The organism is Prevotella sp. oral taxon 376 (assembly GCF_003043945.1).
Taxonomy (GTDB): Bacteria; Bacteroidota; Bacteroidia; order Bacteroidales; family Bacteroidaceae; genus Prevotella.
In genome coordinates, this window is the sequence record NZ_PYXG01000001.1 from 1,467,843 (window position 1) to 1,525,513 (window position 57,671).

Annotated in this window: 50 protein-coding genes, 1 tRNA gene and 1 pseudogene (2 of these 52 cut by a window edge); 29 read left to right on the top strand and 23 right to left on the bottom strand. The window is 52.1% G+C overall.

Annotation, left to right across the window (positions count from 1 at the left end; translation table 11 throughout):
- The 8 genes from C7120_RS06340 to C7120_RS06375 all read right to left on the bottom strand — a co-directional run.
- Positions 1 to 811 carry the 5' portion of a PstS family phosphate ABC transporter substrate-binding protein gene (locus C7120_RS06340; RefSeq protein ID WP_107620823.1) on the bottom strand. It extends 146 nt beyond the left edge of the window, so only the first 811 of its 957 coding nucleotides appear in the window; its start codon is at positions 809 to 811; its stop codon lies beyond the left edge, outside the window.
- A 7-nt stretch (positions 812 to 818) separates the two neighbouring features.
- Complete coding sequence (locus tag C7120_RS06345; RefSeq protein WP_107620824.1) at positions 819 to 1,661, bottom strand: energy transducer TonB; 843 nt, start codon at positions 1,659 to 1,661, stop codon at positions 819 to 821.
- 31 nt (positions 1,662 to 1,692) lie between these two features.
- A complete protein-coding gene (locus C7120_RS06350; protein WP_107620825.1) occupies positions 1,693 to 2,349 on the bottom strand; it encodes a biopolymer transporter ExbD in 657 nt (218 codons plus the stop codon).
- 1 nt (position 2,350) lies between these two features.
- Positions 2,351 to 2,992 carry a biopolymer transporter ExbD gene (locus C7120_RS06355; RefSeq protein WP_107620826.1) on the bottom strand — a complete coding sequence of 214 codons (642 nt, stop codon included), beginning with the start codon at positions 2,990 to 2,992 and terminating at the stop codon, positions 2,351 to 2,353.
- 30 nt (positions 2,993 to 3,022) lie between these two features.
- Complete coding sequence (locus tag C7120_RS06360) at positions 3,023 to 3,859, bottom strand: MotA/TolQ/ExbB proton channel family protein (RefSeq protein WP_107620827.1); 837 nt, start codon at positions 3,857 to 3,859, stop codon at positions 3,023 to 3,025.
- A 192-nt stretch (positions 3,860 to 4,051) separates the two neighbouring features.
- The gene (locus tag C7120_RS06365) at positions 4,052 to 5,245 is read right to left on the bottom strand and encodes a pyridoxal phosphate-dependent aminotransferase (RefSeq protein WP_107620828.1); all 1,194 of its coding nucleotides are present in this window, start codon (positions 5,243 to 5,245) and stop codon (positions 4,052 to 4,054) included.
- Positions 5,246 to 5,350: 105 nt separating this feature from the next.
- Positions 5,351 to 6,562, bottom strand: coding sequence for a bifunctional 3,4-dihydroxy-2-butanone-4-phosphate synthase/GTP cyclohydrolase II (locus tag C7120_RS06370; RefSeq protein WP_107620829.1), 1,212 nt, complete (start codon positions 6,560 to 6,562; stop codon positions 5,351 to 5,353).
- Positions 6,563 to 6,601: 39 nt separating this feature from the next.
- Positions 6,602 to 8,512 (bottom strand): LptF/LptG family permease, encoded by a 1,911-nt coding sequence (locus tag C7120_RS06375; protein WP_107620830.1) that lies wholly within the window; start codon positions 8,510 to 8,512, stop codon positions 6,602 to 6,604.
- A 222-nt stretch (positions 8,513 to 8,734) separates the two neighbouring features.
- Between C7120_RS06375 and C7120_RS06380 the strand changes: the two genes are divergently transcribed.
- The 3 genes from C7120_RS06380 to C7120_RS06390 all read left to right on the top strand — a co-directional run bounded on the left by C7120_RS06380 (position 8,735) and on the right by C7120_RS06390 (position 10,471).
- Positions 8,735 to 8,808 (top strand) — tRNA-Met (locus tag C7120_RS06380).
- Between the two features lie 327 nt (positions 8,809 to 9,135).
- The gene (locus tag C7120_RS06385; RefSeq protein WP_107620831.1) at positions 9,136 to 9,912 is read left to right on the top strand and encodes an amidohydrolase; all 777 of its coding nucleotides are present in this window, start codon (positions 9,136 to 9,138) and stop codon (positions 9,910 to 9,912) included.
- A 7-nt stretch (positions 9,913 to 9,919) separates the two neighbouring features.
- Positions 9,920 to 10,471 carry an NADPH-dependent FMN reductase gene (locus C7120_RS06390; RefSeq protein WP_233247035.1) on the top strand — a complete coding sequence of 184 codons (552 nt, stop codon included), beginning with the start codon at positions 9,920 to 9,922 and terminating at the stop codon, positions 10,469 to 10,471.
- A 32-nt stretch (positions 10,472 to 10,503) separates the two neighbouring features.
- Here C7120_RS06390 and C7120_RS13895 read toward each other — a convergent pair whose 3' ends face one another.
- The 4 genes from C7120_RS13895 to C7120_RS06405 form a co-directional block, all read right to left on the bottom strand.
- Positions 10,504 to 10,656 carry a hypothetical protein gene (locus C7120_RS13895; RefSeq protein ID WP_158267354.1) on the bottom strand — a complete coding sequence of 51 codons (153 nt, stop codon included), beginning with the start codon at positions 10,654 to 10,656 and terminating at the stop codon, positions 10,504 to 10,506.
- A gap of 29 nt (positions 10,657 to 10,685) precedes the next feature.
- Entirely contained in the window at positions 10,686 to 12,020 is a 1,335-nt protein-coding gene (locus C7120_RS06395; protein ID WP_107621417.1) for an NADP-specific glutamate dehydrogenase, read from the bottom strand.
- 910 nt (positions 12,021 to 12,930) lie between these two features.
- On the bottom strand, positions 12,931 to 13,284 hold the full coding sequence (locus tag C7120_RS06400) for an MmcQ/YjbR family DNA-binding protein (protein ID WP_107620832.1): 354 nt from the start codon (positions 13,282 to 13,284) through the stop codon (positions 12,931 to 12,933).
- Between the two features lie 65 nt (positions 13,285 to 13,349).
- Positions 13,350 to 14,738: an aldo/keto reductase gene (locus tag C7120_RS06405; RefSeq protein ID WP_233247036.1), complete on the bottom strand. Its 1,389-nt coding sequence runs from the start codon at positions 14,736 to 14,738 to the stop codon at positions 13,350 to 13,352.
- Between the two features lie 115 nt (positions 14,739 to 14,853).
- Between C7120_RS06405 and C7120_RS06410 the strand changes: the two genes are divergently transcribed.
- Together C7120_RS06410 and C7120_RS06415 are read left to right on the top strand one after the other, a co-directional pair.
- Positions 14,854 to 15,381: a gamma carbonic anhydrase family protein gene (locus C7120_RS06410; RefSeq protein ID WP_107620833.1), complete on the top strand. Its 528-nt coding sequence runs from the start codon at positions 14,854 to 14,856 to the stop codon at positions 15,379 to 15,381.
- Between the two features lie 44 nt (positions 15,382 to 15,425).
- Complete coding sequence (locus C7120_RS06415; RefSeq protein ID WP_107620834.1) at positions 15,426 to 15,986, top strand: isochorismatase family protein; 561 nt, start codon at positions 15,426 to 15,428, stop codon at positions 15,984 to 15,986.
- Between the two features lie 208 nt (positions 15,987 to 16,194).
- Here the strand turns inward: C7120_RS06415 and nhaA are convergent, their stop codons facing one another.
- Positions 16,195 to 17,496: a Na+/H+ antiporter NhaA gene (gene nhaA, locus C7120_RS06420; RefSeq protein ID WP_107620835.1), complete on the bottom strand. Its 1,302-nt coding sequence runs from the start codon at positions 17,494 to 17,496 to the stop codon at positions 16,195 to 16,197.
- 98 nt (positions 17,497 to 17,594) lie between these two features.
- On the opposite strand from nhaA, the gene C7120_RS14135 reads away from it, so the two are divergent.
- Positions 17,595 to 17,744, top strand: coding sequence for a hypothetical protein (locus tag C7120_RS14135; protein ID WP_233247083.1), 150 nt, complete (start codon positions 17,595 to 17,597; stop codon positions 17,742 to 17,744).
- Positions 17,725 to 18,103: pseudogene (locus C7120_RS06425) on the top strand (DUF389 domain-containing protein); the annotation flags it as partial. The gene C7120_RS14135 and the pseudogene C7120_RS06425, both read left to right, overlap by 20 nt.
- Before the next feature lie 418 nt (positions 18,104 to 18,521).
- On the opposite strand, the gene C7120_RS06430 reads toward C7120_RS06425, so the two are convergent.
- From C7120_RS06430 to C7120_RS06440, 3 genes are all read right to left on the bottom strand, one after another.
- Positions 18,522 to 18,896 (bottom strand): RidA family protein, encoded by a 375-nt coding sequence (locus tag C7120_RS06430; RefSeq protein ID WP_107620836.1) that lies wholly within the window; start codon positions 18,894 to 18,896, stop codon positions 18,522 to 18,524.
- Positions 18,897 to 19,130: 234 nt separating this feature from the next.
- Positions 19,131 to 20,438, bottom strand: coding sequence for a phosphopyruvate hydratase (eno, locus tag C7120_RS06435; protein ID WP_107620837.1), 1,308 nt, complete (start codon positions 20,436 to 20,438; stop codon positions 19,131 to 19,133).
- Positions 20,439 to 20,554: 116 nt separating this feature from the next.
- Complete coding sequence (locus tag C7120_RS06440) at positions 20,555 to 20,878, bottom strand: cupin domain-containing protein (RefSeq protein ID WP_107620838.1); 324 nt, start codon at positions 20,876 to 20,878, stop codon at positions 20,555 to 20,557.
- A gap of 191 nt (positions 20,879 to 21,069) precedes the next feature.
- Between C7120_RS06440 and C7120_RS06445 the strand changes: the two genes are divergently transcribed.
- The 7 genes from C7120_RS06445 (at position 21,070) to rodA (ending at position 29,371) form a co-directional block, all read left to right on the top strand.
- Positions 21,070 to 22,155, top strand: a complete 1,086-nt coding sequence (locus C7120_RS06445) for an alpha/beta hydrolase (RefSeq protein WP_107620839.1) — start codon at positions 21,070 to 21,072, stop codon at positions 22,153 to 22,155.
- A 719-nt stretch (positions 22,156 to 22,874) separates the two neighbouring features.
- Positions 22,875 to 23,468, top strand: coding sequence for an IMP cyclohydrolase (locus C7120_RS06450; RefSeq protein ID WP_107620840.1), 594 nt, complete (start codon positions 22,875 to 22,877; stop codon positions 23,466 to 23,468).
- A 182-nt stretch (positions 23,469 to 23,650) separates the two neighbouring features.
- Positions 23,651 to 24,673, top strand: a complete 1,023-nt coding sequence (locus C7120_RS06455; protein ID WP_107620841.1) for a rod shape-determining protein — start codon at positions 23,651 to 23,653, stop codon at positions 24,671 to 24,673.
- Between the two features lie 3 nt (positions 24,674 to 24,676).
- Positions 24,677 to 25,543 carry a rod shape-determining protein MreC gene (mreC, locus tag C7120_RS06460; RefSeq protein WP_107620842.1) on the top strand — a complete coding sequence of 289 codons (867 nt, stop codon included), beginning with the start codon at positions 24,677 to 24,679 and terminating at the stop codon, positions 25,541 to 25,543.
- A 30-nt stretch (positions 25,544 to 25,573) separates the two neighbouring features.
- Positions 25,574 to 26,074, top strand: a complete 501-nt coding sequence (mreD, locus tag C7120_RS06465) for a rod shape-determining protein MreD (protein ID WP_107620843.1) — start codon at positions 25,574 to 25,576, stop codon at positions 26,072 to 26,074.
- Positions 26,071 to 27,921: a penicillin-binding protein 2 gene (gene mrdA / locus C7120_RS06470; RefSeq protein WP_107620844.1), complete on the top strand. Its 1,851-nt coding sequence runs from the start codon at positions 26,071 to 26,073 to the stop codon at positions 27,919 to 27,921. Before mreD ends, mrdA begins: the two co-directional genes overlap by 4 nt.
- Entirely contained in the window at positions 27,902 to 29,371 is a 1,470-nt protein-coding gene (gene rodA, locus C7120_RS06475; protein ID WP_107620845.1) for a rod shape-determining protein RodA, read from the top strand. The genes mrdA and rodA overlap by 20 nt, the downstream gene beginning before the upstream one ends.
- A 14-nt stretch (positions 29,372 to 29,385) precedes the next feature.
- On the opposite strand, the gene C7120_RS06480 is transcribed toward rodA, so the two are convergent.
- Genes C7120_RS06480 through C7120_RS06490 form a run of 3 tightly spaced genes read right to left on the bottom strand, consistent with a single transcriptional unit; the run spans position 29,386 to position 32,154 of the window.
- Positions 29,386 to 29,841 carry a gliding motility lipoprotein GldH gene (locus C7120_RS06480; protein WP_107620846.1) on the bottom strand — a complete coding sequence of 152 codons (456 nt, stop codon included), beginning with the start codon at positions 29,839 to 29,841 and terminating at the stop codon, positions 29,386 to 29,388.
- Entirely contained in the window at positions 29,842 to 31,041 is a 1,200-nt protein-coding gene (locus C7120_RS06485; protein WP_107620847.1) for a regulatory iron-sulfur-containing complex subunit RicT, read from the bottom strand.
- Positions 31,042 to 31,056: 15 nt separating this feature from the next.
- Positions 31,057 to 32,154, bottom strand: coding sequence for a DNA polymerase III subunit delta (locus C7120_RS06490; protein WP_107620848.1), 1,098 nt, complete (start codon positions 32,152 to 32,154; stop codon positions 31,057 to 31,059).
- Between the two features lie 1,087 nt (positions 32,155 to 33,241).
- On the opposite strand from C7120_RS06490, the gene C7120_RS06495 reads away from it, so the two are divergent.
- The 7 genes from C7120_RS06495 (at position 33,242) to C7120_RS06525 (ending at position 43,005) form a co-directional block, all read left to right on the top strand.
- Positions 33,242 to 35,404: a GH92 family glycosyl hydrolase gene (locus C7120_RS06495; protein WP_107620849.1), complete on the top strand. Its 2,163-nt coding sequence runs from the start codon at positions 33,242 to 33,244 to the stop codon at positions 35,402 to 35,404.
- 43 nt (positions 35,405 to 35,447) lie between these two features.
- Positions 35,448 to 36,932, top strand: a complete 1,485-nt coding sequence (locus tag C7120_RS06500) for a glycoside hydrolase family 125 protein (protein ID WP_107620850.1) — start codon at positions 35,448 to 35,450, stop codon at positions 36,930 to 36,932.
- A gap of 35 nt (positions 36,933 to 36,967) precedes the next feature.
- On the top strand, positions 36,968 to 38,245 hold the full coding sequence (locus C7120_RS06505) for an MFS transporter (RefSeq protein ID WP_107621419.1): 1,278 nt from the start codon (positions 36,968 to 36,970) through the stop codon (positions 38,243 to 38,245).
- Between the two features lie 23 nt (positions 38,246 to 38,268).
- Positions 38,269 to 39,267 carry a glycoside hydrolase family 130 protein gene (locus C7120_RS06510; RefSeq protein ID WP_107620851.1) on the top strand — a complete coding sequence of 333 codons (999 nt, stop codon included), beginning with the start codon at positions 38,269 to 38,271 and terminating at the stop codon, positions 39,265 to 39,267.
- Between the two features lie 358 nt (positions 39,268 to 39,625).
- Entirely contained in the window at positions 39,626 to 41,053 is a 1,428-nt protein-coding gene (locus C7120_RS06515; RefSeq protein WP_107620852.1) for a rhamnulokinase family protein, read from the top strand.
- Positions 41,054 to 41,061: 8 nt separating this feature from the next.
- The gene (locus C7120_RS06520; RefSeq protein ID WP_107620853.1) at positions 41,062 to 42,315 is read left to right on the top strand and encodes an L-rhamnose isomerase; all 1,254 of its coding nucleotides are present in this window, start codon (positions 41,062 to 41,064) and stop codon (positions 42,313 to 42,315) included.
- A 27-nt stretch (positions 42,316 to 42,342) separates the two neighbouring features.
- Positions 42,343 to 43,005: a hypothetical protein gene (locus C7120_RS06525; protein WP_107620854.1), complete on the top strand. Its 663-nt coding sequence runs from the start codon at positions 42,343 to 42,345 to the stop codon at positions 43,003 to 43,005.
- A gap of 179 nt (positions 43,006 to 43,184) precedes the next feature.
- Here the strand turns inward: C7120_RS06525 and rhaD are convergent, their stop codons facing one another.
- Entirely contained in the window at positions 43,185 to 43,994 is an 810-nt protein-coding gene (rhaD, locus tag C7120_RS06530; protein ID WP_107620855.1) for a rhamnulose-1-phosphate aldolase, read from the bottom strand.
- Between the two features lie 175 nt (positions 43,995 to 44,169).
- Between rhaD and C7120_RS06535 the strand changes: the two genes are divergently transcribed.
- From C7120_RS06535 to C7120_RS06545, 3 genes are all read left to right on the top strand, one after another.
- Complete coding sequence (locus tag C7120_RS06535) at positions 44,170 to 44,997, top strand: alpha/beta hydrolase family protein (RefSeq protein ID WP_107620856.1); 828 nt, start codon at positions 44,170 to 44,172, stop codon at positions 44,995 to 44,997.
- Positions 44,998 to 45,002: 5 nt separating this feature from the next.
- Complete coding sequence (locus tag C7120_RS06540) at positions 45,003 to 45,440, top strand: Fur family transcriptional regulator (protein ID WP_107620857.1); 438 nt, start codon at positions 45,003 to 45,005, stop codon at positions 45,438 to 45,440.
- A 100-nt stretch (positions 45,441 to 45,540) separates the two neighbouring features.
- Positions 45,541 to 46,152, top strand: a complete 612-nt coding sequence (locus C7120_RS06545) for a response regulator transcription factor (RefSeq protein ID WP_369916847.1) — start codon at positions 45,541 to 45,543, stop codon at positions 46,150 to 46,152.
- 125 nt (positions 46,153 to 46,277) lie between these two features.
- Here C7120_RS06545 and C7120_RS06550 read toward each other — a convergent pair whose 3' ends face one another.
- Positions 46,278 to 47,360, bottom strand: a complete 1,083-nt coding sequence (locus C7120_RS06550; RefSeq protein ID WP_107620859.1) for a TlpA disulfide reductase family protein — start codon at positions 47,358 to 47,360, stop codon at positions 46,278 to 46,280.
- Positions 47,361 to 47,505: 145 nt separating this feature from the next.
- Here C7120_RS06550 and C7120_RS06555 point away from each other — a divergent pair, with 145 nt between their 5' ends.
- Positions 47,506 to 48,195 (top strand): queuosine precursor transporter, encoded by a 690-nt coding sequence (locus tag C7120_RS06555; RefSeq protein WP_107620860.1) that lies wholly within the window; start codon positions 47,506 to 47,508, stop codon positions 48,193 to 48,195.
- Between the two features lie 2 nt (positions 48,196 to 48,197).
- Positions 48,198 to 48,659, top strand: coding sequence for a preQ(1) synthase (gene queF, locus C7120_RS06560; protein ID WP_107620861.1), 462 nt, complete (start codon positions 48,198 to 48,200; stop codon positions 48,657 to 48,659).
- Positions 48,660 to 48,893: 234 nt separating this feature from the next.
- Here the strand turns inward: queF and C7120_RS06565 are convergent, their stop codons facing one another.
- The gene (locus tag C7120_RS06565; RefSeq protein ID WP_107620862.1) at positions 48,894 to 49,745 is read right to left on the bottom strand and encodes a hypothetical protein; all 852 of its coding nucleotides are present in this window, start codon (positions 49,743 to 49,745) and stop codon (positions 48,894 to 48,896) included.
- 133 nt (positions 49,746 to 49,878) lie between these two features.
- Here C7120_RS06565 and C7120_RS06570 point away from each other — a divergent pair, with 133 nt between their 5' ends.
- From C7120_RS06570 to C7120_RS06585, 3 genes are all read left to right on the top strand, one after another.
- Positions 49,879 to 51,651: a biotin/lipoyl-binding protein gene (locus C7120_RS06570; RefSeq protein ID WP_107620863.1), complete on the top strand. Its 1,773-nt coding sequence runs from the start codon at positions 49,879 to 49,881 to the stop codon at positions 51,649 to 51,651.
- Positions 51,652 to 51,995: 344 nt separating this feature from the next.
- Positions 51,996 to 52,532, top strand: a complete 537-nt coding sequence (locus C7120_RS06580) for an HDIG domain-containing metalloprotein (protein ID WP_107620865.1) — start codon at positions 51,996 to 51,998, stop codon at positions 52,530 to 52,532.
- Between the two features lie 64 nt (positions 52,533 to 52,596).
- Complete coding sequence (locus C7120_RS06585) at positions 52,597 to 55,434, top strand: putative LPS assembly protein LptD (RefSeq protein ID WP_107620866.1); 2,838 nt, start codon at positions 52,597 to 52,599, stop codon at positions 55,432 to 55,434.
- A 255-nt stretch (positions 55,435 to 55,689) separates the two neighbouring features.
- On the opposite strand, the gene C7120_RS06590 is transcribed toward C7120_RS06585, so the two are convergent.
- Positions 55,690 to 57,671: the 3' portion of a cation:proton antiporter gene (locus C7120_RS06590; RefSeq protein ID WP_107620867.1), read on the bottom strand. 277 nt of this gene lie beyond the right edge of the window; 1,982 of the gene's 2,259 nt are visible here — the last part of the coding sequence; the start codon falls outside the window, past its right edge — the gene reads right to left on this strand; the stop codon is at positions 55,690 to 55,692.

Sequence of the window (57,671 nt, forward strand, 5' to 3'; positions counted from 1 at the left end):
TGCAGTATAATGTTCGTACAAACGGATAACGCCCATCGAGCAGGTAAGCCTGATAAGGTTTCCAGCTGTTCATCTCGTTGGCTTCATCTCGCAAGGATACAGACATTACATGGATATTCTTCTTGAAAGTGGTGTTGGTGGTGTCGCGGCGGTCATTGAGCCAGTTTGATCCAATCACGCCAATAGCATTCGGAGTCTGATCAATATAATCAATCACATCCTTGCTGGTCTTTGCGGCGACGATGTTAGCGCTGTTGATGGGCTTGCCGTCCAGAATGGAGTCGACCACATAATGCAAGGTGGCTGATTGCTTGTTGTCAAAGACAACTTCAATCTTTCCGAGCCTTGATTTCGGATAAAGTTGCTTCCAGTCAGTAACCTCCCCGCTGAGGACACGCTTCACATCTTTCACCGAGATGCAGGTGTCGTTATTGTTCTTGTTAACGATAAAAGCTAAACCGTCGTATCCAATAGGAAACACGACGGGAATTTGCCTTTTGGTCTTCAGGTAGGCGATTTCGCTTGGCTTCAGACCTCTTGATGTGATGAACAGGCAGGTCTGTAGATCCTTTATCTTCTGCAGGCCTGTTATCTCATCGGTATATATCGGCTTAAGGTCGGCCTTGGGAAACTTGAACTCAAACTGCTCGACCTCTTCTTCGATAATGGGACTGAAACTCTCATCGGCATAAAAGCTTATGGTGCCGGAGGTAGGAGTATCAGTTCTGCCTCCTCTCTTGTCTTTTGAAGAGCAAGAGAGGAGGGCAGCTATTGTTAATCCTACGAATATGTAAGATAGTTTTTTTTTCATAAAGTGATTAGTTCTGCAACTTAAACGATACAGGAACATTATACTTTACGCGTACCGCAGAACCGTTCTGCTTTCCAGGATTCCACTTCGGCATGCTTTTTACCACGCGCACGGCTTCCTTGTCGAGCGAAGGGTCTACGGAACGGGCGATTTTCACATCGCTGATAGAGCCGTCGCGCTCAACAACGAATGAAACGACAACGCGTCCCTGTACGCCATTTTCCTGGGCCACTACCGGATATTGGAGGTGGCTGCTCAAGTATGACATGAGAGCACCGGGACCACCAGGGAACGATGGCATCTGCTCTACCACATCAAATACTTTCTGCGTTACTTCCTCCTTTGGAGCTGGTGGAGGAGTAGCAACTGCGACATCAGTACGGACGGCTTCTACGATACGGCTGTCAGAGCCCTCATGGGTCTCTGCGCCAACGGCAGCTTTCTTGTCAAGGTCGTCCATGGCCTTCAGCTTGTTGTCTTCCTTAACGAGCTCATCTTTCTTGATGACAGGTGCTGTGAACTTCTGGGTCTCACGCGCAACAGGAATCTCCTTCTTGGGTGGGACCTTGGGCTTTATTTCTTCAACTTTCTCCCTCTTCTTTGCCTGTTCCTGCAATTTAGAGAGTTCCATTGCTTCCATATAGGCCTGGCGTTCTTCAGCCGCCTTGTCTGCCTGGATCTTAATCACTAAGAATGCGCCGATGATAGCAGCGGCAACGACTAAAATCGTCAAAGCCTTGATGTTACGCCCGGAAGTCCCCTTACGCAGCTTGTAGGCTCCGTAATCCTTGTTCTTGTTGGCGAACACCATCTCAATCCATTTAGGATCGTAAAGATCTATTTTTGCCATGATTTCTTTTCTTATTTAGTTTAGTCGTCGATTACATCTTGATATTTCTTGACTTGAGCAATTTCTCGTCGTCAGGATTAATCTTATCAATGACATAAGTTCCAATACTCAGAATCTGCATTTCATCGAGAGCATCTACCAAATTCTTGTATGATGCATTATCAGTAGCCTTAATGACAACCGTAAGCGTTGGGATCTTCTCGCCTCCCTTAAGTTCACCAGCTTTCAACTTGTTGAGTTCTTTCTGGTAGATACTGTCGGGGTACATCTTCGGATTCTTGGCCTTTTCAGCCTGTAACTCCTTGACGGCAAGGGTGATACGCTCTACGGGGCGGGTACCGTTCTCGGTAGCGTGCTCACGAAGTTTGGTGCGAAGCCCATCCTTGGCACTCCCCCAAGTAGTTTCCTTGATCCATGCAGGATTGTTATACTCAGGGATACCCTCTCCATAATAAAGCTTATTATCAGCGCAAACATACAGTGTAATGGTTTCCGAGGCCTTGGTCTCGTTTTTCATGTCGTCCTGGATGTTTTTGTCATTACTCGGCATGGTCAGCTCCATTGTCTGAGGTTTGCTCAAAGTGGTACAGAGCATGAAGAATGTGATAAGAAGCATCAGCATATCTACCATGGGCGTAAAGTCTACGCGAACGGTAATTTTCTTTTGTTTGCTTTCTTTCTTTGCCATATTATTCGCTCTCCTGCTTTAACTGAGTAATCATATAATAATGAGACTCATCCATGTCTTGAAGTTCGTTCATTACGCGTTTAACGGTCTTATAAGGGGTCGCGGCATCAGCCTTGAGGGCAATCTTGATGTCGGGATTAGCTCTGCGCGCCTGGTCGACCCACTGCTGAAACTCGCTCATGCCGCCTTTAATGGAATCGAGAGGAATTCCCTTTGTAGGAAGGGTCTTCTGCCGATTCTGGGTCGACATTGCGAGATAACTACTCAGCTCGGTCATGGGAACACCGAAAGTAGACTCAGACTTGAATACTTCTTGCTGCTTTGCAGCCAGAGATACACCAAACTGTGAAGTCATACCGTTGAGTGTCGCTCCCAGGTTGTCAGTATTGTCAATCTGCATAAACACCTGACCTTCGCCTGTCGGCTGGCCGGCAGCATTCTTTTCTGGACTGATCAATATAGTGAGGACTCCGTTCTCAGGCACCTTGATTTCAGAGACAGACCCCGGGGTGTTCACCTTCACTGGCTCATTCTTGACGAATGTAGAAGTCAGCATGAAGAAGGTAAGCAGCAGGGTCATGACATCCGACATAGGTGTCATATCGATCCAGACATCACTCTTCTTAATTTTTACTTTACCCATAGCGATAAAATTTTAAAGGGTTAGCAAAAATTAAGCCTCTTCCGTGTGGTTTGCTTCGTATGTCTGAGCAATTGAATAACCAACCTCGTCAAGGGCATATGTCAACTTATCAACCTTGTTGGTGAAGTAGTTGTAAGCTACAACTGCGCACCAAGATGTACCGATACCGAAGGCAGTATTGATCAAGGCCTCGGAAATACCCTGGGAAAGAGCGGCAGAGTCAGCACCACCACCTGCAGACAAAGCAGAGAATGAGCGAATCATACCAACCACAGTACCAAGAAGTCCGGTGAGTGTACCCAGCGTAACGATCGTAGCGATGATAGGCAAGTTCATGGTCAGAGTAGGCATCTCAAGCTGAGTAGCTTCCTCGTGAGCCTGCTGAATCTTGGCAACCTTCTGCGACTTCTTAAGAGCGGCATTAGCGCCAGACTCCATGTCCTTGTAGGCATTCAGAGAAGCCTGGACTACATTTGCGACAGAACCCTTCTGCTTGTCGCAGAGCTGCTGTGCCTTTGCAAAATCATTCTCGTTCAAAGCAGCCTTGATATTTGCTACGAATTTGGGGAGTGCACCTTTACCGAAGGCTGTGCGGAGAGCCAATGCGCGCTCAATAGCCATTGCGATAACGGTGAGCAACAGGGTATGGATAACTGGAACGACGATACCACCTTTGAAGATTGTTCCCCAGACATCGATAGGAGAAGTCTTAGACTCGTCAGCGAAATGGCTTGCGCTACCGAACCATGTAAAGAACAATGTGAAAGCGATGATAGCGCAGACTACGATAATCCAGAATGCACCTCTTACTCCCTGAAAGCCCTCAGAGTTCTTCTTAGGGCTAGCTGTTTTTGTGTTAGTTGCCATAATTGTTGAAATTTTAATTTTTAGTTATAAATAAATTTGATTATAAAAATTCGTCTCGTTATGTGCCTCAACTTGACGGAAGGACACAATTCAGTAAGCAAAGATAATAATTAAACACAAAGAATGTGCGCAATTAACTTGTTTTAACGATAAATTTAGAAAAAAGTTTATGCGTTAACCTTGGTGTATATGTTACTCAAGCTTTGCCAGTGTTTCTTTAATTCTCCTCAGCGCCTCATAGATATTCTCTTCGCTTGTGGCATAGCTCATCCTGAAGCACTCGTCGTCTCCAAAGGCCTCACCGCCTACGGTTGCGACATGTCCAACTTCAAGTAGGAACATGGCAAGATCATTGGAACCCTTAATTTCCCGGTTGCCAAAGTGCTTGCCATAGAACCTGCTGCACTTGGGAAACAGATAGAAGGCTCCTGCTGGCTCATTGACTTCAAGGCCGGGAATGTTTTTTGCAAGGCTGACAATGGTATCACGACGGTGCTGAAAGGCCAGTCTCATATCCTCTACGCATCCCTTCTCGAGTGTATATGCGGCTTCCGCTGCCTTCTGACTTACGGAACAGGGTCCGCTTGTGTACTGTCCCTGGAGCTTGGCGCAGCCTTTTACGATCCATTCCGGAGCTGCGAGATATCCTATTCTCCAGCCTGTCATGGCATAGGCCTTTGAGACGCCGTTAACAATTATCGAGCGCTCTTTCATGCCCGGGAATTGTGCGATGCTTTCGTGGTGCCCGATATAGCTGATGTGCTCGTAAATCTCATCGGAAAGTACGAATAGTCCCTGATGGCTTGCTATGATCTTGGCTAATTCTTCCAATTCTTCTTTTGAATAGACCGAGCCGGTAGGATTGCTGGGGGAGCAGATGATTACCATCTTTGTCCTTGAAGTGATGGCAGCCTCAAGTTGTTCGGGTAACATCTTGAAATTTTGTTCAAAACCAGTATTCACATATATGGGCATGCCTCCCGCAAGTTTTAGCATTTGTGGGTAACTTACCCAATATGGAGTCGGGATGACAACTTCGTCTCCATCGTTTACAAGAGCAAGGATGGCATTGCAGACGCTTTGCTTTGCCCCATTTGAAACCAAAATCTCGCTGGGGGTGTAGTTCAGGTCATTTTCACGCTTTAGCTTTCTCGCAATAGCCTCTCTTAAGGAGGCATACCCCGCTACCGGAGAATATTTGGAATAGTTTTCGTCGATGGCCTTCTTCGCTGCATTCTTGATATAATCAGGCGTATTGAAGTCTGGTTCGCCGACGCTCATATTGATGACATCAATGCCATTAGCTTTCATCTCGCTACTTTTCTGCGACATCGCGAGGGTTGCAGAAGAAGCAAGACGATTCAGTCTGTCGGATAGTTGGGGCATGATCGTGTAGTTGCTAATTTTCTGCAAATGTAACCATTTTATCGTAAAAACGAAAAGATACTTACGATAATTTGAGAAAATGCCCAGCTTTTTAACAGGATTACATTATTTAAGATGTAAAAAATGCCCCATTCTGTCGCGCTTGGTTTTCAGATAGTGCTCATTATATTTATTAGGCATGATTTCGATGGGCACATTCTCTACGATTTCGAGGCCATAAGCCTCAAGTCCTACACGCTTTACAGGATTATTCGTCATCAGGCGCATCTTGTGGACGCCGAGGCGTCGCAACATCTGTGCGCCACAGCCGTAGTCGCGCTCATCTGGCTTGAAACCCAGATGTACATTCGCGTCTACGGTGTCGTAGCCTTCCTCCTGAAGCTTGTATGCGGCAATCTTATTCATCAGGCCGATTCCGCGTCCCTCCTGCTGCATATAGACGATTACGCCTTTTCCTTCTTGTTCTATCATCTGCATGGCCTTGTGGAGCTGCTCGCCACAGTCGCAACGAAGGCTTCCCAGAATATCGCCGGTGGCACATGAGGAATGTACACGCACGAGGATAGGCTCGTCTTCTTTCCAGTCTCCTTTTATGAGAGCCATATGCTCTATGCCGTTACTCTGCTGGCGGAAAGGTATCAGATGGAAATGCCCATATTCAGTGGGCATGTCGACCTCTTCACCCACTTCTATGATAGACTCCTTCTTCAATCGATAGGCTATCAGGTCCTTAATGGTAATAATTTTCAGATCCCATTCTTGTGCGAGCTTTTGTAGTTCAGGCATGCGGGCCATACTTCCGTCTTCATTCATAATTTCCATCAAGGCTCCGGCTGGGTAAAGGCCGGCCAGCTTGCAGAGATCGATGGCGGCCTCGGTATGTCCGCTTCGCCTCAACACTCCATTGTCTTGTGCGTAGAGAGGGTTGATATGTCCCGGTCGGCCAAAAGTCTGCGGGGTTGAGTTCGGATCGGCAAGAGCCTTTATAGTTTCTGCGCGGTCATGGGTGGAAACGCCTGTAGTACAGCCTTCAAGTTTGTCGATGGTAACGGTGAAAGGTGTACCGAGGACGGAAGTGTTGTCCGCAACTTGATGTGGCAAGTCTAATTCCTCGCAACGGCTGAGCGTGATGGGCGCACAGAGCACACCACGCGCGTTCTTCAACATGAAGTTCACTTTTTCTGGAGTAATCATTTCGGCTGCAGTGATGAGATCTCCCTCATTCTCGCGGTCTTCGTCGTCAACGACGATTACGAACTTGCCTTCCTTGAAGTCTTTTACGGCATCTTCGATGCTACTCAGTTTGAAGTCTTCCATTGTTTTATACTTGCTTTTTAATCTATATACCTTATTATATTATAGGTTCCCTTGGGTGATGGTGCCAATTCTTGAAATGATGTTTGCGTTGGTTTGCCGGATGCCCCTCAGGTCTTTAAGAAGTCTTAGCCTAAACCGCCACATCCTGAAATAGAAGAAAATTCCGGCAGGGACGCAGATTGCCGCTATCACATTCATCCATTGTCGTTCGAATGGGCGGGTATGTGCCTTGGTAGCGATAATGGGATAGGTATTCAACTCGGCGAGTATTACCTTGTCGCGTGTATTCGAGAGGTTCTCTATGATAGTTTCTAACTCTTTCCCGATATGTTCTATCTCGTGGTCGGGATTGTATCTGAAGAATACCTTGATGACATCCGGAGCCGCCTTGAGATTTTTCTTTTGTGAATAGATTACGATTCTGGAGCTGATATCGCTCAGTTTCTCCGCATCCCCCGTATAATCAGGGTCTTGTATAATTACCTCCTTGCCATAGACATGGCGCTTGACACGAAAACCCATCATGCGCATGAACAGGTTTTTCCAGATGTCGAAGTTGAAGACAACGGAGTCGTTGTTGGCCTTATAGGTTACGAATATCGCAAGGGGAATAAGTACGGCAGGGGCAAGTGCCTTGCCGAACCATATCGCCCAGATGTTATCTCGCGCCATCTTGGATCCTGTGTTGTCGAGAATGTAGAATACGATATAAACGAGTACCGCAGCGATGATCGGCACCCCCAGCCCGCCTTTTCGGATAATAGCACCCAAAGGTGCTCCAATGAAGAAGAATATCAGGCAAGAGAGGGCAAGTGTAAATTTACTCCATTCCTCTATCTTGTGTCGTCGAATAAGCCAGTCTCCATCGCTGGTTATCAACTGTTTGAACTCCAAATCCATGACTTCCTGCTGTGCTTTGGACAGGGCTGTATTGAAAATGGTTCGCTTTTCCGTGTCTGTCTGTTTGACGAAAAGTGAGTCGAAGTTTATCTTTTGGCTTTTTATGATTTTCAAGACTTGCATGGAGTCTTTTTTTGAAATGCTGTCCTTACGATAATAGGAAATCCTTGCACTTGCCATATATGATCGCCCTATGCTGTCATAATGGATGGTCATCGAGTCGATGTCATTGCTCAATTGTTGTAGATTTTTCCCTCGCCAGTTGTTTGAGAGACTGGAGGCATCAGTCATGTTGAAGTCTCCGTCAAAGTCAAGTATGATTTTTTTTGCGACAAAGGACTCGCGGCGATAAGGTACGGAAGCACTATTCCCGAATTCTGACGACTGCATATTTTCAAACCATTCACCGCTATAGAGACTTAGCACGAGGTGCTTCTTCTCCGCTGTAGACTGTAACATTCCTGAGTCTGCAAGAATAATGGCTTGATCTTCGTAGCTTCCGGTCATCCGGTAGATCATGATTCCATACAACTTGCCAGTCTGCAAATCCTTTTTCTGCACATAGATGTTGCAATTTGGGATACCGTCATAAAAGATTCCTTCTGGTATTTCGAGTTCTGGGCTCTTCTGTTTCATGGAAATCAAAAGCTGTGTTATCTTCTGACTCGCCTTCGGGCCAATGTTGTTCTGGAAGACAAACGATACGAGCATAATGCAAACAGAGAATACGATAAGTGAACGGAAAGTCTGCATCAATGAAATTCCCGCCGCCTTGATGGCCGTCAGCTCGCTGCTTTCCCCGAGGTTCCCAAAAGAAATCAATGAAGATAGAAGCAAAGCCAATGGCAAGGCCTGGGGTACCATCATCAAACTCATGTACCAGAAAAACTGTCCCAGAATATCTATCGTGAGGCCTTTTCCAATCAGCTGATCTACATACATCCATAAGAACTGCATCATCAGTACGAACAAACTGACGAAGAAAGAACCTATGAAGAGCAGCAGGAACTGCCTGAGAATGAAGATGTCTAACTTCTTTATTCGAAACATTTTAATCCTTTATCGTATTGCCATGCGGATTATCAGTTACAAAAGTAGTACAAAAATATAAGAAACTCCCCGATTTTTAGATTTTTAATTTCTAATTAGGAGAAAATTCTCTTGTCAAAGAACTTTTTCTGTGAATGGGTAAAGAAAATCATCTTATTTCTTTGGAGAATTGAAAATTAAGTGTTACCTTTGCACCCGCAATTCCATCAGGCGATGGGTGATGGCGGGATAGCTCAGCTGGTTAGAGCGTCGGATTCATAATCCGGAGGTCGTGGGTTCGGGTCCCACCCCCGCTACAAAGAAGGGCTAGTAATCACTTGATTATTAGCTATTTTTTGTTTTTTTAAGGGAACAATTAAGGAATAATTTATATCACATACTCAACTTTGGGAACTTGAAGGTCTTATTTATCTAGATGAGATATCTCTGCAAAACTCTTCTTACTAGTATTTCAGAAAATAATCCTCATGTCTATTATGTCTTGGAGGAAAGCTATGTTGTTAGTTAATCGAGTGTCTATTCTCTGAAGATTTCAATAGCCAAATCCGCCTGCAATAAAGTCGGGGATTGTTTTGCAGTCAGGAAATAATTTCGTAGTTTTGTCCCAAAGAAGAGGATTTCTTATGAAAGTAACTATTCTGCAGACCGACATCGTTTGGGGTAATCCCAAGAAAAATCAGCGTGATGCGGAGACACTGATGGATGAGAATGAAGACTCTGACCTTTATGTGCTCCCGGAAATGTTCTCAACGGGATTTGCCACAGAGCCGGAAGGGGTGGCAGAGGCCGACGACTGCTCACTGAAATGGATGCAGGCGCAGTCAGTAAAAAGAAAATGCGCCATCGCCGGAAGCATTGCCGTGAAGGAGGGTAGCCGATTCTTCAATCGTTTTTATTTCGTCTTTCCTGACGGAATGGAAATTCATTACGATAAGCGGCACCTGTTTTCATATGGAGGTGAGGATGTGCACTTTACGCCAGGAAACGAGCGTGTAGTCGTAGAGTATCAGGATTTCCGGATTCTTCTTCAAGTCTGCTATGACCTCCGCTTCCCTATATTCAGCCGTAATCATAAAGATTACGATTTGGCGATTTATGTGGCTAACTGGCCTGCCATTCGGTTAGAGGCATGGTCTACTTTGCTTAAGGCCCGGGCCATTGAGAACCAATGCTATGTGATAGGGGTGAATCGGGTGGGTGAGGATTCTGTCTGCAATTATGCCGGGGGATCTGAAATCGTAGGGCCTTATGGCAAAACGATAGTAGAATGTGAGTCGGGAAAAGTGAGTGCGGCAACCGCCAAATTGAAGATTAGGCCGCTCAGAGGCTTTCGGAAAAGTTTCCCGGTCCTCGACGACGCGGATTCATGGCCGAGCATTCGAGATGATGACCAATTATAAAAACTATATGAACATGAAGAAAATCTTGTTTGTTGTGGGATCTACCCGCAGGCAATCGTTCAACCGACAGGTAGCCGATTATGTGTGTGAACTGCTGCAAAGCAGGGCTGAGGTCAGTTGTCTGGATTATGCGGATGTGCCTTTCGTCAATCAGGATATAGAGTTTCCCGCTCCAGAATCCGTTATCCGCGTAAGAGAGGCCGTCAAGGCCGCCGATGCCTTGTGGGTGTTCACGCCGGAGTATAATTACAGCTATCCCGGCCTTGTCAAGAACCTCTTCGACTGGCTTTCGCGTCCGTTGACGGCTGGCGACTATGAGACGCCGACGCCTATCAGGGAAAAGCGTGTTGCTTTGACAGGCATTGGTGGGGCAGGAAAGACTTCTAAATGCCGGGAAAAGTTGGCAGAACTGCTGACCTTCATCGGCGCGGAGGTTGCGGAGCCTTCGTTAGGTCTGCGTGTAGACATGGCGGCCTGGGGCACCAATCAGCTGACTCTGGATGAAGAACAGAAAGCACAGCTCGCCGAGCAGGCCGATTCGTTTCTGGGTCTTTTATGATGAGGAAATGTCTTTCCGTTTGTATTGATATGCTACTTGGTGTAGGCTATCTTTTCAGTGGACCTTATCCGCCCAATCCTGCTCCATGTCCGGTTGGTTCTCCTGACGGCTTCGTCCTTCAGCTCCTCCTTGCCAGGCGGCGTGCTGCTGTTGCCAGAGTTCTTGCTCGCCTTTTCGGTTATCACCTCTGTCGGCGGTCCCGTCCTGTAGCTTTTTATATGATTCCCTGCGCCATCATGGCCTTGGCCACCTTCATGAATCCGGCAACATTGGCTCCTTTCACATAGTTGACATAACCATCGGACTGCATGCCGTATCTCATGCAGTTCTCGTGGATATCGTTCATGATGTAGTGAAGCTTGCCATCCACTTCCTCGCGGCTCCAGCGCAACCGTTCCGAGTTTTGGCTCATCTCCAGTCCTGATACCGCAACTCCCCCTGCGTTGGCCGCTTTTCCCGGTGCGTAGAGTATCTTTGCGTCGTGGAAAACCTTGATGGCTTCGGGCGTTGAGGGCATGTTGGCTCCTTCCGAGACGGCAATGACGCCGTTGGCGACGAGTGCTTTCGCGGCTTCCCCGTCAATCTCGTTCTGCGTGGCGGAAGGCAGGGCGATGTCAGCTCTCTCCGTCCAGGGCTTCGCCCCCGCCACATATTTTACTCCGTATTCCTCGGCATACTCACGGATGCGCCCCCGCTCAATGTTTTTCAGCTCCATGATATAGTCGAGCTTGGCGCGATCGATGCCGTCTGGGTCGTAGATGTAGCCGTCGGAATCGGACATGGTAACCACCTTGGCCCCGAGCTCAATCAGCTTTTCTACCGTATACAGGGCCACATTGCCCGCTCCGCTCACGAGCACCGTCTTGCCCTTGATGTCGATGTTTCGGGTCTTGAGCATGTTGCAGAGAAAGTAGACATTCCCATACCCCGTGGCTTCGGGGCGGATGAGAGACCCTCCGAACTCCTGTCCCTTGCCCGTGAGAGCACCGTGAAACTGATGGGTGAGCTTCTTGTACATGCCGAAGAGGTAGCCGATCTCGCGGCCTCCCACGCCGATGTCTCCCGCGGGAACATCCTCGTCAGGACCGATATGGCGGTAAAGTTCGGTCATGAAGGCTTGGCAAAAGCGCATCACCTCGGCGTTGCTCTTGCCTCGGGGAGAGAAATCGGAGCCTCCTTTAGCCCCTCCCATGGGGAGCGTGGTCAGCGAGTTCTTGAAAGTTTGCTCAAAGGCGAGGAACTTCAGAATCGACAGGTTGACGGAGGCATGGAATCGAATGCCGCCCTTGTAAGGGCCAATCGCATCGTTATGCTGTATGCGATAGCCCATGTTGGTCTGCACCCTGCCCTTGTCGTCGACCCAGGAAACCCGAAACTGGATGATTCGATCGGGGACGCAGAGCCGCTCAATGAGGTTGGCGCTCTCAAATTCGGGATGTCGGTTGTACTCTTCTTCGATCGTGCCTAATACCTGGCTTACCGCCTGGATGTACTCCGGTTCGTTGGGAAACCTAAGCTTCAAATTCTCTACAACATCTTTCGCGTTCATAACATTCTTCTTATTTAATCGTTGACTGATCGTCTGGGAAATCCTCTCTTGTGCTTGCAAAGGTAAACAATTTCATTCAAACGAGCAACAAAATGTTAGTTTGATTTCAAAAGTTTATTTCAAAAAGAAAATTGATACTGTGCTTTCGTTTCGTTTGTTGCAGGTTTGAAGGATAAAACTTTCTTTTTGCGATTCGATTCATCCTTGATGATGCCGCGGCGTTAAAGCCATCCTGAAGAAAGCAGTCTGCCATGTCGGGTATCAGGGGGTGGCATGTTGTTGCCGTCGGGGATTTATGTTTTTTTGCAAGAATTGTTGCCGTTCCATACTTTGTCTTACCAAAAATAGCATTATCTTTGTACTTGTCAGGTGGAGCGTCGTCCGCGACCCAATTTTCAGCCTGCCAGCTGATTTGTCAGGTAATAACCAGGGATTGAGAGCTGCCGGTCGTCTAAGGTTTTCGGGCAGCGTGTCTCCCGGAAACAAAGAGGCCGCTCCCGCTTTGACGAAATCGCCGATTTCGTCCGACAATTTCGGCGATTTTGTCCGACGATTTCGCCGATTTTGTCATTCTCTTTGCAGCTATCGTCTTTTCTCGAGACTGCTTTATGGCAGAAAGGCCCTTGATGCTCGCTGTGTTTTGCCCGTTTGCCGTGTCGTAGGTGCGGCGTCGTAGCCGAGGTTTCCCGTCCTGTTTATAATAATGTGCAGTTGCCGGTGCCGGCAGCAGAGGTTCCCGGCCTTTTTGCGGAAGGATGTGGCCAAACTGGGAAGTGTGTATGGGAAGATATCTTTGAGGTTTCGTGAATTTTCGTTATCTTTACATCATACTGCCATGCACATGGTAACGGTGGCGATAAAAAGGGGGTCTCGGAACCGGCTTTCAAGGGCGCCCGATTTGTCTTTGCGCTTATTCCCGCGGAAATACGGGTCTTAGTCGTTTGGGCAGTTTGTCGGCTACGGTTTGATAAGAACTTCTGATGAGCTGCTCAGTCAGCTTGTCGTCGAGGGTCTCAAGATAGAGGTCGTTCCAATGCGTCTTGTTGAGGTGGTAAGCCGGACGAATGCCGTCATGGTGCTCTCGGAGTTCCGCGCCGCGGTCGGGGGCGAGCTTGACGGCACAAGTAGGCTCCGGCGACTCCAGCCAGATATGGAGGAAAATCTTCCCGCCAATGCGAAATATGAGCCAGTCCGGCCCATAAGGCATGTCCTCGGTGGTGCCTGGCAGGGACAGGGCGTAGGCTCTCACTTGTTCTATATTCATGTCTCTTCAATTGAAAAGAGGAAGCCGGGATGGGGAAACATCCGGGCTTCCGTTCCTAAAAAACATTATTTCCCGGCATCACCGATCAGCTCTACGATTCTGGACATCTGGTTGGGGATGCGTATCTGTTGGGGACACTTAGGCAGGCAGACCTCACAATCCATGCACTGGGATGCCCATTCGCTGTCCTTGAAGGTCTGCTTGTAACCCTTCACGAAGTCGGTGAGCTGGACTTCATGGCCGGGCGACTTCTTGTCGGGGAACCTTCCTTCGTTGATGGCCTTGTTATAATAGGTGAAGTTTCCAGGTATATTGACGCCGTAAGGGCAAGGCATGCAGTATTGGCAGGCCGTACATGGGATGACCGGCAGCCCCGACATGTCGTCGGCAATCTTGGCAAGCAGCTCGTTTTCGCTCGTGGTGCAGGGGTCGAGAGGTGAGAAGGTGCGCACATTCTCCTCAAGCACCTCCATGGTCGTCATACCGCTCAGCGTGGTGAGGATGTTGGGATGGGAGCCCACCCAGCGGAAAGCCCAGGAGGCGGGAGTAGCCTCGGGGCGGACAGCCTTCAGCCGCTTGGCGTATTCTTCGGGAATGTGGGCAAGCCTACCTCCAAGGAGCGGCTCCATGACCACATTCTGCACGCCGGCCTTCTCGCTCTTGGCATAGAGGTATTCGGCATCGGCATCCTGCTTCCAGCCACCCTTGTTGAGCGACGCGTGCCGCCAGTCGATGTAGTTCATCTCTATCTGCACGAAGGTGAAACCATACTTCTCATTGTGATCGAGGAGCCAGTCGAAGACGCTCACATCGCCATGATAGCTGAATCCGAGGTTGCGGATCACGCCCTTGTCGCGCTGTTCGCAAAGCCAGTCAAGCAGCCCGTTGTCGATGAACCGCTCGTTGAGTTTGTCCAGACCGCCACTTCCGACGGAGTGAAGAAGATAATAGTCTACATAGTCTATCTGCAGTTTTTCCAGCGAATCGTGGAACATCTTCTTGCCTCCTGCAAGTGTATGGTCTCCCCGATCCGACATCTTGGTCGCGACAAAGTAGCTTTTGCGGGGATGGCGGTGCAGCGCGATGCCCGTGGCAATTTCCGACAAGTCCTTTCCGTAGACGGGAGCGGTGTCGAAATAGTTTACTCCGTGTGCCAGGGCATAGTCCACCTCCTTGTTTACCAGGTCCTGATCGATCTTGCCGTCTTTTTGCGGCAAGCGCATCATGCCGTATCCGAGAAGTGAGACCTTGTCGCCGGTATGGCGGTTAACGCGCAGCGTCATGCCTCCGGGGTTTCCCTCCATAAGGGCAGACCTGCCGCTCTGATTGATGAGAGAACGGGCAAAGGCCGAGATGGGACCCATGCTTGCCAGGGCAGCGGCAGAAGCCGTCGTCAGTCCTAAACGCTTTAGGAACTGGCGCCTACTTAAGTTCTGATTACCTCTATCCATCATGTTTTTGTATTGTGTCTGATGTTGCAAATATAATCGTTAATTTCGAAAAAGCAAGCATATTGAAAGTTTTTAACCAAATAATTGTATCTTTGTATTTGGAAAATGATGATAAACGATGGCATTGTTAAAGGAAGTCAATGGGAAAGCTCCTAAGTGGGGCGACAATTGCTATTTGGCAGAGAATGCGGCGCTGGTCGGCGATATTACCATGGGCGACGACTGCTCTGTGTGGTTCGGGGCCGTGTTACGGGCAGATGTGGACGCCATTCGCATGGGCTGCCGCGTGAATGTGCAGGATTGTGCCTGCATTCATCAGACCCGGGGAGGGGCGGTTGTTATCGAGGATGATGTCTCGATAGGGCACGGGGCTGTCGTGCATGCCTGCTGCTTGCGCAAGGGCGCGCTGATCGGCATGAATGCCACGGTGCTCGATGGGGCGGAAGTGGGCGAGGGGGCTGTCGTTGCCGCGGGTGCCGTGGTGCTTGCGGGAACGAGGGTGGGCCCTTATGAAATATGGGCAGGAATACCGGCCAGACTGGTGAAAAAGGCTGACCGGGAACAAGCCCTAACCTTCTCAAGGCACTATATGGAAATCAAGGAGTGGTACGGAACGGGCGGACGGAATCTTCCTCCGTGTCCTTGAGGTTCTTTTTAGGATGAGTTTTCGGCTAAAAACATAATAGAATCATGAATAAATTATTGCTGATAATCGACCCACAGATGGATTTCATCAATGGCTCACTGCCAATTGCGGGTGCTGCTGAGGCTATGGATGCTCTGGCAGAATATGTAGATAGCCATGGCAAGGAATATGCGTTGCGTGTGGCCACTTCTGACTGGCACCCTTATCACCATTGCTCTTTTGACCGCGAAGGCGGACCGTGGCCGGCGCATTGCATGCAGCATTCCGCGGGGGCAGCCATCTGGCAACGCCTCTTGGAAGCCCTTCATCAAACGGAGGGAGGATTCGTCATGCTCTACAAAGGGGATGAGGCTTCTCGTGAAGAGTATTCCATCTTACAGAACAAGCGTTCCTCCATTGAGCTTCGCCATCTTGTCAGCGAGCATGCCATCGGGCAGATTGATGTATGCGGGCTGGCTGGGGATGTTTGTGTCCTCAACACATTGAAGGATCTTATGGCAGAGTATGGCCCGGGAAGGCTAAATGTACTCACAGCTTATTCACCCTCGCTTGACGACGGCTCGGCGCTCAGAAACTTCATCGAGACACACGGGTTAGGAGGCTGATGTCGCTCGGAGCTTGTCTTTTTCCGGCTGAAATTTGCCATATGGCTGGCCGTATGGTGAGAAAGGCCTGATTGGCCCATGTCGGAAATATGGCACCGGACAGGAATCGTATAAATAAAACGAACAATCCGGGATAGGTTATTGTTCGTGTAAATGTTGATTTCCCTTTTAGTATTTGAATCGGATAGGGTTATTGTCTCTTGAGGATTTAATACCCGAGCAAGCCTCCTAAGAGAGATGCGGCAAAGATGGCTGTCTTGGCCTGCACTTGATAGTCGACATCGTCAAAGGCCAGCATGGTAACAAACATCGACATGGTGAATCCAATGGAGGCTAAGAAGCCCAGACCCGTAAGCCGCCGCCATGTCATATGACGCGATCGCTTACCCAGTTTCACCTTCTCTGTAAGCCATACGGCCATTAGGATGCCCAGCGGCTTACCCAGCAGGAGACCGGCAAACACACCCACAGCAATATTGTTTTGAGTAAGCAAGGTTAAATCCATGTCAATAAAGGATATGCCGGCATTGCCAAGAGCGAAGATGGGCATGATAAGGTATGACACCAAGGGTTGCATCCCGTGTTCGAGACGCTGCGATGGAGGCATGGCTCTGCGTGAGTCGGTCTGGACCTTTGACAGAATCTCCATCTGCTCGGGCTCCAGTGTTCGCATGTCGTTGCCCTCAGCTTGCTCAAACTGCTTCACGAGCTTTTTGGCCCGAGCTATGAAGGCTGCTTCGGGAATGTGGGAGTCTGCGGGAATGACGAGTGCCGACAGGACGGCCGCAATGGTGGCGTGGATTCCTGACATGAGGAAAGCTATCCAGACGCCGCCAATGCCCAGCAGGCCGTAAAACCACACATTCTTTACTCCCATCTTGTTGCTGATGAACATGATAAGCAGGAAACCGAATCCTACGGAAAGGCTTGCCAATGAGATAGTTGATGTATAGAACAAGGCAATAACCAGAACAGAACCCAAATCGTCGACGATGGCCAAGGTCGTGAGAAACACCTTGATGGAGACGGGTATGCGGTCGCCGAGGATATACAGCACGGCAAGTGCGAAGGCAATGTCGGTGGCCATAGGGATACCCCAGCCTGCGGATACGCTGGTGCCCCAGTTGAAGAACGAATAGAACATCGCGGGAACGAACATCCCAAAGATGGCTGCCATCACAGGTAGGGTAACATTGCGGATATCCTTCAGTTCGCCACTGATGAACTCATGCTTCAGTTCTAATCCCACAACGAAGAAGAACATCGACATCAGACCGTCGTTTATCCAGTGCTCCAAGGTGAAATTGAGGAAAGGTTTGCCATTGAAAACAAGGCCCATGTGGGAATCGAGGCAAGAAAAATACTGCTCACGAAGGGGAGAGTTGGCCAGTATCAGCGCTGCGACCACTGAAAGTCCGAGAACGATACCACTGGACCGTTCGCGTTGCATGAATTGGATAGCGGGAATGATGACCCTGTTCTCAAATTCCTTTTGATAATGTTGTCTCATCAGTGATATATATAGTAAAATTACAACCTTTAAGTTGCAAGAGCCTTGTGCCGAATGACACAGGGAACAAAGATACAAAAAAGCATTTAAATATCCAAATGGAGGGTGATGAAAACTATATGTTTTGGCTTTTCCATGATTTCTTCGTATTTTTGCAGAGAAATGAAAAGGAATCTGGAGCAACAGGAAAAAGCATTATGGCAGGTAGTCAAGTGCTATTTCAACGCCCTGCCTGCCAAGGAGGATGAAGCCGAGACCGTCCGGCAGATTAGCACAGGTATCACCTTCCATGGTGCCAACCTTTTGGGTGCTCGTCTTTGCCATTTTTATCTCTTCGTTAGGGCTGAACCTCCATTCCACGGCAGTTATTATCGGTGCCATGCTCATATCGCCACTCATGGGACCGATTATTGGTGTGGGGCTGGCCGTAGGTATCAATGATTTTGAACCGCTTAAGCGTTCCATCAAGAATTATCTTGTGGCTACGGTCATCAGTGTGCTTACGGCTGCCATCTACTTTTCCATAACACCACTCAATGGGGCACAGTCGGAATTGTTGGCCCGTATATCTCCATTGCTTTATGATGTGCTGATAGCTCTCTTTGGGGTGCGGCTGGTTTAGTGCTTTCATATATGATTGGAATTATACTCTGGTAATTACATCTCCCGGAGGCAATTAAAGGAAACGCCTCCGGGATAGTAATTCAACTAAACGATGAAAAACATCTCACGATGCTAATTTGCCTTACTAACTTATATCTGTACAAAACAATCGAACCGGATTTCCCAATCGGGTCATAAATTGACACTTAACTTAAACAATATTCTTTATTTCATGGTATTTATCTATATCTTGTGCAAAGATAGATGATAGATTTCACTTCGTCAAGAGTTTTAATCGTGTTTTTTATTTCCAGGTATGCTTTTTTTGTGCAAAAGTTGCGCAAAATCATGAGTTTTTTATATCTAAAAAACAAAATAAAAGGCTCTTACATTAATAGAGGGGAAATTCTGTCGTATAGTTCTTATATGGCGGCAATTACCTCTATTTCCACGAGTGCGCCTTTGGGTAAATCCTTGACGGCAACGGCAGAGCGGGCGGGGTATGGCTCGCAAAAGAATTGGGAGTAGACCTCGTTCATGGCTCCGAAATCACCCATATCCGCGAGATAGACGGTGGTTTTCACCACATGCTTGAGGTCTGTGCCTGCCGCCTGCAAAATACTTTCAGCATTGAGGATTGACTGACGGGTCTGTTCGGCCACGCCTCCCTCAGGGAACATGCCGGTTGAAGGAATGATGGGGAGTTGCCCCGATGCATAAACAAGCCCGTTAACTTCGATGGCCTGACTGTATGGGCCAATGGCAGCAGGTGCCTTTTTGGTGTGAATGGCTTTCATAATTTGTTATTTATGGGTTGTGAGTTGTTGATTAATTAGCTACAAACTTACAAAGAATATTTGAATTATAGGTCGGCAAGATGAGAATTTTGCATTCTTTCATGGCTATAGCGAGGTTTCTCTCTGCGGAATGGCTCTCCGGGTAGATAGATAAGGTGATGGATAAATGAAAAATCAGGGATGCCCAAACGGGCATCCCTGATGGCTTATCGTAGGATTTAAATCAACTCAAGATTACTTCAGCTTGGTGAAACCATACTTAGCGACGCCGCCGAGCTCTTCCTCGATGCGGATGAGCTGGTTGTATTTTGCCATACGGTCTGTACGAGACATAGAGCCCGTTTTGATCTGGCCAGAGTTCGTTGCGACCGCGATGTCAGAGATGGTGGTATCCTCGGTTTCTCCGGAACGGTGAGAAGTTACGGTCGTGTAGCCATGACGGTGAGCCATCTCGATAGCTTCGAGGGTCTCTGTCAGCGAGCCGATCTGGTTCACCTTAATCAGGATAGAGTTGGCAGCACCCATCTGGATACCCTTCTGCAGGAACTTTGTATTGGTTACGAACAGGTCGTCGCCCACGAGCTGGCAGCGATCGCCAATTCTCTTGGTGAGCTTTACCCAGTTCTCCCAGTCGTTCTCGTCGAGGCCGTCCTCGATGGAATCGATAGGATACTTGGTGATAAGCTGCTCGAGATAAGCAATCTGCTCGTCGGCAGAGAGCTTCTTGCCGTTAGGATCCTTAGGCATGCCGTTCTTCAGTTCCTTGTAGTTATAGTAGTACTGGCCGTTCTCAACGGTAGCGAACTCAGAAGCTGCGCAGTCCATGGCAATCTTTACATCCTTGCCAGGCTCGTAGCCAGCGTCCTTGATAGCCTGAACGATGCTGTCGAGAGCATCGTCGATGCCGTTCAGTTCAGGAGCGTAGCCGCCCTCGTCGCCAACGGCCGTGGAGAGTCCGCGCTTCTTCAAGATCTTAGCGAGGGCGTGGAAAACCTCTGCGCCCATGCGTATGGCTTCCTTCTCGTTAGGGGCGCCTACGGGGCGAATCATGAACTCCTGGAATGCGATAGGAGCTGAAGAGTGGGCACCGCCGTTGATGATGTTCATCATGGGAACAGGGAGAATATAGGTGTTCGTGCCGCCGATGTAGCGATACAAGGGCAGGTTAAGCGCCTTTGCTGCTGTCTGGGCGACTGCCAAAGAAACGCCGAGGATGGCGTTTGCGCCAAGCTTACTCTTGGTAGGAGTGCCATCAAGCGCCAGCATCTTGTAGTCGATGGCGCGCTGGTTGAGTACGCAATCACCCTTCAAAGCAGGAGCGATAACATTGTTTACATTATCTACAGCCTTCAAGACTCCTTTGCCTCCGAAGCGCCCCTTGTCGCCGTCGCGGAGCTCGAGAGCCTCGTTCTCACCTGTAGAAGCGCCTGACGGTACGCTCGCACGACCCATTACGCCATTCTCCAATGTTACTTCAACCTCAACAGTAGGGTTGCCTCTTGAATCGAGGATTTCTCTTGCATGAATTTTTTCGATTTTCATTTTTCTTGATGTTAATTTAAAAACTGGTACAAAGATACTATTTTTTCTCTTATTACGCAATATCTCCTGTAATGTTTTACATTACCTCCAGATTTTTTTAAATTATTTATACAAAATCAAGATTTGACCATCGTGATGATCATCTTGAAGTCTTGGTCTGCCCGCACGGCGTGCACATGCGTTGCGGGAATCATGAACACTTCGCCGCTCTTTACCAGATGCTCCTCGCCGTCGAGAACCATTATCATCTCGCCGTCCGTTACCTGTATGAAGGCATCTAAGGGAGCTGAATGTGGACTGAGCTGCTGGCCCTTGCTGAAGGCAAACAGCGTGATGCTTCCCTGCTCGTTATGCAGGAGTTCCATACTGACGATGCCACCATCCTGGTAGCCTACCACCTCATTCGGATTCAGGGCCTTGCCCTTTTCAAACTTTGTCATGTCTGTACTTTTTTTCGTTGATTCATCTTCCCGGAATGACCAGCAAAAGATATGCCAGAAATCTTAAGATGCCGACAGGGCGACCCTTGTGGCCGCGAAAAAGTAAAATAATTACTTTTCCCCGTAACCCGTTTATCGGGCAGTGTCGGATTTTTTGCTACCTTTGGGCCGAAAATTAGAAAGATGAAGACATGAGGAAAAGTTTAATCATGCTGGCATTGCTTGTGATGGAGACATCCTTTGCCGGCGCCCAAAGCAATGATAATATGAATAATGTAGCACAGAAGGCAGCAGAGGAACAGCTGACCCTGACACAGGAATGGGACAAAGTGTTTCCCAAGAGTAATCAAGTGGACCATAAGAAGGTAACTTTCCATAATCATTTCGGCATCACATTGGCAGCCGACATGTATCTTCCGAGGGGGGCAAAAGGCAAGTTGCCAGCCCTCGCGGTAGCCGGTCCCTTCGGGGCGGTCAAGGAACAGTCTTCCGGGTTGTATGCGCAGGCCATGGCGGAGCGTGGCTTTCTCACGATAGCCTTCGATCCCTCGTTCACCGGAGAGAGTGGCGGGCAGCCTCGCGACATGTTCTCCCTCGACATCAACACCGAGGATTTCATGGCCGCCGTCGACTATCTGGGCAATCTGGAGAATGTAGACCCTGAGCGGATAGGCGTCATCGGCATCTGCGGGTGGGGTGGCATCTGCCTGAATGCCGCTGCCGCCGACCCAAGGATAAAGGCTGCCGTTGCCGTAACCATGTATGACATGCCGCGCGTGGGAGCAAACGGATATTTTGACAAGGGCACTGCCGACGACCGCTACGAGATGAAACGGCAGATTACGGCATTGCGCACGCGGGAATACAAGACGGGGTCTGTGGCGACCGCGGGCGGCTGCCTGGAACCGGAAATGGCGAGGGCGCAGAACATGCCAGACTTCGTTCAGCAGTATAGCGCATACTACAAGACCAAGCGCGGATATCACAAGAACTCCGTCAACTCCAATGCCGGGTGGAAGACCCAGGCTCAGCTGGGCTGGACAAACAATGAGATTCTGACGCATCCGGAGGACCTCCGCAACGCGGTTCTTATCGTGCACGGCGAGAAGGCGCACAGCCGATACATGGGCGAGGATACCTTCAAGAAGTTGACGGGCAGCAACAAAGAGTTGCTGATAGTGCCTGACGCTACGCACACCGACCTCTACGACGGGGGCGATCATGGTTATATCCCGTTCGACAAGATAGAGGACTTTCTGAAGACGCATCTCAAGTGATGGCTTGATGGCGCGGGGCGGCGGCACCTTTTGCCGCCCGCTTCCCGTCGGGCGAGCCTGGAGCGGCCCACTCCGGGCTTCCTCCCATGTTTCAGGCGATGGGGTTATCGCCTGAAATTGTTTATATATTTTTGCGATTTTATTGGTTTGCGAAAAGGTGAAGCAGTATTGGGATTGACACATTTCGCAAGAGATGAAGGATCTGGGAGTGACTTCCCGGGCAGTCAGGTACGGCCGGAAGATGCATTTTTCCGACCTTTTGACCGTTAAAAGCGAGAAAATGGGGCTGTAAAAAGCGGCAAGAACCACCGCAAAAGGCGGCTTCCGGCATCCCTTTTAACGGCTTCCGACCCGACAAAAGGCCGTCTTTTACCCTTGTGGGGGCTTCCGGAAGGGCAAGCGGGCCCTAAAAGAGTCTTTTCACCGCGTTGAAATTTCAGGCGGTTTTCGAGGCGAATGTAAGGTCCGTTCAGAAAGCGGGCCTTTATTTTTGCTTGTCAGTAAAATATTTTCATATATTCTTTTGCCCTTCTTCCAATTCCTGTTCATGCGGCAGGGTGTGGCAAAAGATGATTTCGCAAATATCTGTTTTTCCGCCCTAAAAGTTGACCTAACGCATAATAATGTGAAAAATCAAGCTTTTTTAAGCCGGAAATGATGGGATAGTCGGGAATATTTCGTAAATTTGCAGTCTGAATATTCAAAGACGATCAATTATAATGGCTGAAGTAAAAGAAATCAAGACTGCCCTCATCTCCGTTTTTCACAAGGATGGATTGGAGGACTTACTCCGGAAACTGAGCGCTGAAGGCGTCAGGTTTTTGTCCACCGGAGGAACTCAGGAATTCATCGAGTCGCTCGGTTACGAGTGTCAGAAGGTGGAAGATGTAACCACTTATCCCTCGATTCTCGGGGGGCGCGTAAAGACCTTACACCCGAAAGTGTTCGGGGGAATCCTTGCCCGTCGCGACCATGAGGGCGACCGCGAGCAGATGCGGCGGTATGAGATTCCCGCGATCGACCTTGTCGTTGTAGATCTCTATCCGTTTGAGCAGACCGTTGCGAGCGGGGCCGGCGAGGCCGACATCATCGAGAAAATCGATATCGGCGGCATCTCCTTGATTCGTGCGGGAGCCAAGAATTTCAAGGATGTGGTCATCGTTCCGAGTAAGGCGGAATATGGCTTGCTCCTCGATATCCTGAACGCGAAAGGCGCGAAGACCGACCTTGAGGATCGCAGGATGCTGGCAGCCCGTGCCTTCGGAATCAGTAGCCATTATGACAGGGCCATCCATGAGTGGTTCCAGAAGTAGGTGCCTGCGGGCAGAAGCTTCTCTCCTTGCTGCCAAAAGGGCAGAAGGATGATGTCCGGACATAAAAAAACAATCAACAAAAGAGGAAGGATGGGAAAGCTGAGAAGGAGCGCGGGCCGCCATGGAGCAGGCCGCTCTTACCATCAGCCGCTTCTTACTTTCTAAAAACAACAAATCAAAATATGGGATTTTTTTCATTCGTTCAAGAAATTGCGATGGACTTGGGAACCGCCAACACCATCATTATCAGCGATGATAAGATTGTGGTTGACGAACCCTCAGTAGTGGCCCTGGACCGTCGCACAGACAAGATGATCGCCGTGGGCGAACGGGCAAAGATGATGTATGAGAAGACGCACGACAACATTCGCACCATCCGTCCCCTCCGCGACGGCGTGATTGCCGACTTCACCGCCTGCGAGCAGATGATGCGCGGCCTCATCAAGATGGTTCATTCCGGTTCTCGCATCTTCTCGCCATCGCTCCGCATGGTGATCGGAGTTCCTTCGGGCAGTACCGAGGTGGAGCTTCGTGCCGTCCGCGACAGCGCCGAGCATGCCGACGGCCGCGATGTCTACCTGATTTTCGAGCCGATGGCAGCCGCCATAGGCATCGGCATCGATGTAGAGGCGCCCGAGGGTAACATGATCGTCGACATAGGTGGCGGCTCTACCGAGATTGCCGTTATCTCGCTCGGCGGCATCGTGAGCAACAACTCGATCCGCATAGCCGGCGACGACCTCACGGCCGATATTCAGGAATATATGAGCCGCCAGCACAATGTGAAGGTGTCGGAACGCATGGCAGAGCGTATCAAGATTCATGTAGGGTCGGCGCTTACCGACTTGGGCGAGGAGGCTCCCGAAGACTATGTCGTTCACGGGCCTAACCGCATCACGGCTCTCCCGATGGAGGTGCCCGTATGCTATCAGGAAATCGCCCATTGCCTCGACAAGACCGTGGCGAAGATAGAGAACGCCGTGCTTTCCGCTCTGGAGAACACGCCTCCTGAGCTTTATGCCGACATTGTGAAGAATGGTATCTACCTGAGCGGTGGCGGCGCCTTGCTGAGAGGCCTCGACAAGCGCTTGCGGGACAAGATAAACATTCCGTTTCATATCGCCGAAGACCCGTTGCACAGCGTTGCCAAGGGTGCGGGCATTGCCTTGAAGAATGTAGACAAGTTCTCTTTCTTGATGCGATAAGGCATGCGGAATTTACTGGAGTTTCTGTCCAGGCACAGCCACTGGCTCCTTTTCGTGCTGCTTGAGGCACTCAGCTTCGTGCTCATATTCCAGTACAACAGCTATCAGGGGAGCGTGTGGTTCTCCTCCGCCAATACCGTGGTGGGACAGGTCTATGAGTGGAAGGCGCGGGTGGAATCGTTTTTCTCGCTGACGAAGGCCAACGAGGAGCTGACCCTACGCAACATTGCGCTTGAGCAGCAGCTGAAGGGAATGCAGGCGCGGCTGGCAATTGCCACCGGCGACACCAATGTCCTGCACGGCTCTCTGGCTCGGCAGTTCTCCAGTTATCGGCTGATCAAGGCCAAGGTGGTGAGCAACTCTCTCGACAAGATCGACAACCTCATCACCGTCAACAAGGGTTCTGCCGACGGAGTAAAGGTCGACATGGGCGTGGTGAGCGGCAATGGCGTCGTGGGAATCGTCTATCAGGTGTCCCCGCACTATGCTGTCATCATCCCGGTATTGAACTCCCATTCCAGTATCAGCTGCATGATACAGGACAGGGGCTACTTCGGCTATCTGCATTGGAACGGAGGCTATCGCCATCTGGCTTATGTGGACGATGTGCCCCGGCACGCAAAGTTCAGGAAAGGAGACTATGTCGTAACGAGCGGATATTCCTCCGTGTTTCCCTCGGGAGTGAGGGTCGGACAGATAAAGTATGTCTTCAACTCCCCTGACGGGCTCTCCTATCGTCTGAAGGTGCAGCTTGCCACCGACTTCGGAAACCTCCGTGATGTCGTAATCATTGACAACGCACCCTTGCTGGAGCGGCAGCGACTGCTTCAGGCGGCCAGGGATTCTATCGGGACAAAAGATAATAAGTAGGCATAACAGGCTGAATAACAAGCGTAAAGGATGAATCTGAAATTTCTGAAAGGTATTCTGCTTTTTGTGATTCTCTTGCTGGCGCAGGTTCTGGTGTTGAATCATATCCACCTCTTTGACTGTGCCACGCCCTTGTTGTATGTGTATGTGGTTCTGCTTTTTCGCAGGAACTTCCCCCGTTGGGGCATCCTGCTGATAAGCTCCCTGATGGGACTCCTGGTTGATATTTTCTCTAATACGCCCGGTGTTGCTGCCGCCTCGATGACCTTTCTGGGATTTCTCCAGCCTCATGTGCTCATGATGTTTCTCAATCGTGATAGTGCCGAGGACCTGCAGCCGTCGATGAAGACTTTCGGATTTGCAAAGTTTCTCTATTACGCCGCCATCCTTGTGGTGGTGTATTGTGTCGTTTTCTTTACCGTCGAGACCTTCAGTTTCTTCAACTGGTTGCAGTGGTTGGAGTGCGTCGGAGGCAGTGCGGCGCTGACGGTTCTTCTGGTTCTTGCCATTGAGAATTTGCGTAAAAGATGAAAGACTTCAATCTCTCAAACCGCCGTTTGGTAATAGGAGGAGTGGCCGTGGCAATCGTGGTCGTCTATATTGTCCGTCTGTTTACCCTGCAGCTGTTGAGTGATGACTACAAGAAGAACGCCGACTCCAATGCTTTCCTGAAGAAAATAGAGTATCCCTCACGGGGCCTGATCAAGGATCGCAGCGGCAAACTGATGGTTTATAATCAGCCGGCTTACGACATCATGGTCGTAATGAACGAGGAGAAAGACCGTCTGGACACGCTTGAGTTCTGCGAGACATTGGGCATTACGAAGGCTTTCTTCATCCGTCGGATGGACGAAATCAAGGACCGGAACAAGAATCCGGGCTATTCAAGGTTTACCCGGCAGCTTTTTATGAGCCAGCTTTCGGACCAGGAATTCAGTGTGTTCCGTGAGAAAATGTTCCGTTTTCCCGGCTTTTATGTTCAGAAACGAAGCATCCGTCAGTATCAGTATCCCTATGCGGCACATGTGTTAGGCGATGTGGGTGAGGTTTCTGAAAGCGACATAGAGGGCGACGACTATTATCAGGCGGGCGATTATATCGGCAAGCTGGGTGTGGAACGCTCTTACGAGAAGCAGCTCCGTGGCGTCAAGGGAGTGCAGATTATGCTCCGTGATGCCCACGGAAGAATTCAGGGAAGCTATCAGGACGGGAAGTTGGACACGCGTCCTGTGGCAGGGAAAGACATCACCTTGAGTATCGACCTCGACCTCCAGGCTCTTGGCGAACGGATGCTCGAAGGGAAAATTGGCGCTATTGTTGCTATCGAACCTTCCACCGGAGAGGTCTTGGCGATGGTCTCGTCGCCGGCTTATGATCCCCGTTCGATGGTGGGCCGGCAAAGAAGCCAGACACACAAGGTGCTTTCACGCAATGTGTGGAAGCCCCTTCTCAACCGCGCCATCATGGGGCAATATCCCCCGGGGTCTACCTTCAAGACCTCTCAGGGCCTGACTTATATGACCGAAGGCATCATTTCTCCCGGCACGATGTTCCCGTGCCACCATGGTTTTTATTATCGCGGATTGCATGTGGGGTGCCACGGGCACGCGTCGCCACTCAACTTGGTGCATGCCATCAGCACTTCCTGTAACGCCTATTTCTGCTGGGGACTCTACTATATGATGGGCAACCGTCGTAAATACAAGAATGTCCAGGAAGCCATGAACACATGGCGAGACTACATGGTGAGCATGGGGTTCGGTTATAAGCTTGGCATCGACCTCCCCGGCGAGAAGCGAGGACTGATTCCCAATGCCACTTTCTACGACAGGGCTTATAAGGGTTCGTGGAACGGGCTGACAGTGATTTCCATCTCTATCGGTCAGGGCGAGGTGAACCTCACGCCTCTGCAGATTGCCAATCTGGGTGCGACCATTGCGAATCGCGGCTACTATTATCGTCCGCATATAGTGCGAAAAGTGCAGGGGGAACTTCTGGACACGGCGTTTACGAGTAAGCAATACACGAAGGCCAGCAAGCGTTCGTACAACTATGTCGTGCAGGGAATGCGCTCATCGGTGCTTGGCGGAACCTGTAAATGGCTCGGCCATCTTCCCTATGACATTTGTGGAAAGACCGGTACGGCCCAGAACAGGGGACAGGATCACTCTGTATTCATGGGCTTTGCGCCTATGGACAACCCCAGGATAGCCATTGCGGTATATGTGGAGAACGGCGGATTCGGGGCCGACTTTGCCGTTCCCATTGCCGGTGTGCTGTTCGAACAGTATCTTTCGGGCAAGCTTTCCGCTGCCGCGCAGAAGGAAGCCGAGGCCCTTCAGAAAAGGAGAATAGGATATGGCAAGGCGAACCGATAAGTCGAGTGGTATCATCCGCTCCATCGACTGGTGGACGGTGGGCATCTATCTGGCCCTTCTGGCCTTGGGCTGGATGAGCGTCTGTGGCGCCAGTTATACCTATGGAGACACCGACATCCTTAGTTTCAGCTCCCGTTCGGGTATGCAGATTGTTTGGATTGGCACATCCATTGCGCTGGGATTTGTGCTGCTGATGATAGACGACCGCTTCTATGAAACCTATTCGTATGTGTTTTATTTCCTCTTGGTGCTGCTTGTTTTCCTGACGATATTTAATCCCCATACGATCAAGGGATCGCGGTCGTGGCTCGTGTTGGGGCCATTGCGCCTGCAACCGGCCGAATTTGCGAAGTTCACCACGGCGCTGGCGGTGGCGAAGTTCATGAGTGCCTATGACTTTAATATACACCACTGGAAGGATTTTGCCTTAGCCGTAGGCATCGTATTGCTTCCTGTGGCTTGTATCATCGGGCAGAACGAGACGGGCTCGGCCTTGGTGTATTTCTCCTTCTTCCTCATGTTCTATCGGGAGGGAATGACCGGGAGCATCCTTTTCGCGGCAGTTGCGATGATCATATATTTCGTGGTGGGAGTGAAGTTTGAGGAGCTTTTGCTCTGGGATACGCCGACTTCCGTGGGCAAGTTTGTGGTGCTTCTCTTGATACAGGTTTTCTCTTCCGCCCTCGTCTATATGTATTGCAGGGACAAGAAGAGGGGTCGGATACTCCTTGGAGGCTGCCTGGGAATCACCTTGCTCTTCCTGTTTTTCTCCGAGTATGTCATCCATTTTGATATTACATGGGTGCAGATTGGGCTGACGATATTCATGATAGGCTACCTGGTGTATCAGTCCTTGTCTTCGAGGATCCGCAATTTCCTCTACATCGCGCTGTTTGCGTTAGGCTCCATGGTATTCTTCTATTCTGCCGACTATGTGCTCAACAATGTGATGAAGCCCCATCAGCGGGTGAGGATCAATGTGCTTCTGGGACTGGACGAAGACCTTGCGGGAGCTGGATATAATGTGCACCAGAGCGAGATAGCCATCGGTTCCGGAGGCTTGAAGGGCAAGGGATTCCTGAACGGGACGCAGACAAAGCTGAAATTCGTCCCCGAACAGGACACTGACTTTATCTTCTGCACGGTCGGAGAGGAAGAGGGATTCCTGGGTTCTGCGGGAGTTCTGCTGCTATTCCTCGCCTTGATATTGAGGCTAATATATTTAGCAGAGCGGCAGCCCTTCAAGTTTGGGCGGATATATGGCTACTGCGTGTTGAGCATTTTCTTGTTCCATGTCTTTATCAATGTGGGCATGGTGCTTGGCCTTACCCCCGTCATCGGCATTCCGTTGCCGTTCTTCAGCTATGGAGGAAGCTCCCTGTGGGGCTTCACTTTCCTGCTCTTCATCTTCCTGCGAATAGACGCGGCACGAAATCTGGTAAGAACCTGACGGGTCGCCGGCTCTTATTTCCCGGAAAGAATAATGCCCACATCGCTGATGCCGGGCATGATTTCGCGTTTCATGTCGTGCCGGATGCAGATGCGGAGGCTGTCTCCTTCTTTCAAATGAATCTCTCTGACGGGGACGGTGTACTGGAAATGGCTGATGCCGCTGCCCGTATAGCGGCCGTGGGCATCCACGAGTTCCGGCGTAACGGTGTCTCTCAGCACTTGGAAGTCGGGGATGACGGTAGTCTCCACAATCAGCGCCAGGCGCATGAACGGAAACGAATTGTCTATTCGCAAGCCTAATTCCTCCTGGTAGACACCCGCCTTGGCCATTTTGGGGACATGGAAAGTGAGGGTGTCGTTCTTCTCCCAGCCTCCTATGGGAGTGTGCTCATACCGGTCATAAACTTTGTTTCCGCAAGCCGATAGGACAAGGATATATATTAATAAGGTATAGGCCGCCTTTCTCATTTATTCCTTCGAGTCGTTTCTGGGTTTGCGGTTGGTGTTGTTTCTTTTCTGGTTCTGGTTGCCTTGCTGGTTCGGATTCGGGTGCCGGTTATTCCGATTCCTATTGCCGTTTTTCCTCTTGTTCCTGGTTTTGTCAAACCTGCTGAGGTCGGCCTCGGCAAGCAAGTCTACCGGTTTCTCGGTTTCCTTCAGCTTGCCGTTGTGCTCAAGCGACATTGGCTTTTCGCCCTTGCGGTTCATGTCGATGATTTCTCGTGCGCGTTCCACCGTGATCGTCTCGGTGTTCGCGGCAAGATTCTTGTCGGTGGAGTAGGTGATGAGCCCTGCGAGAATGTCCGATTTGAAGTGGTAGTAGTCGTTGTCTTTTGTCTGGAGGACGACATCCTTGGGCGGCAACTTCTTGCTGGCCTCCATATAATTGTCGATTTCGTAGTTCAGGCAGCACTTCAGCTTGGCGCACATGCCTGCCAGTTTCTGCGGATTGGGAGAGATGTCCTGGATGCGGGCGGCATTGGTTGACACGCTCGAGAAGTTCTTCATCCAGGTCGCGCAGCAGAGCTCGCGGCCGCAGGGGCCTGTTCCTCCGATGCGTCCTGCTTCTTGCCGGGCACCAATCTGCTTCATCTCGATGCGCACATGGAAGGTGTCGGCCAGCACTTTGATCAGCTGCCGGAAGTCCACGCGTTCGTCGGCGATATAGTAGAAGATGGCCTTGTTGCCGTCGCCCTGATACTCCACATCGCCGATTTTCATCTGCAGGCCGAGGTCTTTGGCTATCTGCCGGCTCTGAATCATTGTGGCGTGTTCGCGGCTTTTGGCTTCCTCGTACTTGGTCATGTCCACGGGTTTGGCGATGCGGTAGATGCGTTTGATGTCGTCGGCCGACTTCAGGTTGGCTTTCTTCAGCTGCAATTTGACGAGCTGTCCCGTGAGTGTAACCACTCCGATGTCGTGTCCGGGATTGGCTTCCACGGCAACGGTGTCGCCTTTCTTCAGGTCGAGGTTGTTTACATTGTGGTAATAGCCCTTGCGGGTGTTCTTGAACTGCACCTCTACGAGATCGGTAACCTGGTTGTTACCCGGCACATCGGCCAGCCAGTCATAAGTGTTCAGCTGGTGGTCCTGCCGCCCGCAGCCCCTGCTGCACAGGCCCCTGTCGCAGCCGGTGCATGTCTTGCATTTCAAGTTATTATAGTCCATGTCCTGTCTGTTGAGTTATTTTCTTAAGAGTAATACGATCATATTGAGTGCCAGGTCGAAGAAGACGATCTTCGCGTTGGCGTTCTGCCCGATGTCCCGCTGTGCCTTTTGCAGCGTTTCCGATAGGTCTATGACATTGGTCTCGTTGATGAAGCGGGCAAAGTTCTTCGAGAAGTCCTCTTCTTCCCGGGTCATGTAGTTGAGTTCCGGGCGATGGAAGTTATACATGAAGTTTTCCCTGGTCATGTGCAGGAAATAGCCCAGGAGCCGCTTTTGCTTTTCCCTTCCGAAGCCCGCGACGGCCTCCGTCCAGTTTTTCAGCTCCTTGATGTTGCGCTGGTAGGCAAGCCGCATGAGCATGACGAACATGTCGAGGAATTGCCGGTGCTCGCTGTCGGTGTTCAGCTCTTCGATGGCTTTCAGCCAGCTGCCGTTCGCGATGTGTGCCACTCGCCGCGCCATGTCGGGCTCGAGGCCGCGCCTTTCTACGAGCGCGCGTTCGATTGCCCCGTCGTCGATGCGCTTGAGGTCGATGCGCTGCACGCGGCTGTAGATGGTGTCGATAAGGTGCTCGGGCTCTTCGCAGACCAGGAGGAAGACCGTTTGCTGTGGCGGCTCTTCCAGGAGCTTGAGAATCTTGTTGGCACACTCGCCGTTCATGCGCTCCGGGAGCCACATGACGCATACCTTGTAGCCGCCCTGACTCGACTTGAGGCTCAGTTTCCGTATGAGCGCGTCGCTCTCTCCGGCGCCGATCTGGGCCTGCTGGTTGGCGGCCCGCATGTGCGAGAGCCACTGGTCCATGGTGAAGTAAGGCCCCTCGGCGAGCATCTCGTGCCATTCGCGGATGAAGTCGTCGCTGATCATCTTGTGGTCTGACGAGGTGCCCGCGGGCTTGATGACGGGGAACGAGAAGTGCAGGTCGGGGTGCCCGAAGTTTTTCAGCATCGGACCGTCGCCCAACAGATAGGATGCGAAAGCCAGGGCCAGGGCCATCTTGCCGCTGCCCGTCGGGCCGCACAGCATGACGGCGTGGGGCAGCCGTCGCTCCTCCACCATCTGCATCAGGCGTTTCTTCGTATCTTCTTGTCCTATTACTTCTTCGAAGTTCATTGTGTAGGTGTTCTTTCCGTCTCGGCCGTCAGGGCTGTCGCCGCCCCGTTCTCATCGCCGCTTTGTTGCTTGCTCTTTCTACTGCAAACCGGCTATTAGGCTACAAAGTTAATAAAAAAAAGTGTCATTCCTCGCCTTTTTGCGTTTTTTCCTATAGGAAAAAGAAAAAACACGGGCCATGGCATAGTGGTACCCTGCACGGAAAGAGCGGGATCAGTCATGATTACCCCGTTAACATTTTTAACTTAAAGGTTTTCCTCGAAAATGTCTCCGGAAATTCGTGAAATAGCTTTTCTTCCGCTGGGTTTTATGAGGGGAAAAGGCTATAGACACCCCTCTGAACCCCGGATGGCGACCGTTTTTCCACCAAAAGGCCGTTAGAAGGATGGCTTTTAGCGGTCTTCTGCTGACCAATAAGCCGTTAAAAGCCAGGTAAAAGGCCGTTAGAAGGAAGACCGGAAGCCGTTATCGGCAACTCTTTTTGTCTCTGTCGGCGTTCCGGAAAACGACTATTGGCGGTAAGGCGCTGTATATCAATCGATTATAAAATCGGCTCAAAACTTCCATCTTTGCGGCCGACTGCCTCTCCGCTTGAAAACATCGCGTCCCTGCGAGGTGTTTTTTAACAATTCGGCTGATGATAGTTTCCTATAAGCAATTAACTCTCCGGGGAAGCAGAACGCTGTCTCCGAAAGCAGGCGAGACGGTCTTTTATGTTTGCGAATGTTATAATCTTATCTTTAAAGACATGTGGTTCGCTCCCATGGAAAGGACAGGACCCTTTCCACTTGGACATAAGCGTTTCTTGCTCAGTCCGCACTCGGTTGACTTGTAACATTCCTGCGCATGCCATCATGGGGATGGGACAGGGGCATGCGTGGGGTAAGTTTGCGGATAAAAATAGGGAGGCAGGTCTTTTCATGGCGGAGTTGGGTAGCTCGTGCGGCGAGGGCAAATTCCCGTGCTCATTGTGCCGGCTGAGATGAAAAGGCCCGAATTAAGTGTTTTTAAGACTAAAAATAGCGGGAAGGTAGGGTAAAAATGCTCTTAAATTGTTATCTTTGTAGACAAAATTAAAAACCTATTTATGAAGTTAATTAGTAAAATATTGATTCTTGCAGTTGCCGTTGTGGCGGCATCGCCTATGCAGGCAGCTCCCAAGGGAGCCGTTGATTACACCCAATATGTGAATCCCTGGGTGGGTACGGGCGGACACGGGCATGTGTTCTTAGGAGCCAATGTGCCCAACGGACTTGTCCAGTTGGGCCCCACGGAGCCGACTCGCGGCTGGGACTGGTGCTCTGGTTACCATTACAGCGACAATGTATTGCTGGGTTTCTCCCACATGCACCTGAGCGGGACGGGCATCGGCGATCTGGGCGACATCACCTTCCTGCCCGTTAAGAGCGTGGAGCAAGACTCCGTATATTTCACCCATCAGGAGGAGGCCGTGCGCCCGGGATACTACGCGATAGACCTGAAGGATGCCGGTGTGAAGGTAGAGCTCACGGCCACCAGGCGTGCGGGCTTCCATCGCTATACCTTCACGGGGAAGCAGGGATTCGTGAAGCTGAATCTCAAACATGGCATCGGTTGGGATGCGCTGACGTCCTGCAAGCTCGTGCCTGTGGGCGACGACATGGTCGTGGGTTACCGCAAGTCGACGGGCTGGGCCAAGAACCAGCAGGTGTATTTTGCCGCGAAGTTCAACACGAAGGTGCGGTTTGTGGGTTGTGAGGACAATGTCTTCACCTTGGAGGTCGGCGATGTGTCGAAGCCGGTATTGGTGAAAGTGGGCCTTTCTGCCGTCAGCGAGAAGAATGCGGAGATAAATCTGGACGCCGAGATACCCGCGTGGGACTTTGACGGTGCCGTCAGGAACGCGACGAACGCCTGGAACAAGGCTCTGGGCAAAATACAAATCCAGACCCATGACGCTACCGCGAGGCGCATCTTCTATACGGCCATGTATCATTCGATGGTGGCTCCGTCGGTCTTCAGCGATGTGAACGGAGAATACCGCGGCGCTGACTACAAGGTGCACAAGGGTGATTTCACCAATTATACCACCTTCAGCCTCTGGGACACCTATCGCGCCAAGATGCCTCTCATGACCCTCATCCATCCTGATCTGGCAGCGGATGTGGCCAAGACTTTTATGAATATCTATCGGGAACAGGGAAAGTTGCCGGTGTGGCATCTCGTCGGAAACGAGACCGACTGCATGGTCGGCAACCCCGGAGTGGCAGTTCTGGCCGACCTTGTGTTGAAGGGCTTCGTGAGAAACAGAGAGGCCGCGTTCCAGGCCTTGAGGCAGTCGGCCATGAAAGACGACCGTGGCCTTGACCTTTATAAGCAGTATGGCTACATCCCGCTCGACCTCGATCCCACTTACGAGACCGTTGCCAAGCATCTGGAATACGCTCTCGCGGATGCCGGAGTGGCCAAGGTGGCCAAGCTCCTGGGCCATCAGGACGATTACGAATACTTCCGGAAGCGGGCAGAATCCTATAGGCGGCTCTTCGATCCGGCAGACTGTTTCCTGAAAGGAGTTGACTCCAAGGGTAACTTCCGCACGCCGTTCAATCCGTTCCATGCCGTTCATCGACAGGACGACTATACTGAGGGCAATGCCTGGCAGTATAATTGGCTCGTGCCGCACGATGTGCACGGCCTGGTCAGCCTTTTCCCCAGCGAGAAGGCTTTTGTGTCCAAACTCGACTCTCTGTTCATCGTCAGCGGCGATATGGGTGCTGAGGCTTCCCCCGATATCTCGGGTCTGATCGGCCAGTATGCCCATGGCAATGAGCCCAGCCACCACATTATTTATATGTATAATTATGTCGGACAGCCCTGGAAGGCGGCCGACTTGGTTCGTGAGACGCTCTCCACGATGTATAAAGACGATTTCGACGGCCTGAGCGGCAATGAGGATGTGGGACAGATGAGCGCCTGGTATGTCATTTCCAGCATGGGGCTCTATCAGGTGGAGCCTGAAGGCGGCCGCTTTATCTTCGGTTCCCCGATCTGGGATAGCGCCAAGCTTGACCTCGGAAACGGAAAGACCTTCGAGATTGTAGCACACGACAACAGTGCCGCCAACAAGTATATCCAGAGTTGCAAGCTCAATGGCAGGAAGTACACCAAGTCGTATATCGACTACGCCGACATCGTCAAGGGTGGGCGGTTGGAATTCGTGATGGGCGCGAAGCCGTCTAAGTTCGGTACGGCCAGAAAGGATCGTCCATAGCCACGATCTCTTTTGATTCCCAGAAAAAGTAAATACAAGAAAAATGAATTTGATCAATAAGATGATTGTTGCGGCCTTGGCGACTCTTGCCATGCCTGCAATAGCCAATGCGCAGGCCAATGCCCGACAGAAGGACTACGGCCAGGAGTATATCGATGCCATTGCGGTAAGCACAAGATATGTGTCGAAGCGTCCGAAGGAATCGGACCGCCTGTTCCGCTCGGAGGCCATCGAAAAGGAAATCAAGCGGGTAAAGAAGCTCCTGAAAGATACCCCCTACCTCGCTTGGATGTTTGAAAACTGTTTCCCGAACACCCTTGACACCACCGTCCACTTTACCACCGATGAAGACGGGAAGCCCGACACTTTCGTCTATACAGGTGATATTCACGCGATGTGGCTCCGCGATTCGGGGGCACAGGTGTGGCCTTATGTTCAGTTCGCAAATAAGGACAAGGGTTTGAAACAGATGATTAAAGGGGTCATCCTGCGGCAATTCAAGAGTATTTGCCTTGATCCCTATGCCAATGCTTTCAACCGTTTTCCTGACCCGAACGGGTCTTGGATGAAGGACGAGACCGACATGAAGCCCGAACTTCACGAACGCAAGTACGAAATAGACTCGCTCTGCTATCCGCTCAGACTGGCCTATGAGTACTGGAAAGTTACCGGCGACGCGAGCATCTTCGACGAACAATGGCTCAAAACGATGCGAATCATCCTCAAAACATTCAAGGAACAGCAGCGTAAAGACGGCCGCGGCAGCTATAAGTTCCTGCGGGTAACAGACCGGGCACTCGACACTGTGAACAACGGCGGATGGGGAGCGCCCGTGAAGCCGGTAGGCCTGATAGCCTCGGTTTTCCGCCCCTCCGACGACGCGACGACCTTCCTGTTCCTGGTTCCGTCGAACTTCATGGCCGTAACCAGCCTGAACAAGGCTTCGGAAATACTGGAAAAAGTCAATGGACAAGCAGCCCTCGCCAAGGAGTGTGCCGACCTCGCGTCGGAGGTGCACGAGGCTCTGACGCGATATGCGGTTTACAATCATCCGGTTTATGGCAAGATTTATGCCTTCGAGGTAGATGGTTTCGGCAATCAACTCCTGATGGACGATGCCAATGTGCCCAGCCTCCTGGCCCTGTCTTACTTAGGAGATGTAGACTGGGACGACCCTGTCTATCAGAATACCCGTCGCTTCGTATGGAGCGAGGACAACCCCTATTTCTTCCGCGGCGAGGCCGGCGAGGGTATCGGCGGGCCGCATGTGGGCTACCACATGGCGTGGCCCATGAGCATCATGATGCGCGCCTTCACCTCGAAAGACGACTCTGAGATCAGGCAGTGCATACAGATGTTGATGGACACGGACGCCGGCACGGGCGTGATGCACGAGAGTTTCAATGTGCATAATGCGTCCGATTATACCCGTCCTTGGTTCGCCTGGCAGAACACTTTGTTCGGCGAGCTTATCCTGAAGCTCGTGAACGAGGGGAAGGCAGACCTCCTCAAGGCTTGTAAGAAATAAAGGCAAGGTGCACGGAAGTGCCCGAATCAAAGAATATGGAAAAACTAAACAATAAAAAGGTGAGCCCTGTCGCATGGGTTCCTACTCTTTATTTTGCCATGGGAATGCCGTTCGTGGTATTGAACATGGTGTGTACGCTGATGTATAAAGGCATGGGCGTGAGCGACGCGCAGATTGCTTTCTGGACTTCGCTCATCATGCTCCCATGGACGCTGAAGCCTCTCTGGAGTCCGTTCCTGGAGCTTTACAAGACCAAGAAGTTCTTCGTGGTGCTCACGCAGGTGCTCTCCGGCATTATGTTTGCCCTCGTGGCGTTTGCCCTGAACCTGCCGGGCTTCTTCGCGGTAACCATCGCGATGCTCGCCGTGATTGCCATGAGCGGAGCCACGCACGATATCGCGGCCGACGGAACCTATATGGGCGTGCTCTCAAAGGAGGACCAGGCCAGGTGGATAGGATGGCAGGGAGCCTTCTATAACATTGCCAAGATTGCCGCCACGGGCGGTCTCGTATACCTTGCGGGAACCTTCATCGATGCCTTCGGGGTCGCCAAGGCCTGGATGATCATCATGCTCATCATCGGCGTTATCATGTGCTGTCTGGGCACTTACCACTTCTTCATCCTCCCCACCGACGGCAAACAGGCCCGAGAAGGCATGACGCTGAAGCAGAGCCTGACGGAACTCTGGGCGGTCTTCGTCGACTTCTTCGAGAAGAAACATATATGGTATTATATCGCCTTCATCATCCTCTATCGCTTTGCAGAGGGCTTCGTGATGAAGATCGTGCCGCTCTTCCTGAAGGCGTCTCGGGCCGACCAGGGCCTTGGAATGAGCGAGCAGGAGATCGGGCTCTGCTATGGAACCTTCGGCGCGGCGGCCTTCGTCGTGGGCAGTATCCTCGCCGGGTATTACATCTCGCATCGGGGACTGCAGCACACACTGTTCAAGCTGGCCCTGGTCTTCAACCTCCCGTTCGTGGCCTACACGCTGTTGGCGCTGTATCAGCCCGAGAGCCTGTGGCTCATCGGCGGCGGCATCACCCTCGAATACTTCGGCTATGGCTTCGGATTCGTGGGCCTGACGCTCTTCATGATGCAGCAGATAGCCCCCGGAGAGCACCAGATGAGCCATTATGCGTTTGCCTCCGGCATCATGAACCTCGGCGTGATGCTGCCCGGTATGATAAGCGGCGTGGTGAGCGACGCGCTGGGCTACCGCCACTTCTTCATCTTCGTGCTCTTCTGCACGATACCGGCACTGCTGATCACATGGTTCGTTCCCTTCACCTATCCCGACAAGAAAAAAGAATAACAACAATATAAACAAGATAGAAAATGAGTAAATTAATCATTCAAGGACAGCCCCTCCCCAACATGCCGTGGGAAGAGCGCCCGACAGACTGCAGGAATGTGATGTGGCGCTGCAGCCGGAATCCGATCATCCCGCGCGACTTACTGCCCACGAGCAACAGCATCTTCAACAGCGCCGTGGTACCTTTCAAGGACGGCTATGCCGGCGTTTTCCGCTGCGACGACACCAATCGCCGCATGGTGCTGCATGTGGGATTCTCGAAGGACGGCGTCGACTGGAACATCAACGAGGAACCTCTGCGCTTCCGGTGCGACAATCAGGAAATCGGGCAGTGGGTCTATGGCTACGACCCCCGCGTCTGCAAGATCGACGACCGCTGGTATGTAACCTGGTGCAACGGCTATCACGGTCCCACGATCGGTGTGGCTTGGACCGATGATTTCGTAACTTTCCATCAGCTAGAGAACGCTTTTCTGCCCTACAACCGCAACGGCGTGATGTTCCCAAAGAAGATAAACGGCAACTTTGCCATGCTCTCCCGTCCTTCAGACACAGGCCATACGCCTTTCGGCGACATCTTCTACAGCGAGAGTCCGGACCTTGAATTCTGGGGTCGCCACCGTCATGTGATGGCACCGGCGGCGTTTGAGGTGAGTGCATGGCAATGCATGAAGATCGGCGCAGGCCCCATCCCCATCGAGACATCAGAAGGCTGGCTGCTGTTCTATCACGGTGTTCTGCGCTCCTGCAACGGCTATGTCTACAGTTTCGGCTCAGCCCTGCTCGACCTGGAGCAGCCCTGGAAGGCCATCTACCGCTCCGGCCCCTATCTCATCTCGCCGCAGACGCAGTATGAGCTCACGGGCGATGTGCCTAATGTCTGCTTCCCCTGTGCCGAGGTTCACGACCCCGAGACCGGCCGCGTGGCCGTGTACTACGGTTGCGCCGACACCGTTACGGGGCTTGCCTTCGGGTATATTCCCGAGATTCTGGAGTGGACCAGGAAGACCAGCATCATCTAAATCGGCCGACGCCTTTCCCTGTAAGGAAGGGAAGAAAGACACGGGAAGGAAGCCAAGGATAGGGCTTCTTTCCCGTGTTTGCGGGTTGGGGAAAACCTAAAAACGGCAGGAAAAATGGCGGGAGACAGCTCCCCGTTTTCCGAAAGGCCGTCTCCTGTTTGACAATCTCGGCGATTTCGTGCGACGATTTCGCCGATTTTGTCGTTCAATCTCGCCGATTTTGTCAGGCGGGAAGCGGTGAAAAGGTTGCGCAACTTTTATCCTGACGATGGATAAATATTCTCTCTTAAATTTCTGTTTCTTGATTTTTATCCCTATATTTGCAGGGTATATACCATTTTAGATAAACATAATACACATGAAATACTTTTTTGCGGTGGACTTGGGAGCCACAAGCGGGCGGACGATCCTCGGCCGACTGACCGAGGACAAGGTGGAACTGGATGAGCTGACACGCTTTGACAACCCCATCATCGAGGTCGGCGGTTTCTGCTACTGGGACCTCTTCGCCCTCTATCATGAGGTGATCAAGGGCCTGAGAAAGGTGAAGGAGCAGCAGATAGAGATACAAAGCATCGGCATCGACACCTGGGGCGTCGATTTCGTCTGCGTCGGGCAGGACGGTCAGGTGTTGCGCAATCCGCTTTCTTATCGCGACCTCCACACGGTCGATATGATGGAGAAATACTTTGCGGAGGTGATGCCGAGAGAGGAGGTTTACCGCCGCACGGGCATCCAGTTCATGAACTTCAACTCCCTTTTTCAGCTCTACTGCATGCGGCAGTCGCGTAATTCTGCCTTTGAGCATGCGGCCTCCTTCCTCTTTATGCCTGATGCATTGGTCTATCTGTTGACGGGAAAGAAAATCTGCGAATACACCATCGCGTCTACCTCGGAGATGCTGAATCCCGAAACCGAAGACCTCGACGAAGACATCCTGAAGAGTATCGGGCTGAGTCGCGGACGGTTCGGCCGTATGACAAACCCTGCCACCGTGGCGGGTACTCTCACTCCCGAGGTGCAGAAACTGACAGGGCTGGGAGCCGTGCCCGTCGTCGCCGTGGCGGGACATGACACCGCGAGTGCCGTGGCAGCCGTACCGGCCAGGAACCGGAACTTCGCCTATCTGAGCTCCGGCACATGGAGCCTGATGGGCATAGAGAGCCCGAAGGCCATCATCAACGAGCGCAGCTATGAGCTGAACTTCACCAACGAGGGCGGAATCGAGGGAACCACGCGATTCCTGAAGAATATCTGCGGCATGTGGATTTATGAGCGCTGTCGCCGGGAATGGCCGGAAACACGCAGCAAGGGGCACAAGGAACTCCAGCAGGAAGCCATGTCGCTGAGCGAAAACCACAGCTTTATCAATCCCGATGACCCGTGTTTTGTCAATCCTGACTCCATGGTCGGTGCCATCCAGACCTATTGCCGGGAGCACGGATGTCCCGTCCCGGAGAGTCCCGCCGCCATCTGCCGCTGCGTCTTCGACTCTCTGGCGCGGCGCTACGGCGAGATCTTCGGCTATCTGAAAGAGTTTGCCCCCTTCGAAATCGATACCCTGCACATCATAGGAGGCGGCTCCAGGAATGATTTCCTCAACCAGCTCACGGCCGACGCGTGCGCCGTTCCCGTCATGGCCGGCCCTCAGGAAGGCACCGCACTGGGAAATATCATGCTTCAGGCAAAGGCCGCGGGCGATGTCAAGGATGTGTGGGCGATGCGTGCAATCATAGCCAACTCCGTGGAAATGAAGAGATTTGAACCTAAAAACAACTCTAAATAATTAAAATCATGACAACAGAACAGATTGAGAAAAACTATGCCGTAGCCAAGGCGCGCTATGCGGAACTGGGGATAGATACCGACAAGGCTATGGAAACTCTGGGTAAGACTCCCATATCCCTGCATTGCTGGCAGGCTGACGATGTCGTGGGCTTCGAGCGCAACGATGCCCTCAGCGGCGGCATCCAGACGACGGGCAACTATCCCGGACGGGCTCGCAACTTGGAGGAAGTGCGCCGGGACCTCGAGAAAGTGCAGAGTCTGCTTGCGGGAACATTCCGCGTCAACCTGCATGAAACCTATGGCGACTTCGGCGGAAAGTTCGTGGACCGCGACGAGGTGGAGCCCAAGCACTTCGAAGGGTGGATGCAATGGGCCAAGGAACACGGCTTCAAGCTCGACTTCAACTCAACATCTTTCTCTCACCCGAAGAGTGGTTATCTCTCGCTTGCTAACCCCGACAAGGCCATCAGGGACTTCTGGATTGAGCACACGAAGCGTTGCCGTCGCATCGCCGATGCCATGGGAAAGTATCAGGGAGACCCTTGTATCATGAACATATGGGTGCACGACGGACTCAAGGACTACACCGTGGAGCGCTATCGCTATCGCCGGATTTTGAAAGAGAGCCTTGACGAGATCCTGGCCGATCAGCTCCCGGACATGAAGGACTGTCTTGAAGCCAAGCTCTTCGGCATCGGCATGGAGGCTTATACCGTGGGTTCACACGACTTCTATGCAGGTTATTGCTCGAAGAACAATGTCATCTACACCCTTGATACGGGGCATTATGAGCCCACGGAGAATGTGGCCGACATCGTTTCGAGCCTGCTTCTCTATGTGCCGGAGCTGATGCTGCATGTGAGCCGACCGATGCATTGGGACTCGGACCATGTAACCCTGTTCGACGACAAGACCCGCGACCTCTTCTCGGAACTCGTTCGTGCGGGTGCTCTCGACCGTGCTCACATCGGTCTCGACTACTTCGACGCGTCCATCAACCGCATTGGCGCTTACATCGTCGGTGTCCGTGCGGCCCAAAAGAGTCTGTTGCAAGCCCTGCTTGAGCCGCTCGGCACCCTGCGTGAATACGAGGATGAGGGCAGGTGGTTTGAGCGTCTGGCCCTCCTCGAGGAACTGAAGACCCTGCCGTTCGGTGCCGTTTTCGACTATTACAACTTGAAGAACGGAGCCCCCGTGGGCGAGGCTTACATTGCCGAGGTTGACCAGTATGAGAAGGAAGTGCTGTCGAAGCGCGGATAAGAAAGACTGGAAAACCGGGTTGTAGGCATGAAGCTCCTTAAGATCTTGACCCTCTTGTTGCTGCTCGCGGGCGCGGTTGTGCTTGTCTGGGCACGCTTCATTCCCTTCAGTCAGAATGCCGACGGTTCCACCTATGGGCTTCACGGTCAGGTGGAAGATGTCGGTATGGGCGTGTGCGCCTTGGGCATCGGTCTGCTCCTCAGCCTCATTATATGCTGGGGCAGGAGGTGGAAGCGGTTGAAAGAGATAGGAGCGGGCAGCGTGCAGACCGTTTTTGTCATGGCCAATCTGGCAGATATAGTGCTTCTTGTTGGCACCTTCCTGTATTATTCCTACAGGGGAATGCGGGGCGATTATCCGCCGGATGCCGACTCGATAGGGATTCCCATTCTCGGGCAATCGTCCGTAATACTCTTTTTCCTGCTTCCCATGAACATCTTCCTGATTATTTCTACGGCGAAGAAGAACACCCGGTTGCCGGGCCTGATGTTTCAAAAGACGGTTAAGAACACGGCGGCCCTTGTGGCTTGGAAGATTGTCCTGTATGTCTTGATGCTACTGACATTGGCGTGCCTTGTTCTCTCCGTTATCGACGGCGACATGCTGTCGGTATTGGCGATGCTGATGTTTCTCTATGTCCTGCTGTCTGTGAGGGCGGGAAAGGTGAACTACTATAACTCCAAGGCGTAGGCGGAAACAGAAAGGCCTCCATTGAAAGCAATGCTCAATGGGGGCCTTCTTTTACGGTTCCTGAACCATATAAGCAGGAGAGAGGCCGGTTTTCTCTGCCTCTTTTGTCTCTCAACCTGTTTCTCGATCTTCTTCTGACCGGTCTCAGCCGTCTCCGAGGCTTTTCTTTCTGTTTGTCATTATCTGGGCAGATGGAAAACCTCGGTCATCTCGTTCATCTGTTCCTCGGTCATTCCGTCCGGTTCAAAGCCCATGCATTTGGCGTCCAGATAGATCTTGGCACTCTTTGAGAGCACATCGATCTGGTCGAAGGCATCCATGACATCGAGGCCTTTCGCGAAGACGCCGTGCTTCTCCCAGAGCACCACATCATACTCCTCAAGCTCCTTCAAGGTGGCCTTGGCAAGGTCCACGGAGCCTGGGAGGGCATAAGGCGCTATGCCGAGCCCTAAGGGACAGAAGGCTTTGGTTTCGGGAATCATGCTCCATAGAATCCTGGTCAGCACATCCTTGCCCATGAAAGCCTGGTTGTGGCTCATGGCAACCAGTTCTATCGGATGGGTGTGCACGGTGGCCTTATAGTTGCTTCCTTTCTCTATGATGCGGTTGTGGACGGCGAGATGAGAGGGCAGCTCTGATGTGGGCTGCACGAGATTGTCGGCTATGATGACATAATTGGCGCAGTCGTCGAGGATTCGTATGATCGATCCGTTCTCCATCGGACGGCGGGCGAGGTCGCGCATGCGCTTTCCCGTGCCCTTGCAATAGAAGTAGTTGCCCTTTAGGTGAGGCATGGTATCGCCGATGGCCTTTACTTCAGAGAGGGCCGGCATTGACCGGATTTCGTCGTCAATAAGCTCTGTGATGTTCACGGTGATGTTGCCCCCGTTGCGTTCTGCCCACCCGTTCTGCCACAGGTAGCCGGCAACTTCGGCAATCTGGCCCACTTCCTTTTCTAAGGCCGGGCGTCCTTCGAGAATACTTTTCATGTATAGAATATTTTGAAATTTTATCTTGTGCGCCGCCACATATTATTATATGGCGGATGCGCTGCTACAAAGGTAATGATTTTTTCATAATAACAGGAAAAAAGGAGGAAAGTTTTTGTTTCTGGGAAAATAATCGTACTTTTGTACGACAGAAACTTTTTCCACATAGATACACATGAAAAAATCATTCTTTGTAGCATTGTTCGTCGCGTTGTCTGCCTCTTCTTTCGCTGGCAGAGTGGATACGGTGCTTGTGCATAGCCGTGCTATGGGCAAGGATATCAAGGCTGTCGTGATCACCCCTACGCCTTCGCGTAAGATGCGGGATGCACGCTATCCGGTTGTATACCTGCTTCATGGTGCCTCTGCCAACTGCAAGTATTATCTAGAGAAGGTAAAGCCCACTCTCCCAGAGATTGCCGACCGTCTTGGTTTCATCTTCGTTACACCCGACGCGTTGAACTCTTGGTACCTCGACAGTCCCGTCCGCAAGAACTATAAATACGAGACTTTCGTGAGTTCGGAGCTGGTAAACTATATCGACTCTGCCTATAACACCATCCCGGAGAAGAAGGGCCGTGCGATAACGGGGCTGAGCATGGGAGGGCACGGAGCCCTCTATCTGGCTTTCCGACATAAGGATATTTATGGCGCATGCGGAAGTATGAGCGGTGGGGTAGACATCCGTCCCTTTCCCCGAAACTGGGAGCTGCCCTATGATTTGGGAGAATATGCCGCCCACAAGAAAGACTGGGATGCCCACACCGTTGTCAATCAGATAGGCAGAATAGAGGATGGAGACCTGGCCATTGCCATCGACTGCGGCGAGGGCGACTTCTTCCTGGAGGTGAACAAGTCGCTCCACGAGCGTCTGCTGGGGCGTAAGATTGGCCACGACTTTACCACTCGTCCGGGCGGGCACGACCCTGCCTATTGGAAAAACTCTCTGGATTACCAGCTGTTGTTCTTCAAAAAGTATTTCGAAAGAAGCGGAATCAAATAGCCATCATGGATGATAAACGCATCATAAGCCTTCTCGAGGAGCATGGCATCAAGCCTACGGCCAACCGCATCGTCATCGCAAGGGCGCTTGCGGCAGGGAAGGTGCCGCTCTCTCTCAAGGAACTGGAATACTCGATACTGTCGATCGACAAGTCGAACATATCCCGCACCCTGGCACTTTTCCGCAAGCATCGTCTCGTACATGACATCGAGGACGGCGGGGGATGTGTGAAATACGAGCTTTGCATGAGTCATGCCGAGGATGGAGACGAGGATGTGCATGTGCATTTCTATTGTGAGAGTTGCCATAAGACTTTCTGCCTCTGGGATACGCCTATCCCTGAGGTGCCCGTTCCTTCGGGTTTCGTGCTCAAGAGCGTGAACTATGTGTTGAAGGGACTTTGTGCCGACTGCCTGCGCCGACTGTCTATACGGAGGCGATAGGAAGTTGCGCAAACACCTTTCGGCGAAGAGAGGCCGGAGTTGATTTTCCCGGAAACCTTTCTTTTTCTCATGATTATTTTTTACCTTTGCACCAATGGAAATGGGGAAACATGACATGCGGACATGTCCGCGTCTGGCCGTAGTGCATCCGGATGTACTTGCCGCTATTGGCATGAAGTCGCTGTTGCAGAATGTGCTGCCGATGATGGAAGTTGCTACTTTCGGCTCTTTCATCGAGCTGGAGAGTGGTCATCCGGAGACTTTCATGCACTATTTCGTCAGTATGAACATCGTGCTGAACAACCGCGGATTCTTCCTCGATCGCCGGCGAAAGACCATTGTCCTCACCACTTCCACGGAACCTAACGCCCAGCTCTCTGATTTCCATTGCCTCTGCACGGCTGTCAATGAGAAAGTCTTCGTTCAGCAGTTGCTCCAATTGGAGCAGAGTGCCCACGCGCATGGCACCCATTTCCCGCGTCCGCACGGCTTGCGGAAGAAGCGTTTGAGCGACCGGGAGATAGAGGTGCTGGCCTGTCTGGTGAAGGGCAAGACCAACAAGGAGATTGCCCAAGAGCTTTGCATCGGCCTTACCACGGTCATCTCTCACCGCAAGAACATCCAGGAGAAGCTGGGTATCAAGAGCGTGAGCGCTCTCACGATATTTGCCGTTACCCATGGCTATGTTGACATGAACGACATAGTGAAGTGATTTCTCCTCCCCGCATTTGTCATTCTTCTTCCCAGAGGCGGCAAGTGAGCCTGCCGTAGATAAAAAGGCGCACCCGGTCATGCCGGGCGCGCTTTCGTATGCGGTTTCTTCCGGTGTTGTGCCTCTTATTCTCCGTAAAGCTTTTTCAGCTCAGACAGGAGGCCTTCACCCCGCAGGTCGCTGGCGATAATCTTGCCGTTGGGGTCTACGAGGATGTTGGAGGGGATGGAGTTGATGCCGTATACTTCGTGTGCGGCGCATTCCCAACCTTTGAGATCGCTCATCTGGGGCCATTCCATACCAAGGTCGCTGACGGCCTTTTTCCAGCTGTCGGCCTTGTTGTCGAAGGAAACTCCTACCACTTCAAAGCCCTTGCCTTTGTGATATTTGTTGTAGGCGGCCACCACATTCGGCATCTCCTGCCGGCAAGGTCCGCACCATGAGGCCCAAAAATCCACGAGAACATAGTTGCCCTTGCCGACCCACTGGCTCAGCCTGACGGTCTTTCCGTCCATGTCCTGCATGGTGAGGTCGGTAAACTGGAGGCCGCTGCGGCGCTTGCCCAGGGCATTATAGGTTTCCTTGAGGTTCCGCAGCATGGGATGGGATGTGTAGGCGGCTTTGGCTTCGGCCAGCTCCTTCAGCTGGTCATAGTCGAAATACATGGAGTAGATGCCGAGAAAATAAGCGGGGGAAACCATATCCTTGTGCGCCTTGGCATACTCTATGACATCTTCCATCTTGTCGTTCTCGAGCTTGTTGAGCCTTGCCTCGATGACATCCTTTCTTGCCTTGCCGTCTGGAGTCTGGTCTTCCCAGAGGCTTTTCCATTCATAAACGAGGGGCATCATCTCCTCGTTCTTCTTCTTCATTGATTTCTGGAGCAAGGAGAGCTGGACATTCTCGGCAGAACCGGTAATATCACAGCTCGCCATGTCGACCTTAACGGGAGTGCGGTCGTTCATGACCACCAAGCTCTCGTCGCCATAATGGAGGGTAAGGAATGTGTTGAGCGGCGCCTTCCCGTTAATTTGAAACCTGCCTTTCTCCACCATTATGGTGTCGGCCTGACGGAAATTGCCATTGGTGTAGACGAAGACTTGCCTGACGCTGTCAGGTGCGGTGCCGGTAATACTGTACTCTACATCCTGTGCGTGCAAAGACATTGCCACGAAGGCGAATGCCAGAAGCGAAAATAGTTTTCTCATTTGTTCATACTTTTTAATGATGGATTTTCGTGCAAAATTAGCGTTTTTATTTGAAAGGAGGCATGAATATCGATTATTTTGCTTATCTTTGCAAAAATTTTGGATAATAGGGGTGCTTGGTAACCCCCTCTAACAAAACAAGAAAATGAAAAATAAAAGACAGAGCGTGAGTGTGCTGTTTATGCTTTTCAGCATCCTCTTCTGCGTTTGCCTGATAGCGGCAAACGTTTTGGAAACAAAGCAAATATCAGTAGGTAGTATCAGTCTTACGGGTGGTTTGATCGTCTTCCCGGTAAGCTACATCATCAATGATTGTGTGTGTGAGGTCTGGGGCTATCGCAAAGCACGGCTATTGATATGGACGGGGTTTGCTATGAACTTCTTTTTCGTGGCTCTGGGCGCCTTGTGCGACTGGATTCCGGGGGCTTCGTATTGGACGAACGATGCCGGTTTTCACGCTGTTTTTGGCTTGGCACCTCGCATCGCGGTGGCCTCGTTCATAGCTTTCCTTGCCGGATCGTTTGCCAATGCCTTCGTGATGAGCAAGATGAAGATTGCTTCAAAGGGCCGCAACTTCTCGTTGCGTGCCATTCTTTCCACGGTGGTCGGCGAGGGACTGGACTCTGTGATCTTCTTTCCCCTGGCCTTGTCGGGGGTGGTTCCGGCCGAGGAGCTTCCCGTATTGATGTTTTGGCAGGTGGTGCTGAAGACGGTTTACGAGGTTGTGGCACTGCCTTTCACCATCCGCGTCGTAAGGATTTTGAAGCGGCATGAGGGCGAGGATGTCTACGACGAGGGCATCAGCTATAATGTATTGCGGATTTTCAATCTATAGGCATGGAACGGAAAGATGAGGGCCTGAGACAGTTAGGCGCAAAGACACAGTATCGTATGGACTACGCTCCCGAGGTGCTCGAGAGCTTCCGGAACAAGCATCCGGGGCAAGACTACTGGGTGCAGTTCAACTGCCCCGAGTTCACTTCCCTCTGTCCGATTACGGGGCAGCCCGACTTTGCCGAGATTCGCATCATGTATATTCCCGGCGAGCGCATGGTGGAGAGCAAGAGCCTGAAGCTCTATCTCTTCAGTTTCCGCAACCACGGCGACTTTCATGAGGACTGCGTGAACATCATCATGAATGATCTGATCCGGCTCATGGATCCGAAGTACATCGAGGTTACGGGCCTGTTCACGCCCCGCGGGGGCATCAGCATCTATCCTTATGCCAATTATGGGCGGAAGGGCACGAAGTATGAGCAGCTGGCCGAGCGGCGATTTGAGGCCCATCAGCCGGCATAGTGCCCGTGCGGGGAAAATCCGCGGGAGACAGGGAGGCCGCTTCCGTGGGTGTTACACGCTGTGTGTAACAGGGTTACAAGCCGTTTGTAACATGATTACACGCTGTGTGTAATCTTTCCGTGGGCCAGGGTCGGCTTCCATACCGGATATAATAAGAACAACAAAGGGGCTTCTCCGGCCCCTTTGTTCGTGTCTGCCGCCGCTCGCGCGAAGGCCGGCAGCCGGTTGTCCCTTTCATCTTACGGCCTCTTTCTTGGCCTTTTCAGAGAGTCTGGCGGCGATGGCCCTTGCTTTCTTGTTCACTTCGTCGAGGCTGTTTTTGCGATAGTAGCTGCGAGAGATGCCGTCGCTGCTCAATACCAGTGAGTCGCCCATGAGGTAGTCGATGTCGCAGGTGTCTCGGCGTTCGTTCTTTACGCCAATGATCGTTAGCCCGCTGCCGTCTTTCTCCGTGATAGGAGTGGCACTGAGGGTAATGAGCTTTCCGTTCCAGATACGCCATCCCGTGAAGTAGCTTAAGGGCGGGTAGACAACGGGACTCTCGTCTTCGAAAGAGTTCTGAGTGCCCACATAGCCCACGCTCTGGCACTCCCATTGGCGTTTTAGATAGAATCCGTATTCTCGGGGAATCATGTATGTCTCCTTGATAGAGTCCGGCATTTCGGCAATGGCGCGTGCTTGAGCCGAGTGGCTCATGGTCTCCGCATCCTTCAGCTTAGGCATGACCACATAGCACCAGATGCCTTTCAGGTCGTCAAGGTCGACGGCGAGGTCTGCCACTAGTTTGTCTTTAGCGTTGGGCACGACGCAGATCCAGTCGCCAATCTTCATTTTTCCCTGCACCTTCTGGTTGCGCTTGGCCAGTATGCAGTTGTAGCTGATGGGGTCGCTGCCGTCTTCGGGGAGCAGCACGATGACCGAGTCGCTGCATCCCTCGCAGGCCAGGCCATAGACGGTGCGGTCGCCCTTCAGCCGTTCCGGCAGCTGATTTGTCGCCGATTGAGGCTGTTTGGCGTTCTTGCCGTTGCAGGCGGCCAGGGCAAGAACGGCCAGCAGTGCCGCGATGGCGGATAGTTTAAGCTTCATACTGATGGTTTTATTCCCTGCAAAGATAGTTATAATTTATAAAAAAAACATTCCGCAAGATGATATTTGAGTTTTTTTAGTTATTTTTGCAGCCTGAAAAAGAGGATATTCAGAATAAATAAAAGCGAAAGATATGAAAAAGAAAATTCAGTTCAGTCTCATCTATAGAGACATGTGGCAGAGCTCCGGTAAGTTCCAGCCACGAAAGGACCAGCTGGAGCGCATCGCTCCCGTGATCATCGAAATGGGCTGCTTCGCCCGTGTAGAGACCAATGGCGGGGCTTTCGAGCAGGTGAACCTGCTGGCCGGCGAGAACCCTAATGATGCCGTCCGGGCGTTCTGCAAGCCTTTCAACGAGGTGGGCATCAAGACCCACATGCTCGACCGTGGCCTGAATGCGCTGCGCATGTATCCCGTGCCCGACGATGTGCGCCGGCTGATGTACAAGGTGAAGCATGTCCAGGGAACCGACATCACCCGTATCTTCGACGGTCTGAACGACATCCGCAACATAGCTCCCTCCATCAAGTGGGCAAAGGAAGCGGGCATGACTCCTCAGGGAACGCTCTGCATCACCACATCTCCCGTCCACACGCTGGAATACTATAGCAAGCTCGCCGACGAGGAGATTGCCGCCGGCGCGGAGGAAATCTGCCTGAAGGACATGGCCGGCATCGGCCAGCCTGCGTTCCTCGGCCAGTTGACGAAGATGATCAAGGCCAACCATCCCGACATCCTCATCGAGTATCATGGCCATTCCGGTCCGGGCCTTTCCATGGCTTCTATCCTCGAGGTATGCGAGAACGGTGCCGATATCATTGACACCGCCATTGAGCCGCTGTCGTGGGGAAAGGTGCATCCGGATATCATCTCCGTGCAGAGCATGCTCAAGCATGCCGGTTTCGAAGTGCCTGACATCAACATGGATGCCTATATGAGGGCTCGTGCGCTTACCCAGGAGTTTATCGACGACTGGCTCGGATACTTCATCAACCCGCAGAACAAGTTCATGAGCTCATTGCTTCTGGGCTGCGGTCTGCCCGGGGGAATGATGGGATCGATGATGGCCGACCTTGGCGGAATCCAAGGAGTGATCAACAATTTGAAGAAAAAGAAGGGTGAGCCGGAGCTTACCACCGACGACATGCTTGTCAAACTGTTCGACGAGGTGGCCTATGTATGGCCCCGGGTAGGCTATCCTCCATTGGTAACTCCTTTCAGCCAGTATGTCAAGAACATAGCGCTCTTCAACCTCCTTACGCTTGAGCAGGGCAAGGGACGCTATGTCATGATGGACGATTCCGTATGGGGCATGATCCTCGGTAAGTCGGGCAAGGTGCCCGGAGAGCTGGCTCCCGAGATCGTGGAGCTTGCCAAGGCCCAGGGTCGCGAGTTCACCGATGCCGATCCCCACACGCTCATCCCTGACGCTCTTGATGATTTCCGCAAGGAGATGGACGACAACGGATGGGACTACGGGCAGGACGACGAGGAGCTCTTCGAGCTCGCCATGCATCCGGAACAGTATCGCAACTACAAAAGCGGACAGGCTAAGAAGAACTTCCTGGCTGACCTGCAGAAGGCAAAAGACGCGGAGCTGGGAGCCCAGGTGAGCCCGGAGGAGGCAGCGGCATTCAAGCATGCCAAGGCCGACGCCATCGTGGCACCTGTCAAGGGACAGCTCTTCTGGGAATTCCAGGGCGACGCGGAGGCTGCCCCTGCCGTAGAGCCTTTCATCGGGAAGGCCTATAAAGAGGGCGACGCGTTCTGTTACATCCAGGCTCCTTGGGGCGAATTCGTCGAGGTTTCCGCGGCTCTTGGCGGCAAGCTCGTGGAAATCAGCGCCAAGCAGGGCGGCAAAGTGAACAAGGGTGAAGTGATTGCCTATATCGAAAGAGAGCACTAATCTTTGTGTAGAACAGATACGATTCATTCCCGCATTGCGGATGGCAGGTTGCCGTTTCGTGAAAGTGAGGGAATGAATCGTATTTATATTGAGCGACTGCGAATGGTAACGAGGGAGCGGCTTGGGTATTCTGTCATTTCGGAAAGAAAGGCAACCTGTGGCTGCAAGGCAGCCGGTCGGCATTCGTTCAGCCTGCATCTATTTGGCCTATAAGCAATGTGTGTATTACCCGGAATTGCTTGCCGAATTGAAGACCGCGCTCCAGCTGCTGTCGCGGGAGCGCCTGACACCGGGCCTGGGACATGCGCGGCGGCAGACATTGAGAAAGATAAGACTTACTTGATATGGACTATCTGTCAATCATCAACCGGTATTATCCGGAAGACAACGGGTTGAGGCGTATCCTTTTGAGGCACAGCGGGGATGTGGCAAGGAAAGCCTTGCTTGTCGCGGGGCGGCATCCGGAACTGCAATTAGACCTCCAGTTTGTGGAGGAAGCCGCCATGCTGCACGACATCGGGATATTCCTCTGCGACGCCCCGGGCATAGAATGCTTCGGCACGGAGCCCTATATCCGCCACGGGAGGTTAGGGGCCGAGATCTTGAGAGCCGAGGGGTATCCGGCCCATGCCAGGGTTTGCGAGCGCCATACGGGAGCAGGACTCTCCCGGGAAGACATCATCCGCCAGAACCTTCCGCTGCCGCATGAGGACTTTCTGCCGCAGACGATGGCGGAGAAGGTGATCTGCTATGCCGATAAGTTTTACTCCAAGACCCGCATCGACGGCGAGAAGAGCGTCGAACAGGCAGAGCGTAGCCTTGCGAAGTTCGGCGAGGCGGGCCTTGAGAGGTTTCGCGAGTGGGAGAAAATGTTTGGGTAATAAGTTAAAATAGCGTAAACGGAAAGCCGTTCAGCATAATTTCTTTATCTTTGCAAGATAATTTATGAGAAGGAAAACGCTCATCGCACTCATGTTATTTGCCTTCATGTTTATGATGGCAAATGGCAATATGCCTCTCTTCAAGAAAAAAAAGAGGTTGGCGCGGGGCGATTCCATTTCCCAGAGAGACACCACGCCGCCCGATACCGGCAAGCTTGCGGCCGTGATCGACACCATGAAGATGGACTCCATTCAGCGTGCCATCTACCGGCACAACAAGGCTGTTGACGACTCAATCCACCTCGACTCGCTCAATCGGAAGAAGAAAAACGGCATCGACGCGCCGGTTACTTACTCAGGGGAAGACTCTCTCATCTATGACGCCAAGAGCAAGGTAGCCCACATCTACGGCTCCTCACAAGTGAAATACGAGAACATGGACCTCGCGAGCGACAGGATTCAGATGAGCCTTGACAGCAGTCTGGTCCGGGCCATAGGCACTGCCGATTCCACGGAGAAGAACGGCATCAAGGGGCGCCCGCTGTTCAAGATGGGTGGAAGTGAGTATGAGAGCGACACCATCGCCTTCAATTTCAAGACCAAGAAGGGATTTATCAATAATGTATATACGCAGCAAGAGGATGGCTATCTTACCAGCGAGGTGTCCAAGCGCGACTCTTCGGGCGTGATTTACCTAAAGCATGGGCGCTATACCACCTGCGACGAGGAGCACCCCGACTTCTATATCGCCCTTTCCCGGGCCAAGGTTCGCCCGGGCAAGGATGTGGTTTTCGGACCCGCCTACCTCGTAGTGGCCGATGTGCCCCTGCCTCTTGCTATCCCCTACGGCTTCTTCCCCTTCACCAAAAGCTATTCCTCGGGATTCATCATGCCGAGCTACGGCGACGAGCAAGACCGTGGATTCTATCTTCGCGACGGTGGGTATTACTTTGCGATGAGCGACAAATGGGATCTGAAACTGCTTGCCGAGATCTACACCAAGGGGTCGTGGGGAATCAGCGCGGCATCCAATTATCGCAAGCGCTATAGGTATAGCGGCAGCTTCCTGGCCAGTTTCCAGGATACACGGACGGGCGACAAGGGTCTGCCCGACTATGCCCGGCAGACAAGTTTCAAGATTCAATGGAGCCACAGGCAGGACGCCAAGGCCAATCCTTTCAGCTCGCTGTCGGCCAGCGTGAATTTCGCGACGAGCAGTTATGAGCGTAATAACCTCACCTCACTTTACAATCCGCAGTCGTTCACGCAGAGCACGCGCACCTCATCTGTCAGCTGGAGCACCACTTTCTCAAGCATCGGCATGTCGCTGAGCTCAACGGCCAACCTGAGCCAGAACATGCGCGACTCCTCCATTGCCATGACCCTGCCCGACCTGAATGTGTCTATCAGCCGCTTCTATCCGTTCCGCAGGAAGCATATGGCGGGCAACCAGCGCTGGTATGAGAAGATCGCGATGAGCTACACGGGCCACCTTTCCAACTCCATCAACACCAAGGAAGACCGTCTGCTGAAGGCAAACCTCCTGAAGGAATGGCGCAATGGCATACAGCACAACATCCCCATCAGCGGAAACTTCACGCTGTTTAACTATGTCAATGTGTCGCCCTCGTTCAATTTCACCGACCGCATGTATTCCCGGAAGGTGGATCGCTCCTGGGACACGGCCGCCCAGAAGGAGAAAAACGATACCACCTACGGCTTTCACAATGTGTATAACTGGAACCTCGCGCTCAGCGCAAGCACCAAGCTCTACGGCTTTTTCGTGCCCAGCAAGAAAATTTTCGGCGACAAGATCATGGCCATCCGCCATGTCATCACGCCGAGTGTGAGCTTCTCCTATGCACCTGATTTCGGCTCGGCACGCTATGGATATTACGGCACTTACCAGAAAACGGATGCCAGCGGCAATGTCTCGCTCGTGGAATACTCGCCTTACGAGGGCGCGCTCTACGGCGTCCCGGGCAAGGGAAGGACGGAAAATATCAATTGGGACATTTCCAACAACCTTGAGATGAAGCTCAAGAGCGACCATGATAAGGACTCACTCGGCTACAGGAAGATAAGCCTGATCGACGAACTGGGCTTCACGATGTCGTATAATGCGGCAGCCACCACCCACAAGTGGAGCGACCTCTCCGTGCGCCTTCGACTGAAATGGTGGAAGAGTTACACCTTCAACATGAACGCCGTATTCGGCACCTACGCCTACGAGCTGGACGCGAACGGCACGCCTTACATCGGCAACCACACCCTTTGGGGCATGGGTAAGTTCGGCCGTTTCCAAGGTTTCTCGCAGAATATCTCGTTCACCCTCACCCCCGAAAAGCTCCGGAAGTGGTTTGGAGGCGGCAGGAACGACGACGAGGACTTGCGCGACAAGGACGACGAGGGCATGGATACCAACATCGAGAGTAACATCGATGACGACATGATCGAGGGACAGCGCGGCGCGCGCAAGAAGAGCGGAGGCGGAAAGGCCGAGACCGACGACGACGGATACATGGTCTTCAACATGCCGTGGTCGCTTACCTTCGGATACGGAATCACCATGCGCGAGAACACTGACATCAAGAAGTTCAACTACGACAAGATGCGCTATCCCTACAAGTTCAGCCAGACGCTGAACGTGAGCGGCAACCTGCGCATCAGCGACGGCTGGAACATCAGCTTCTCCAGCGGCTACGACTTCGAGAACCACGCCATGAGCATGACCACGGCCTCGCTGCAGCGCGACCTCCACTGCTTCAACATGAGCTGCCAGGTGGTGATTGCCCCCTATACCAGCTACAATTTCACCTTCCGCGCCAATGCCTCCACGCTCACCGACGCGCTGAAATACGACAAGCGCAGTGGCTACAGCAATGCCGTGCAGTGGTATTAGTCGGCAGGGAAAGCCCTTTGTCGCTTTCCTCCCAACCCCGCGCGGTTTTCCAAAAGGCCGTTAGCTGTTTGACAATCTCGGCGATTTCGTCCGACGATTTCGCCGATTTTGTCCTACAATCTCGCCGAATTTGTCAGGCGGATAACGGCTTCCCTTTTGACAGGCAAAAACTTCCCGTCCGGCTTATTGCGGATGGTAGGACACGGGGAGGATATGTTGGAATCCAATCAAGTCCCCTTTGGCTTCCCCATTGGATCATGCCTGGTTGATTAATTCGTTGACGGCTTCCTGCTCGCCCACTACCCAAAGGATGTCTCCCTGCTCGAATTTGCGTTTGGGGTTGATGAGGGTGAGGTTCTTTTGACCCTCTTCCACGCCTACCACCATGCAGTTGTACTGGTCTCGGATACCGCTCTCACGAAGGCTCTTGCCGATGAATTGGCTGCCTTCGTGCAGGATGATCTGACGCAGTTTCATCTCCCGTTTCTCGATTTCCGTGTCCTCGGGCACCAGCTCACGGCGCAGTCCGTCGCCGAAGGCGTGCAGTTGCTCGTCGTCGCCGATGGCCTGGATGCGGTCTCCGGGAAAGATGATGGTACCTCCTCCGGGAATGTTGATGCGCTGCCGGCCGCGCAGTATGCTGCTCACATGTAGTCCGTAGCGGTTGCGCAGCTGCAGGTCGCGCAGGGTTCGGCCGCAGAAGACCGAGTCCTCGGGCACTTCAAAGTCGGAGATATGCAAGTCGCGGTCGAGCAGGTGCCCCTCGAAGAGCGGTCGCCGGCTTCCGTTCACCTGTGCGGCGATGTCGCGTGAGCGCAGGTTCTGCACGAATAGGCGTTCCAGTCGTATGCTGCGGTGTTTCAGGTTTCTTGAGAGCACCATCAGGGTGAGTATGATCAGGGCGAGCGTGATGACGATGGCATTCTGGAAGCGGGTCAGGTAGTTGCAGATGTAGAACAGGAAAGAGGCGGCAATGGCCACGCGTGCCAGGACGGTGAAGATCAGCGGCAGGCGGTTGATGCGCCGTTCCGTCCACAGAGCCTTGAACTCTTCGCTGTGGTTGTTTTTCACGATGATGGCTCGCAGGAACGGTGCGATGAGTGCCAGGAGGAGCACGCCGCAGACGCCGTTGGCCCACCAGTGGGGCAGTATCTTGCGTATGAAAGGCAGGAAGAATGTGAGCATCAGCGTGGTAACGGCCGCCGTGAGGATGGAGTAGATAAGCGTGTTTACCGTAATCTTGCGCAGGTAGATGCGCCAGAGGCTCTGCTCCTGCTGGCTTCCCTCCGTGCTCGAGCCGAGGTGGCTGAGCCTGCGAATCCATTTCTTGGGCAGTTTTCTTTCGAGATGGCCATACGCCGGGTCGGCCGCCTGAATCATGTAAGGGGTCAGAAAGGTGGTGATTACGGATACGGCCACCACCACGGGATAGAGGAAATCGCTGATTACGCCCAGCGAAAGGCCGAGCGAAGCGATGATAAAGGCAAACTCGCCGATCTGAGCCATGGAGAATCCGCAGCGCATGGAAGTCTTCAGCGTCTGGCCGCTGAACAGATAGCCCATGGAGCCGAAGATGCTCTGGCCGAAGAGGATGGTCAGCACGATGGCCATGATCGGCAGGGCGTAGTCGGCCAGTATCTCTGGGTCTACGAGCATGCCCACCGATACGAAGAAGATGGCTCCGAAGAGATTCTTCACCGGTTCCACGAGGCGGACGATCTTGTCGGCCTCTATTGTCTCGGCAAGGATGCTTCCCATGACAAACGCACCGAATGCGCTGCTGAACCCGACGGTGGTGGATATCCATGCCATGGCACAGCAGAGGCCGAGCGCGACGATGACCATGGTCTCGTCGTTCATCAGTTTCCTTGTGGAACGCAGGAACAGGGGAATGACAAAAATACCCACCACGAACCAGAGAATGAGGAAAAAACCGATCTTGAAAACCGACTGCAACATGAGTATCTGTTCATCTCCGGAGGCCGTGTCGCCAGCCAGCGCCGACAGCATCACCATCATCACGATGGCCAGCACATCCTCGAGGATGAGCACGCTCATCACCAGGCTGGCAAACCGCTGCTGTCGCAGTCCCATGTCATCGAAGGCCTTGTAGATGATGGTAGTGGACGACATGGCCAGCATACCTCCGAGGAAGATGCAGTCCATGCGGCTCCAGCCGAAAGCATGACCTGCGAGCATGCCCAGCATCATCATGGAGAAGATGATGGTGAGGGCGG

What these genes read in the sequence shown, in the direction of transcription:
- C7120_RS06345 (WP_107620824.1), bottom strand. Translation starts at nt 1,661, where the DNA reads ATGGCAAAAATAGATCTTTACGATCCTAAATGGATTGAGATGGTGTTC.
- C7120_RS06350 (WP_107620825.1), bottom strand. Translation starts at nt 2,349, where the DNA reads ATGGCAAAGAAAGAAAGCAAACAAAAGAAAATTACCGTTCGCGTAGAC.
- C7120_RS06355 (WP_107620826.1), bottom strand. Translation starts at nt 2,992, where the DNA reads ATGGGTAAAGTAAAAATTAAGAAGAGTGATGTCTGGATCGATATGACA.
- C7120_RS06360 (WP_107620827.1), bottom strand. Translation starts at nt 3,859, where the DNA reads ATGGCAACTAACACAAAAACAGCTAGCCCTAAGAAGAACTCTGAGGGC.
- C7120_RS06365 (WP_107620828.1), bottom strand. Translation starts at nt 5,245, where the DNA reads ATGCCCCAACTATCCGACAGACTGAATCGTCTTGCTTCTTCTGCAACC.
- C7120_RS06370 (WP_107620829.1), bottom strand. Translation starts at nt 6,562, where the DNA reads ATGGAAGACTTCAAACTGAGTAGCATCGAAGATGCCGTAAAAGACTTC.
- C7120_RS06375 (WP_107620830.1), bottom strand. Translation starts at nt 8,512, where the DNA reads ATGTTTCGAATAAAGAAGTTAGACATCTTCATTCTCAGGCAGTTCCTG.
- C7120_RS06385 (WP_107620831.1), top strand. Translation starts at nt 9,136, where the DNA reads ATGAAAGTAACTATTCTGCAGACCGACATCGTTTGGGGTAATCCCAAG.
- C7120_RS06390 (WP_233247035.1), top strand. Translation starts at nt 9,920, where the DNA reads ATGAACATGAAGAAAATCTTGTTTGTTGTGGGATCTACCCGCAGGCAA.
- C7120_RS06395 (WP_107621417.1), bottom strand. Translation starts at nt 12,020, where the DNA reads ATGAACGCGAAAGATGTTGTAGAGAATTTGAAGCTTAGGTTTCCCAAC.
- C7120_RS06400 (WP_107620832.1), bottom strand. Translation starts at nt 13,284, where the DNA reads ATGAATATAGAACAAGTGAGAGCCTACGCCCTGTCCCTGCCAGGCACC.
- C7120_RS06405 (WP_233247036.1), bottom strand. Translation starts at nt 14,738, where the DNA reads ATGATGGATAGAGGTAATCAGAACTTAAGTAGGCGCCAGTTCCTAAAG.
- C7120_RS06410 (WP_107620833.1), top strand. Translation starts at nt 14,854, where the DNA reads ATGGCATTGTTAAAGGAAGTCAATGGGAAAGCTCCTAAGTGGGGCGAC.
- C7120_RS06415 (WP_107620834.1), top strand. Translation starts at nt 15,426, where the DNA reads ATGAATAAATTATTGCTGATAATCGACCCACAGATGGATTTCATCAAT.
- nhaA (WP_107620835.1), bottom strand. Translation starts at nt 17,496, where the DNA reads ATGAGACAACATTATCAAAAGGAATTTGAGAACAGGGTCATCATTCCC.
- C7120_RS14135 (WP_233247083.1), top strand. Translation starts at nt 17,595, where the DNA reads ATGGAGGGTGATGAAAACTATATGTTTTGGCTTTTCCATGATTTCTTC.
- C7120_RS06430 (WP_107620836.1), bottom strand. Translation starts at nt 18,896, where the DNA reads ATGAAAGCCATTCACACCAAAAAGGCACCTGCTGCCATTGGCCCATAC.
- eno (WP_107620837.1), bottom strand. Translation starts at nt 20,438, where the DNA reads ATGAAAATCGAAAAAATTCATGCAAGAGAAATCCTCGATTCAAGAGGC.
- C7120_RS06440 (WP_107620838.1), bottom strand. Translation starts at nt 20,878, where the DNA reads ATGACAAAGTTTGAAAAGGGCAAGGCCCTGAATCCGAATGAGGTGGTA.
- C7120_RS06445 (WP_107620839.1), top strand. Translation starts at nt 21,070, where the DNA reads ATGAGGAAAAGTTTAATCATGCTGGCATTGCTTGTGATGGAGACATCC.
- C7120_RS06450 (WP_107620840.1), top strand. Translation starts at nt 22,875, where the DNA reads ATGGCTGAAGTAAAAGAAATCAAGACTGCCCTCATCTCCGTTTTTCAC.
- C7120_RS06455 (WP_107620841.1), top strand. Translation starts at nt 23,651, where the DNA reads ATGGGATTTTTTTCATTCGTTCAAGAAATTGCGATGGACTTGGGAACC.
- mreC (WP_107620842.1), top strand. Translation starts at nt 24,677, where the DNA reads ATGCGGAATTTACTGGAGTTTCTGTCCAGGCACAGCCACTGGCTCCTT.
- mreD (WP_107620843.1), top strand. Translation starts at nt 25,574, where the DNA reads ATGAATCTGAAATTTCTGAAAGGTATTCTGCTTTTTGTGATTCTCTTG.
- mrdA (WP_107620844.1), top strand. Translation starts at nt 26,071, where the DNA reads ATGAAAGACTTCAATCTCTCAAACCGCCGTTTGGTAATAGGAGGAGTG.
- rodA (WP_107620845.1), top strand. Translation starts at nt 27,902, where the DNA reads ATGGCAAGGCGAACCGATAAGTCGAGTGGTATCATCCGCTCCATCGAC.
- C7120_RS06480 (WP_107620846.1), bottom strand. Translation starts at nt 29,841, where the DNA reads ATGAGAAAGGCGGCCTATACCTTATTAATATATATCCTTGTCCTATCG.
- C7120_RS06485 (WP_107620847.1), bottom strand. Translation starts at nt 31,041, where the DNA reads ATGGACTATAATAACTTGAAATGCAAGACATGCACCGGCTGCGACAGG.
- C7120_RS06490 (WP_107620848.1), bottom strand. Translation starts at nt 32,154, where the DNA reads ATGAACTTCGAAGAAGTAATAGGACAAGAAGATACGAAGAAACGCCTG.
- C7120_RS06495 (WP_107620849.1), top strand. Translation starts at nt 33,242, where the DNA reads ATGAAGTTAATTAGTAAAATATTGATTCTTGCAGTTGCCGTTGTGGCG.
- C7120_RS06500 (WP_107620850.1), top strand. Translation starts at nt 35,448, where the DNA reads ATGAATTTGATCAATAAGATGATTGTTGCGGCCTTGGCGACTCTTGCC.
- C7120_RS06505 (WP_107621419.1), top strand. Translation starts at nt 36,968, where the DNA reads ATGGAAAAACTAAACAATAAAAAGGTGAGCCCTGTCGCATGGGTTCCT.
- C7120_RS06510 (WP_107620851.1), top strand. Translation starts at nt 38,269, where the DNA reads ATGAGTAAATTAATCATTCAAGGACAGCCCCTCCCCAACATGCCGTGG.
- C7120_RS06515 (WP_107620852.1), top strand. Translation starts at nt 39,626, where the DNA reads ATGAAATACTTTTTTGCGGTGGACTTGGGAGCCACAAGCGGGCGGACG.
- C7120_RS06520 (WP_107620853.1), top strand. Translation starts at nt 41,062, where the DNA reads ATGACAACAGAACAGATTGAGAAAAACTATGCCGTAGCCAAGGCGCGC.
- C7120_RS06525 (WP_107620854.1), top strand. Translation starts at nt 42,343, where the DNA reads ATGAAGCTCCTTAAGATCTTGACCCTCTTGTTGCTGCTCGCGGGCGCG.
- rhaD (WP_107620855.1), bottom strand. Translation starts at nt 43,994, where the DNA reads ATGAAAAGTATTCTCGAAGGACGCCCGGCCTTAGAAAAGGAAGTGGGC.
- C7120_RS06535 (WP_107620856.1), top strand. Translation starts at nt 44,170, where the DNA reads ATGAAAAAATCATTCTTTGTAGCATTGTTCGTCGCGTTGTCTGCCTCT.
- C7120_RS06540 (WP_107620857.1), top strand. Translation starts at nt 45,003, where the DNA reads ATGGATGATAAACGCATCATAAGCCTTCTCGAGGAGCATGGCATCAAG.
- C7120_RS06545 (WP_369916847.1), top strand. Translation starts at nt 45,541, where the DNA reads ATGGGGAAACATGACATGCGGACATGTCCGCGTCTGGCCGTAGTGCAT.
- C7120_RS06550 (WP_107620859.1), bottom strand. Translation starts at nt 47,360, where the DNA reads ATGAGAAAACTATTTTCGCTTCTGGCATTCGCCTTCGTGGCAATGTCT.
- C7120_RS06555 (WP_107620860.1), top strand. Translation starts at nt 47,506, where the DNA reads ATGAAAAATAAAAGACAGAGCGTGAGTGTGCTGTTTATGCTTTTCAGC.
- queF (WP_107620861.1), top strand. Translation starts at nt 48,198, where the DNA reads ATGGAACGGAAAGATGAGGGCCTGAGACAGTTAGGCGCAAAGACACAG.
- C7120_RS06565 (WP_107620862.1), bottom strand. Translation starts at nt 49,745, where the DNA reads ATGAAGCTTAAACTATCCGCCATCGCGGCACTGCTGGCCGTTCTTGCC.
- C7120_RS06570 (WP_107620863.1), top strand. Translation starts at nt 49,879, where the DNA reads ATGAAAAAGAAAATTCAGTTCAGTCTCATCTATAGAGACATGTGGCAG.
- C7120_RS06580 (WP_107620865.1), top strand. Translation starts at nt 51,996, where the DNA reads ATGGACTATCTGTCAATCATCAACCGGTATTATCCGGAAGACAACGGG.
- C7120_RS06585 (WP_107620866.1), top strand. Translation starts at nt 52,597, where the DNA reads ATGAGAAGGAAAACGCTCATCGCACTCATGTTATTTGCCTTCATGTTT.